Origin of the sequence: Arthrobacter sp. SPG23, from assembly GCF_000876655.1 — a bacterium.
In the GTDB taxonomy this organism is placed as follows: Bacteria; Actinomycetota; Actinomycetes; order Actinomycetales; family Micrococcaceae; genus Arthrobacter.
Genome location: NZ_JYCN01000019.1, coordinates 1 through 57,671, shown reverse-complemented (window position 1 = coordinate 57,671; position 57,671 = coordinate 1). Strand labels below are relative to the sequence as shown.

The 57,671-nt window shown below is 66.0% G+C and carries 51 protein-coding genes and 1 riboswitch (1 of these 52 running past the window's edge); of the genes, 37 read left to right on the top strand and 14 right to left on the bottom strand.

Annotated elements, in window-relative coordinates; genetic code table 11:
• On the top strand, positions 1 to 814 hold the 3' portion of the coding sequence (locus TV39_RS13035) for an NAD(P)H-dependent glycerol-3-phosphate dehydrogenase (RefSeq protein WP_043482401.1). 239 nt of this gene lie to the left of the window's left edge; the window shows 814 of its 1,053 coding nt (coding positions 240–1,053); the start codon falls outside the window, past its left edge; its stop codon occupies positions 812 to 814.
• Between the two features lie 2 nt (positions 815 to 816).
• Positions 817 to 1,965 (top strand): D-alanine--D-alanine ligase family protein, encoded by a 1,149-nt coding sequence (locus TV39_RS13030; RefSeq protein WP_043482399.1) that lies wholly within the window; start codon positions 817 to 819, stop codon positions 1,963 to 1,965.
• A 191-nt stretch (positions 1,966 to 2,156) separates the two neighbouring features.
• On the opposite strand, the gene TV39_RS13025 is transcribed toward TV39_RS13030, so the two are convergent.
• Positions 2,157 to 2,660 (bottom strand): DUF3515 domain-containing protein, encoded by a 504-nt coding sequence (locus tag TV39_RS13025; protein WP_043482396.1) that lies wholly within the window; start codon positions 2,658 to 2,660, stop codon positions 2,157 to 2,159.
• 56 nt (positions 2,661 to 2,716) lie between these two features.
• On the opposite strand from TV39_RS13025, the gene thiL reads away from it, so the two are divergent.
• From thiL to rsmD, 4 genes are read left to right on the top strand one after another with little or no spacing between them, the layout of a single operon-like run.
• Entirely contained in the window at positions 2,717 to 3,742 is a 1,026-nt protein-coding gene (gene thiL / locus TV39_RS13020) for a thiamine-phosphate kinase (protein WP_043482393.1), read from the top strand.
• 22 nt (positions 3,743 to 3,764) lie between these two features.
• The gene (locus TV39_RS13015) at positions 3,765 to 4,766 is read left to right on the top strand and encodes a DAK2 domain-containing protein (protein WP_043482391.1); all 1,002 of its coding nucleotides are present in this window, start codon (positions 3,765 to 3,767) and stop codon (positions 4,764 to 4,766) included.
• Positions 4,756 to 6,969 carry an ATP-dependent DNA helicase RecG gene (locus tag TV39_RS13010; protein WP_043482389.1) on the top strand — a complete coding sequence of 738 codons (2,214 nt, stop codon included), beginning with the start codon at positions 4,756 to 4,758 and terminating at the stop codon, positions 6,967 to 6,969. Before TV39_RS13015 ends, TV39_RS13010 begins: the two co-directional genes overlap by 11 nt.
• Before the next feature lie 39 nt (positions 6,970 to 7,008).
• Positions 7,009 to 7,587 (top strand): 16S rRNA (guanine(966)-N(2))-methyltransferase RsmD, encoded by a 579-nt coding sequence (gene rsmD / locus TV39_RS13005; RefSeq protein ID WP_043482386.1) that lies wholly within the window; start codon positions 7,009 to 7,011, stop codon positions 7,585 to 7,587.
• On the opposite strand, the gene TV39_RS13000 is transcribed toward rsmD, so the two are convergent.
• Genes TV39_RS13000 through TV39_RS12990 form a run of 3 tightly spaced genes read right to left on the bottom strand, consistent with a single transcriptional unit; the run spans position 7,588 to position 10,456 of the window.
• Positions 7,588 to 8,379, bottom strand: coding sequence for a spermidine synthase (locus TV39_RS13000; RefSeq protein WP_043482384.1), 792 nt, complete (start codon positions 8,377 to 8,379; stop codon positions 7,588 to 7,590). It lies immediately after the preceding gene.
• Positions 8,376 to 9,584, bottom strand: a complete 1,209-nt coding sequence (locus TV39_RS12995; protein WP_144406411.1) for an aminotransferase class I/II-fold pyridoxal phosphate-dependent enzyme — start codon at positions 9,582 to 9,584, stop codon at positions 8,376 to 8,378. Before TV39_RS12995 ends, TV39_RS13000 begins: the two co-directional genes overlap by 4 nt.
• Entirely contained in the window at positions 9,581 to 10,456 is an 876-nt protein-coding gene (locus TV39_RS12990; protein ID WP_043482381.1) for an SDR family NAD(P)-dependent oxidoreductase, read from the bottom strand. Before TV39_RS12990 ends, TV39_RS12995 begins: the two co-directional genes overlap by 4 nt.
• Before the next feature lie 43 nt (positions 10,457 to 10,499).
• On the opposite strand from TV39_RS12990, the gene coaD reads away from it, so the two are divergent.
• From coaD to TV39_RS12945, 8 genes are all read left to right on the top strand, one after another.
• Positions 10,500 to 11,000 carry a pantetheine-phosphate adenylyltransferase gene (coaD, locus tag TV39_RS12985; protein WP_043482380.1) on the top strand — a complete coding sequence of 167 codons (501 nt, stop codon included), beginning with the start codon at positions 10,500 to 10,502 and terminating at the stop codon, positions 10,998 to 11,000.
• Positions 11,001 to 11,217: 217 nt separating this feature from the next.
• Entirely contained in the window at positions 11,218 to 11,700 is a 483-nt protein-coding gene (locus tag TV39_RS21750) for a YceD family protein (RefSeq protein ID WP_235347383.1), read from the top strand.
• 36 nt (positions 11,701 to 11,736) lie between these two features.
• The gene (gene rpmF / locus TV39_RS12970; RefSeq protein ID WP_009356569.1) at positions 11,737 to 11,940 is read left to right on the top strand and encodes a 50S ribosomal protein L32; all 204 of its coding nucleotides are present in this window, start codon (positions 11,737 to 11,739) and stop codon (positions 11,938 to 11,940) included.
• A gap of 18 nt (positions 11,941 to 11,958) precedes the next feature.
• On the top strand, positions 11,959 to 12,681 hold the full coding sequence (gene rnc, locus TV39_RS12965) for a ribonuclease III (protein WP_043482373.1): 723 nt from the start codon (positions 11,959 to 11,961) through the stop codon (positions 12,679 to 12,681).
• 7 nt (positions 12,682 to 12,688) lie between these two features.
• The gene (gene mutM, locus TV39_RS12960) at positions 12,689 to 13,666 is read left to right on the top strand and encodes a bifunctional DNA-formamidopyrimidine glycosylase/DNA-(apurinic or apyrimidinic site) lyase (RefSeq protein WP_043482371.1); all 978 of its coding nucleotides are present in this window, start codon (positions 12,689 to 12,691) and stop codon (positions 13,664 to 13,666) included.
• A 462-nt stretch (positions 13,667 to 14,128) separates the two neighbouring features.
• The gene (locus TV39_RS21435) at positions 14,129 to 14,515 is read left to right on the top strand and encodes a hypothetical protein (protein WP_144406410.1); all 387 of its coding nucleotides are present in this window, start codon (positions 14,129 to 14,131) and stop codon (positions 14,513 to 14,515) included.
• A 5-nt stretch (positions 14,516 to 14,520) separates the two neighbouring features.
• Positions 14,521 to 15,810, top strand: a complete 1,290-nt coding sequence (locus TV39_RS12950; protein ID WP_200891018.1) for an MFS transporter — start codon at positions 14,521 to 14,523, stop codon at positions 15,808 to 15,810.
• Positions 15,811 to 15,815: 5 nt separating this feature from the next.
• Positions 15,816 to 16,835 (top strand): hypothetical protein, encoded by a 1,020-nt coding sequence (locus tag TV39_RS12945; RefSeq protein ID WP_326942810.1) that lies wholly within the window; start codon positions 15,816 to 15,818, stop codon positions 16,833 to 16,835.
• Between the two features lie 117 nt (positions 16,836 to 16,952).
• On the opposite strand, the gene TV39_RS12940 is transcribed toward TV39_RS12945, so the two are convergent.
• The gene (locus TV39_RS12940) at positions 16,953 to 21,722 is read right to left on the bottom strand and encodes a DUF4082 domain-containing protein (RefSeq protein WP_043482366.1); all 4,770 of its coding nucleotides are present in this window, start codon (positions 21,720 to 21,722) and stop codon (positions 16,953 to 16,955) included.
• Between the two features lie 365 nt (positions 21,723 to 22,087).
• Here TV39_RS12940 and smc point away from each other — a divergent pair, with 365 nt between their 5' ends.
• Both smc and ftsY read left to right on the top strand, forming a co-directional pair.
• Complete coding sequence (smc, locus tag TV39_RS12935) at positions 22,088 to 25,750, top strand: chromosome segregation protein SMC (RefSeq protein WP_200891017.1); 3,663 nt, start codon at positions 22,088 to 22,090, stop codon at positions 25,748 to 25,750.
• A gap of 63 nt (positions 25,751 to 25,813) precedes the next feature.
• A complete protein-coding gene (ftsY, locus tag TV39_RS12930) occupies positions 25,814 to 27,028 on the top strand; it encodes a signal recognition particle-docking protein FtsY (RefSeq protein ID WP_043482364.1) in 1,215 nt (404 codons plus the stop codon).
• 9 nt (positions 27,029 to 27,037) lie between these two features.
• On the opposite strand, the gene TV39_RS12925 is transcribed toward ftsY, so the two are convergent.
• The gene (locus TV39_RS12925; RefSeq protein ID WP_442853497.1) at positions 27,038 to 28,198 is read right to left on the bottom strand and encodes an MFS transporter; all 1,161 of its coding nucleotides are present in this window, start codon (positions 28,196 to 28,198) and stop codon (positions 27,038 to 27,040) included.
• Between the two features lie 355 nt (positions 28,199 to 28,553).
• Here TV39_RS12925 and TV39_RS12920 point away from each other — a divergent pair, with 355 nt between their 5' ends.
• Together TV39_RS12920 and TV39_RS12915 are read left to right on the top strand one after the other, a co-directional pair.
• Entirely contained in the window at positions 28,554 to 29,906 is a 1,353-nt protein-coding gene (locus TV39_RS12920; protein ID WP_043482362.1) for an ammonium transporter, read from the top strand.
• Complete coding sequence (locus tag TV39_RS12915; protein WP_011692333.1) at positions 29,903 to 30,241, top strand: P-II family nitrogen regulator; 339 nt, start codon at positions 29,903 to 29,905, stop codon at positions 30,239 to 30,241. Before TV39_RS12920 ends, TV39_RS12915 begins: the two co-directional genes overlap by 4 nt.
• A 72-nt stretch (positions 30,242 to 30,313) precedes the next feature.
• On the opposite strand, the gene TV39_RS12910 is transcribed toward TV39_RS12915, so the two are convergent.
• Entirely contained in the window at positions 30,314 to 31,702 is a 1,389-nt protein-coding gene (locus TV39_RS12910) for a glucose-6-phosphate dehydrogenase (RefSeq protein WP_043482360.1), read from the bottom strand.
• Between the two features lie 151 nt (positions 31,703 to 31,853).
• Here TV39_RS12910 and ffh point away from each other — a divergent pair, with 151 nt between their 5' ends.
• The gene (gene ffh / locus TV39_RS12905) at positions 31,854 to 33,443 is read left to right on the top strand and encodes a signal recognition particle protein (RefSeq protein ID WP_043482358.1); all 1,590 of its coding nucleotides are present in this window, start codon (positions 31,854 to 31,856) and stop codon (positions 33,441 to 33,443) included.
• Positions 33,444 to 33,537: 94 nt separating this feature from the next.
• Positions 33,538 to 34,272, top strand: coding sequence for an alpha/beta fold hydrolase (locus TV39_RS12900; protein ID WP_043482356.1), 735 nt, complete (start codon positions 33,538 to 33,540; stop codon positions 34,270 to 34,272).
• On the opposite strand, the gene thiC is transcribed toward TV39_RS12900, so the two are convergent.
• Entirely contained in the window at positions 34,241 to 36,127 is a 1,887-nt protein-coding gene (thiC, locus tag TV39_RS12895) for a phosphomethylpyrimidine synthase ThiC (protein WP_043482353.1), read from the bottom strand. The two genes, TV39_RS12900 and thiC, sit on opposite strands and share 32 nt — an antisense overlap.
• Positions 36,122 to 36,229: riboswitch (TPP riboswitch) on the bottom strand. Its footprint overlaps the gene before it by 6 nt.
• Before the next feature lie 84 nt (positions 36,230 to 36,313).
• On the opposite strand from thiC, the gene TV39_RS12890 reads away from it, so the two are divergent.
• From TV39_RS12890 to TV39_RS12810, 17 genes are all read left to right on the top strand, one after another.
• Positions 36,314 to 37,396: an amidohydrolase family protein gene (locus TV39_RS12890; protein ID WP_043482351.1), complete on the top strand. Its 1,083-nt coding sequence runs from the start codon at positions 36,314 to 36,316 to the stop codon at positions 37,394 to 37,396.
• Positions 37,397 to 37,479: 83 nt separating this feature from the next.
• Positions 37,480 to 38,355 carry a VOC family protein gene (locus TV39_RS12885; RefSeq protein ID WP_043482349.1) on the top strand — a complete coding sequence of 292 codons (876 nt, stop codon included), beginning with the start codon at positions 37,480 to 37,482 and terminating at the stop codon, positions 38,353 to 38,355.
• 111 nt (positions 38,356 to 38,466) lie between these two features.
• Positions 38,467 to 38,904, top strand: a complete 438-nt coding sequence (locus TV39_RS12880; protein WP_200891016.1) for a hypothetical protein — start codon at positions 38,467 to 38,469, stop codon at positions 38,902 to 38,904.
• A 185-nt stretch (positions 38,905 to 39,089) separates the two neighbouring features.
• Positions 39,090 to 39,512: a 30S ribosomal protein S16 gene (rpsP, locus tag TV39_RS12875; RefSeq protein ID WP_043482430.1), complete on the top strand. Its 423-nt coding sequence runs from the start codon at positions 39,090 to 39,092 to the stop codon at positions 39,510 to 39,512.
• 1 nt (position 39,513) lies between these two features.
• A complete protein-coding gene (locus tag TV39_RS12870; RefSeq protein WP_011692324.1) occupies positions 39,514 to 39,756 on the top strand; it encodes an RNA-binding protein in 243 nt (80 codons plus the stop codon).
• Positions 39,757 to 39,907: 151 nt separating this feature from the next.
• A complete protein-coding gene (rimM, locus tag TV39_RS12865) occupies positions 39,908 to 40,501 on the top strand; it encodes a ribosome maturation factor RimM (RefSeq protein WP_043482345.1) in 594 nt (197 codons plus the stop codon).
• Positions 40,502 to 41,326, top strand: a complete 825-nt coding sequence (gene trmD, locus TV39_RS12860) for a tRNA (guanosine(37)-N1)-methyltransferase TrmD (RefSeq protein ID WP_043482342.1) — start codon at positions 40,502 to 40,504, stop codon at positions 41,324 to 41,326. It abuts the gene before it with no gap.
• A gap of 258 nt (positions 41,327 to 41,584) precedes the next feature.
• Positions 41,585 to 41,944, top strand: a complete 360-nt coding sequence (gene rplS, locus TV39_RS12855; protein ID WP_011692321.1) for a 50S ribosomal protein L19 — start codon at positions 41,585 to 41,587, stop codon at positions 41,942 to 41,944.
• Between the two features lie 83 nt (positions 41,945 to 42,027).
• The gene (gene lepB, locus TV39_RS12850) at positions 42,028 to 42,705 is read left to right on the top strand and encodes a signal peptidase I (protein ID WP_043482340.1); all 678 of its coding nucleotides are present in this window, start codon (positions 42,028 to 42,030) and stop codon (positions 42,703 to 42,705) included.
• Positions 42,706 to 43,617 carry a signal peptidase I gene (gene lepB, locus TV39_RS12845; protein ID WP_043482338.1) on the top strand — a complete coding sequence of 304 codons (912 nt, stop codon included), beginning with the start codon at positions 42,706 to 42,708 and terminating at the stop codon, positions 43,615 to 43,617. It begins immediately after the preceding gene.
• Positions 43,617 to 44,282 carry a ribonuclease HII gene (locus TV39_RS12840; protein ID WP_043482335.1) on the top strand — a complete coding sequence of 222 codons (666 nt, stop codon included), beginning with the start codon at positions 43,617 to 43,619 and terminating at the stop codon, positions 44,280 to 44,282. Before lepB (TV39_RS12845) ends, TV39_RS12840 begins: the two co-directional genes overlap by 1 nt.
• A 55-nt stretch (positions 44,283 to 44,337) precedes the next feature.
• A complete protein-coding gene (locus tag TV39_RS12835) occupies positions 44,338 to 44,664 on the top strand; it encodes a DUF2469 domain-containing protein (RefSeq protein WP_003806068.1) in 327 nt (108 codons plus the stop codon).
• Between the two features lie 603 nt (positions 44,665 to 45,267).
• Positions 45,268 to 45,624 (top strand): YraN family protein, encoded by a 357-nt coding sequence (locus TV39_RS12830; RefSeq protein WP_043482333.1) that lies wholly within the window; start codon positions 45,268 to 45,270, stop codon positions 45,622 to 45,624.
• Positions 45,625 to 47,169 (top strand): YifB family Mg chelatase-like AAA ATPase, encoded by a 1,545-nt coding sequence (locus tag TV39_RS12825; protein WP_043482331.1) that lies wholly within the window; start codon positions 45,625 to 45,627, stop codon positions 47,167 to 47,169.
• Positions 47,170 to 47,179: 10 nt separating this feature from the next.
• Positions 47,180 to 48,364: a DNA-processing protein DprA gene (gene dprA / locus TV39_RS12820; RefSeq protein ID WP_043482329.1), complete on the top strand. Its 1,185-nt coding sequence runs from the start codon at positions 47,180 to 47,182 to the stop codon at positions 48,362 to 48,364.
• Between the two features lie 132 nt (positions 48,365 to 48,496).
• Complete coding sequence (locus TV39_RS12815) at positions 48,497 to 49,423, top strand: tyrosine recombinase XerC (protein ID WP_043482328.1); 927 nt, start codon at positions 48,497 to 48,499, stop codon at positions 49,421 to 49,423.
• 312 nt (positions 49,424 to 49,735) lie between these two features.
• Positions 49,736 to 50,239 carry a DUF3145 domain-containing protein gene (locus TV39_RS12810; RefSeq protein ID WP_011692312.1) on the top strand — a complete coding sequence of 168 codons (504 nt, stop codon included), beginning with the start codon at positions 49,736 to 49,738 and terminating at the stop codon, positions 50,237 to 50,239.
• A 108-nt stretch (positions 50,240 to 50,347) separates the two neighbouring features.
• Here the strand turns inward: TV39_RS12810 and fabF are convergent, their stop codons facing one another.
• The 6 genes from fabF to aceE all read right to left on the bottom strand — a co-directional run.
• Positions 50,348 to 51,586, bottom strand: coding sequence for a beta-ketoacyl-ACP synthase II (gene fabF, locus TV39_RS12805; protein ID WP_043482326.1), 1,239 nt, complete (start codon positions 51,584 to 51,586; stop codon positions 50,348 to 50,350).
• Positions 51,587 to 51,745: 159 nt separating this feature from the next.
• The gene (locus TV39_RS12800; protein ID WP_011692310.1) at positions 51,746 to 51,991 is read right to left on the bottom strand and encodes an acyl carrier protein; all 246 of its coding nucleotides are present in this window, start codon (positions 51,989 to 51,991) and stop codon (positions 51,746 to 51,748) included.
• A 121-nt stretch (positions 51,992 to 52,112) separates the two neighbouring features.
• Positions 52,113 to 53,174: a beta-ketoacyl-ACP synthase III gene (locus tag TV39_RS12795; protein ID WP_043482324.1), complete on the bottom strand. Its 1,062-nt coding sequence runs from the start codon at positions 53,172 to 53,174 to the stop codon at positions 52,113 to 52,115.
• Positions 53,171 to 54,100 (bottom strand): ACP S-malonyltransferase, encoded by a 930-nt coding sequence (locus tag TV39_RS12790; RefSeq protein WP_043482322.1) that lies wholly within the window; start codon positions 54,098 to 54,100, stop codon positions 53,171 to 53,173. The genes TV39_RS12795 and TV39_RS12790 overlap by 4 nt, the downstream gene beginning before the upstream one ends.
• A gap of 87 nt (positions 54,101 to 54,187) precedes the next feature.
• Positions 54,188 to 55,432, bottom strand: coding sequence for a PucR family transcriptional regulator (locus TV39_RS12785; protein WP_043482321.1), 1,245 nt, complete (start codon positions 55,430 to 55,432; stop codon positions 54,188 to 54,190).
• 175 nt (positions 55,433 to 55,607) lie between these two features.
• Positions 55,608 to 57,671, bottom strand: a 2,064-nt coding sequence (gene aceE, locus TV39_RS12780) for a pyruvate dehydrogenase (acetyl-transferring), homodimeric type (RefSeq protein ID WP_043482318.1), incomplete at its 5' end; no start/stop codon positions are given.

The window sequence follows — 57,671 nt, the reverse complement described above, 5'->3', positions numbered from 1 at the left end:
CGTGGCGGACGTGCTCGCCGGTGCGGACCTGGTGGTTCTCGCGGTGCCGGCCCAGTCGCTGCGGCTGCAGTTGCGCGAGTGGCGGCGGCTGATTTCGCCGGATGCCTTTGTGGTGTCCCTGATGAAGGGGCTGGAACTCAGCTCCGATGCCCGCATGAGCGAGGTCATCAGTGAGGAACTGGGCATCAAGCCGGACCGGATTGCGGTGGTGTCCGGGCCGAACCTGGCCATGGAAATCGCCCGCGAGGAACCGACCGCCTCCGTGGTGGCCTGCGCGGACGCGGAAGTGGCGTCCTGGATCGCCCGCAGCTGCACCGCACCGTATTTCCGCCCCTACACCACCACCGACGTCGTCGGCGTTGAAATCGGCGGCATCGTGAAGAACATCATTGCACTCGCCGTGGGTATCTGCGAAGGCAAGAGGATGGGTGACAACACCAAGGCATCCGTCATCACCCGCGGGCTCGCGGAGACCTCAAGGCTTGCCCTCGCCCTCGGGGGAGAAGCGCAGACCATGGCCGGCCTCGCCGGCCTGGGCGACCTCGTGGCCACCTGCTCCTCGCCGTTGTCCCGGAACCACACGGCCGGGCGCCTGCTGGGCAACGGGCTCACGCTGGAACAGGTGACCGCGGAAATGACCCAGACGGCCGAAGGGATCAAGTCCGGCCAGGCCGTGCATGAACTCGCCGGAAAGCTCGGCGTCGAGATGCCCATCACCGCGGCCGTGGTTGCCGTGCTGGCCGGAAAACTGTCCGTTGACGAACTGGGACCGCTACTGCTGGCCCGGGACCTGAAATCCGAAGGCGATTACTGACTGTGTCGGAAGAAGTATTGAACAAGCACACCGGCCCCGGCCACGCCAAACCGCGCATCGCCGTTTTGTTTGGTGGCCGCTCCAGCGAGCACGCTGTCAGTTGCGTGACGGCCGCCGGTGTCCTCGGGGCCATCGACTACGACAAGTACGACGTGATCCCCATCGGCATCGCAAAGACCGGACAGTGGGTCCTCGCTCCCGGGGACACCCGTCAATGGTCCCTTTCCGCTTCCTCGCTTCCCGAGGTGGCGCCGTCTGCCCGCACGGTCACACTTGCCGAAATCGGCGGAGAGCACCAGCTGATTGTGGCGTCCCCGAACGAAGTCCCCCAGGAACTCGGTGCCGTGGACGTTGTCTTCCCGCTGCTTCACGGCCCGTTCGGCGAGGACGGCACCATCCAGGGACTGCTGGAGCTCTCAGATACCCGCTACGTCGGCGCCGGTGTCCTGGCGTCCGCCGTCGGGATGGACAAGCATTACATGAAGGTGGTTTTTGAGGCCGCCGGCCTGCAGGTGGGCCCGTACATCGCCGTGACGGACCGGCAGTGGCTCACTGACCCGGAATCCGTCCGCAAGCGCGTCGACCTGCTGGGTTACCCCGTCTTCGTCAAGCCTGCCCGGGCGGGATCGTCCATGGGCATCTCCAAGGTGGACTCCCTGGAGGGCCTGGACGCGGCCATCGCGGCTGCCCGCGAGCATGACCTCAAGCTGGTGATCGAGGCCGGGATCACGGGCCGCGAAATCGAGTGCGCCGTCCTGGAAGGCCGGGGCACGGAACCGCCGCGGACCTCCATGCCGGGAGAGATCGCCGTCGCGCCGGGGGAGCACGAGTTCTATGACTTCAATGCGAAGTACGTGGAAGACAACGCCGCCTCGCTGAGCTGCCCCGCTGACATTCCCGAGGAGGCAATCGCCCGGGTCCGTGAGCTTGCTGCGGCCGCGTTCGACGCTGTGGGGGCCGAGGGGCTGAGCCGGGTGGACTTCTTCTACACTCCCGACGGCGAGCTGATCATCAACGAGATCAACACCATGCCCGGCTTCACGCCGAAAAGCATGTACCCGCAGATGTGGGCTGCCTCCGGGCTGGGTTACGCCGAACTCATCGACGAACTGATCTACCTGGCGCTGAACCGGAAGACCGGGCTGCGCTAGTCCCCACCGGCACCCTAACCTCGCTCCGCTTCGGCCAGGGAACCCGGCCGGCGTGGGCCCCCCACCGGCACCCTAACCTCGCTCCGCGTCGGCCAGGGAACCCGGCCGGCGTGGGCCCCCCACCGGCCACCGTACGCCTCGCTTCGCGTCGGCCAGGGAACCCTGTCGGCGTGGGCCCGGCGCCCGGCCCGCTATTTCCCGGTAGGCAGATTCTGCAGTTCTTCCTGGCCCACGCAGTTCCTGGTGGCCTTGATCTTCCCGGCCGCGGCGGACAGTTCGGCCAGCACGGTCGCGGAACTGATCTGGTCCGGGTCCATGAGGATTTCGGTGGCCGGTTCGCGGCCGAAGGTGGTCAGCGTCCAGACGGGGTCGCCTTCCTTGATGACCCAGTCGATTCCGTTGACGGTGACGCAACGGTCGGTCGTGGGGCCGGGAACGTTGACCCCGCAGCGGAGGATCACCTTGGAGGGATCGCCCCAGGCCGCGGTTGCCTGGCTGTTGGTCTTCCGCAGCGCAGCATCACCCATGGTGTCCGGAAGGGCCACCATCATGGGCGCGCAGGCAGGGTTGGCCGCGTCCTTGGCCGGTGCGACGTCCACTACCGGCGCGCACGCCGTGAGGGCCAGCACCACCGCGGCAGCCGTTGCCGGCAGTCGAAGGGAACGGGCGGAAGCCGGGGTGCGGAGCTGGTGCATCGGTTAAGCCTATCCCGGTCCGGACGGATGTCGGTCCCTGACTGTAGCGTAGTGGTGTGCCTGAATCTCACCTCACCGTTGACGGACTTTCCGAAGCCGAGCTCCTTGCCAGGATCTTTCCGCGCCTGAACAACGGGCCTGCCGAGGGCACGGCCCTCCTGCTTGGCCCCGGGGATGACGCCGCCATTGTGGCAGCCCCGGACGGCCGGACCGTGGTCAGCATCGACACACAAGTCCAGGACCAGGACTTCCGGCTCGTGTGGCGCAACGGGTACCGGACCACAGGCTTCGACGTCGGCTGGAAGGCCGCAGCGCAGAACCTCAGCGACATCAACGCCATGGGCGCGCGGTCCGTGTCCATGGTGGTAAGCCTGACGCTGCCTCCCGAAACGCGGGTCTCCTGGGTCGAAGATTTCGCGGACGGCTTGTCGCACGCCATTCGCGAGCTTGGTGCGGCAGGGTGTTCGGTGGCTGGCGGGGATCTCGGCCGGGGCCGGGAACTGGCCGTGACCGTGGCCATCCTGGGCACCTTGGACGGGCGGGAGCCGGTGTTGCGCTCGGGGGCCCGTCCCGGGGATACCGTCGCCCTGGCTGGAACGCTGGGGCACGCGGCGGCGGGCCTTGCCCTGCTGGAGTCGGGGTTGGCCGTAGAACGGTTGACGCCGGAGCAGCGGACCATGATGGACAGGCAATGCCGGCCGCTGCCGCCGCTGGAGGCAGGTCCCTCCGCACTTGCCGCGGGCGCCTCGGCCATGATGGACATTTCCGACGGACTGGTCCGGGACGGCAACCGCCTTGCCGCCGCCAGCGGCGTTGTGCTGGATTTCGATCCTGCTGTGCTCAAGCAACTCGCCGAACCTTTGGCCGCCGCGGCAGATGCGGTGGACGGGGACCCTATGGCCTGGGTGCTGGGCGGCGGGGAAGATCATGGACTTATTGCCACATTCCCCGCAGGCGTTCAGCTGCCGCCGGGTTTCGCTGCGATAGGCTCAGTAGAAGCCCTTGCACCAACGGAAAGCACTGGCGTCAAGATAGCGGGCCGGCCCGCGGACACTGTGGGATGGGATCACTTTGCAGACTAAGATTGCCGCCAACGCGCAAGCGATGAAGCGGTGGTTGGGCAAGGCTGAAACAGTGCTCGGGAACCACAGCGACCGCCTCAATGCCATCAATATCTTCCCTGTGGCGGACGGCGATACCGGCACCAACCTCTACCTGACGGTCCGTGCTGCAGCGCAGGCACTCAACAGCCCCGCGACGTCGCCTGACCCCGGTTTTCCGCTGCAGTCCGGGGGAGCCCCGGGCCAGCAGGACGTCGGGGCGGTGCTTGCGCGCGCCGGCCAGGCTGCCATGGAGCAGGCGCGAGGCAACTCCGGCACCTTGTTTTCGGTATTCCTGTGTGCCGCCGCGGAGCCACTGGCCGGCCACACCCGCCTGAGCTCCCCGCTGCTCGCAGCTGCTCTCAACCGCGCCCAGATCCGGGCCTGGTCGGCGTTGAGCGATCCTGTTCCGGGGACCATGCTCTCGGTCATGGAGGCTGCCGCGCGCGCTGCCGCCGGAGTGGACGCCGACCAGAACGGCGACGACAGCAACCATGTGCTGGGGCTCGCCCTGGATGCGGCGGTGGAGGCGGCGCTCGAAGCGGTGGTCCGCACCGAAGACCAGCTGGCAGCGCTGCACGAGGCCCATGTCGTGGACGCCGGCGGGGTGGGGATGCTCCTCATCCTTGATTGCCTGCGCTCCGCTGTGCTGGGTGAAGAACTTCAGGGCGCCATGCTGGACGGACTGCACGGGTACGACGTCCAGGACCCCCACATCCATACCGACATGCCCGACGACGAGGGCGTGGAGGTCATGTGCACCATCAGCCTTTCTCCGTTGGACGCGGCCACGCTGCGGCAGCGGCTGGATGAAATGGGCGATTCGGTGATCATGAGCCAGGTGGGCGGTGCAGTCGACGCCGACGGAAAGTACCGCTGGCGCGTGCACGTCCATGTTCCGGCCCCGGAGCCGGCCGTGGCGCAGATCGGCTCCCTCGGTCAACCCACGGACATATCGGTCAGCCAACTCGCCCTGCCGCGGGACCCCGACGGACATGAACGCTGAGCTTGAACTGGGGCTGGAACGCCGCATCGGCAAACGGTCCGCAGCTGTCATCGAGAAGCACCTGGGCATCACTACCGTGGGCGGCCTGCTCAACTACTTTCCGCGCCGGTACCTCAGCCGGGGTGAACTGACCCCCATCAGCGAGGTCCCGCTGGATGAGGAGGTCACCCTGATAGCGCGTGTCGTGTCCAGCAGCACGCGCGCCATGCGGGCGCGCCGCGGCACCCTGACCGACGTCGTGATCACGGACGACGCCGGCACGCTCAAAGTGAGCTTCTTCAACGGATTCCGTGCCAAAGCCGAGCTGCTCCCGGGCCGGCGGGCCCTGTTCTCGGGCAAGGTCACCCGGTACGCCGGCAGCCTGAGCCTCACGAACCCTGACTTCCAGCTGCTCGATGAGGACCCGGACACCCCGGGCATGGATCCGGAAAAGCTCGCCGCCATGCCCATCCCGATCTATCCGGCAACAGCCAAGCTCACCAGCTGGTCCATCCAAAAAGTGATCTCAACCCTTCTGGACACGGTCGACCTGGAACTCCTGGACGACCCCCTGCCGGCGGAAGTCTCGTCACGGGAAAAGTTCCTGCCGGCCGCCCGGGCCTACCGGTTGATCCACATGCCGGAGGTGCCAAGAGACTGGCAGCGCGCCAGGGACCGGTTCCGGTACCAGGAGGCCCTGGTGCTGCAATCCGCCCTCGCCCGGCGACGGGCCCAGCTGGCAGCCGAGGAGGCCACGGCACGCCGGCCGGTCGCCGGCGGGATTCTTACGGCGTTCGACCGCCAGTTGCCGTTTACGCTCACCGCCGGCCAGTCCGCCGTCGGGAAGACCCTCGCGGAGGAGCTCTCGCAGGACAGCCCGATGAACCGGCTCCTCCAAGGCGAGGTGGGGTCGGGCAAGACCATTGTTGCGCTGCGCGCCATGCTTCAAGTGGTTGACGCCGGCGGCCAGGCCGCCCTGCTGGCGCCCACGGAAGTGCTGGCGGCGCAGCACTTCGAATCCATCCGCAGGACCCTGGGTCCGCTGTCCCGGGACGGCCTGCTGGGCGGATCAGGTCCCGACGCCGTGCAGGTCACGCTGCTTACCGGATCGATGCCCACGGCTGCCCGGAGGCAGGCCATGCTGGACGCGGCGTCAGGGACCGCCGGAATCGTGATCGGCACGCACGCGCTGCTCAGCGACAACGTTTCGTTCTACGACCTCGGCCTGATCGTGGTGGATGAGCAGCACCGCTTCGGGGTGGAGCAGCGCGACGCCCTGCGGGCCAAGGCCAGCAAACCGCCCCACCTGCTCGTCATGACTGCCACGCCCATTCCGCGGACCGTGGCCATGACAGTGTTCGGCGACCTCGAAACATCGGTGCTGGACGAACTGCCCGCAGGCCGCGCCCCCATTTCCACTCACGTGGTGGGACTCGCCGAAAATCCCGGCTGGGCCGGGCGCATCTGGTCCCGGTCACGGGAAGAAATCGACGCCGGCCACCAGGTCTACGTCGTGTGTCCCAAGATCGGCGAGGACGACGACGGCGATTTCAGCCCCGGCGAAGCGGAGCCTTCCGCAGCCGACCTGGAAGGGGACGGGCCCGCCCGCCAGCTCGCGTCCGTCACGGCCGTCGTCGAACACCTCCAGGACGAACCCGCGCTGGCCGGCGTTTCGCTGGCGCCGCTGCACGGCAGGCAGGATCCCGTCCTGAAGTCGGCAACGATGGCATCCTTCACGGCGAATGAAACAAAGTTGCTGGTGTCCACCACCGTGATCGAGGTGGGCGTCGACGTCCACAACGCCACGCTGATGGTGATCCTGGATGCTGACAGGTTCGGCATCTCCCAGTTGCACCAGCTTCGCGGACGCGTGGGGCGGGGCGGGTTGCCTGGCACCTGCCTTCTCGTGACCACCCTCGAGCCAGGGCATCCCAGCCGCCGCCGCCTGGACGCCGTGGCAGCCACGACCGACGGATTCGAGCTATCGCAGGAGGACCTGAAGCTGCGCCGCGAAGGCGACATCCTCGGCGCCTCCCAGTCCGGCGGACGCTCCACGCTCAAGCTGCTGCGCGTGCTGGAACATGAGTCCATCATTGCGAAGGCACGCCAGGACGCGCAACGGATCGTGGCCGCGGATCCAGGCCTGACGGAACATGCCACCCTGGCGGAGGCAATCGAAGAGTATTTGAACCCGGAGAAGGAGGCGTTCCTTGAGCGTGGCTAGGAGTTGGCGCAGGGCTGCAGGCAGCGGGAGGGTGCGCACATGAGCCGGATCATCGCCGGCGCCAGCGGCGGGATGCCCCTGGTCAGCGTGCCCGGTTCCATGACGCGCCCCACCACGGACCGGGTCAAGGAAGCGCTCTTCTCACGGCTTGAGGCCTTCAACGTGGTGGCGGGCGCCCGGGTCCTGGACCTCTATGCGGGCTCCGGTGCGCTCGGCGTCGAGAGTGCCAGCCGGGGTGCGGAGACCGTCGACCTCGTGGAGTTCGACGGGAGGGCCAGCGAGGTGTGCCAGCGCAATGCCGACCTCGTCAACGGGGCCGTCGGACGCAAGGCGGTGTCGGTCCACCGGTCCAGGGTTGAGTCGTTCCTGGAGCGGACCGTGCCGGGCACCCTGTGGGACCTCGTGTTCCTGGACCCGCCGTATCCGCTGGACGAGCCCGCCATGGGCGCGGTGCTGGAAGAGCTCTCGCCGTACCTGGCCGAGGGCGCCGTGGTGGTCGTGGAGCGCTCGTCCCGCAGCCCGGAGCCGTCCTGGCCGGCATCTCTGGAACGGTTTGCCGAGAAGAAATACGGCGAGACCAAGCTGTGGTTTGCTGAACCTGTGGGCGGCGGCAGCTGACTAGCCGGAGAGCGAGTCGAGATCCACGCCCGCCAGCACCGTCGCGGGGTGCGGGCCGCGTGCCGTCAGCTCCGCGGTCCATTCCGCAGGCCACGGGCCCGTTGTGCCGGCAAGGATGATGTTGCCGGGATGCCGCCCGGCGAACATCCCGGACTCGGCGAACGCGGCGACACCGCCCATGACCTGCCGCAGGGCTGCCACCTGGCTCCTCACCAGCGTCAGCCCCGGTTCATCGCCCACGTTGACGACCAGCACACCGCGTGCCGTCAGCCTGGCCGCGGCTTCCGCATAGAACCCGGCGCAGGCAATGTGCTCCGGTGCCTCCGGCCCGGAGAAGATGTCCAGTATCACGACGTCGAAACGCAGGTCCGCCGGCAGTTCCGCCAGCGCGTCCCTGGCGTCGCCGATCATGGTGTGCAATACCGTTCCTTCAGGCATCGGCAGCTGCTGGAGGACGAAGTCCAGCAGCTCGCGTTCCAGCTCCACGGCGTATTGCGGGGACCCCGGGCGCGTCGCCTGGACGTAGCGGGCCAGCGTCAGGGCCCCGGCGCCAAGGTGCAGGGCGCTGACGGGCTCGCCGGCAGGCGCCGCCAGATCCACCACGTGCCCGATCCGGCGGAGGTACTCGTAGAAGATTTCGCCCGGCTCGGCGAGGTTCACGTGGGATTGCTCAGCGCCGCCGATGCTCAACACATAGGACCCCTCGGTGAAGGCATCCGGTTCGATGGTGGCGTGCTGTCCGGTGGTGCGGAGGAAACGTGATCCTGCCGGGGTCCGGGCTGGCTTTGTCACAGCCTTTCCCGGAGGGTGGCCAGCCGGGATGCGGCCTCTTCGAGGACCTCCGTCTTTTTGCAGAAGGCGAAGCGGAGCAGGCTGCGGGTCCGTTCGGCGCCCGCGGGATGGCAGAAGACGGGCACCGGGATGGCGGCGACCCCCACCAGGTCCGGAAGCCTCCGGGCGAGGTCCACGGAGTCGGAGATGCCCAGGGGCGCCGTGTCCACATTTACGAAGTAGGTTCCCTGCGGAGTGAACACGTCCAGGCCGGCGGCCTTCAGCCCGTCGCTGAGGATGTCCCGCTTGCGCCGGAGGGTCTCGGAGATTCCGGTGTAGAAGTCGTCGGGCAGGGCGAGCCCCACGGCGATGGCGCCCTGGAACGGCGTGCCGGAGCTGTAGCTCAGGAACTGCTTCACTGTCCGGATGGCAGACACGAGGTGTTCAGGTCCGCTGAGCCAGCCGATCTTCCAGCCGGTGAAGGAGAACGTCTTGCCCGCGGAGGAGATGGTCACAGTCCTGACTGCCGCGCCGGGCAGCGTTGCCACCGGGATGTGCGGCTCTCCGAACGTCAAGTGCTCATACACCTCATCGGTGATGATCACGGCGTCGTGTTTTGCGGCAAGTTCGACGACGCGCTGAAGCACCTCACGCGGAAAGACCGCGCCGGTGGGGTTGTGCGGATTATTGATGAGCACCACTTTGGTGCGGCTGCTGAAGGCTGCTTCCAGGGCGGCCATGTCCGGCATGAAGTCCGGGGCGATAAGCGGAGCCGTTACGTGTGTGGCTCCGGCCAGCCCGATCATGGCGCCGTAGGAGTCGTAGAACGGTTCGAAGGTGAGCACTTCGTCACCATGCTCCACGAGCGCCAGCAACGACGCCGCGATGGCCTCGGTGGCGCCGGTGGTGACGATGACCTCCGTCTCCGGATCCGGCGTAAGCCCGTAGAACCGTTGCTGGTGCGCCGATATGGCCTCCCTCAGGGGAAGGATTCCCTTGCCGGGTGCGTATTGATTGGCGCCGGAGGCGATCGCCGCCTGGGCGGCCGCCTTGATTTCCGCGGGGCCGTCCTCGTCCGGGAAGCCCTGGCCAAGGTTGATGGCGCCGGTCCGGACCGCGAGGGTTGTCATTTCCTCGAAGATGGTGACCCCGAGGGTGCCGTTGGCTGCCAGCAGGTTGGCGCCGGACGCTGCCCGCTGCCACGGTGCCGGAACTGTTGTACTCACTGCTTGCCTGCCTGTCCGTTGGATGGGGCGTCCTCTGCCCGCCCGGTGAATTTTTCCATGCCGGCGTAGATCCCGAAGAGCCGCCCGCCGATGAGGTCCCATGCGCGGACAGGGAGGATCCCCCGCAGGACCTTGCCGAGATTGGCCGTAGCCGGCGCAATCAGGAGCGGGCGGCCCGCGGCCATGGCCCGCCATGCCCGGTGGACGGCGTCATCGGGAGCCATGAGCGGTGTGAGCAGGGGACCGCGGGCGCCAGCGAACATTCCGGTGGAGATGTAGCTCGGGCAGAAGGTTGTGACCCGCAGATGCCGGTAGCCTTCCTGCTCCAGTTCGATCCGCAGTGAGTCGCTCCATCCAACCACGGCCCACTTGGATGCCGCGTAGACGCTCATCCGGGGGTTTGACACCGTGCCGGCAGCGGAGGCGATGTTCAGGATCCGGCGGGGGCGCCCGCCGTCGGCCATCATGTCCGGGAGGAAGGCGAGCGTGACGTACATCGGTGCCAGCGCGTTGACGTCCATCGTCAGTGCGATGTCCGGGCCGGGCCGGTGGTCCCAAAAGAGTGCGCCGCGCACGATCCCCGCGTTGTTAATGAGCAGAGTCAGTGTGCCTTCCGCCCTGCACTCCTGCGCGGCCTCGGCGATGGCCGACCGGTCCGCAAGATCCACCTGGCGGGCCACGGCGCGGGCGCCCAGCTCAGTGACTTCGCGGGCGACGTTTTCCAGTCCGCCGCGGTCCAGATCCCACAGGATGACGACGGCGGCGCCTTCCCCGGCGGCACGGAGTGCGTGCAGCCGGCCCATGCCCATGGCTGCGCCGGTAACAAGGACCACGCCCCCTGCAACGGTGAAGGGAATGTTCGACTCGGGCATCCAGTCATGTTATCCCGCCGGGGCGATGCGGTAGGTTCGGAACATGAGACGCGCCGTATGCCCAGGCTCCTTCGACCCGATCCACAATGGCCACCTGGAAGTCATCGCCCGGGCCGCAGGGCTCTTTGACGAAGTCATTGTGGCGGTGTCCACCAACTACGCCAAGAAGTACCGCTTCTCACTGGAAGAACGGATCGACATGGCCCGCGAGACCCTCGCGTCCCTGCGCGGCATAGTGGTGGAACCGGTGGGTGAGGGTCTGCTGGCGGAATACTGCAGGCAGCGGGGCGTGTCCGCCATTGTGAAGGGTCTGCGCTCGTCCTCGGACTTTGACTACGAGCTCCCGATGGCCACCATGAACCGTCAGCTCAGCGGCGTGGAAACGGTCTTCCTTCCCACTGAAGGCCACTACCTCCACTTGTCGTCCACGCTGATCAAGGAAGTCTTTTCGCTGGGCGGAAATGTGTCCGACTACGTGCCGCGATCGGTGTTGAAACGCCTGCTGGCGGGCGAGCCGTCCTCGGATCAGCCCGGCAGAGGGTAGGCTTGATCGGTACGCAACGGCCCCTGCCGGTTTTGCGGCCCAATCCCTGTCCGTCCCGCGGTGCTCAACTGTGTGGCATTCAGCCGGTTTGAGTCCGCCCGGCAGATCAGGCTAAGATAGTACGTCGGTCATATGTTCAACAGGAGTTCTCATTAAACGAGATGCTAGTTCGCCCTTGGCGTTCGACGTCAAGGACCTCGGGCGCAGCCCGGGGAGCATGCGGACGCTGAAGGAACATGTACCCGCACCAGGCGAGCTTGGTGTGGCACTCATTGGCGTGCAGGAAGGCTCGGATGTCGAGCTGGATCTGCGGCTGGAGGCCGTACACGAAGGAATTCTGGTATCAGGAACCGTTCACGTCGAAGTAACCGGCGAGTGCGGCCGATGCCTGGATCCCCTTGCGTATGACCTCGAGGTCGATGTGCAAGAACTTTTCTTCTACGAGGACGCCCAGTTCTCCGCCGAAGAAGACGAAGAAGAGCAATATCGAATCGAGCACGATGTAATCGATCTTGAGCCGGTGTTGCGGGACGCAGTTGTAACCATGCTGCCGTTCCAGCCGGTGTGCCGGGAAGACTGCCAGGGCCTTTGCTCCGAATGCGGAGTACGCCTGGAAGACGAGCCGGGGCATCACCACGAGGTCGTAGATCCTCGCTGGGCTGCCCTAGCTGACTTGGCTAAGCCTGACCGGCAAAATTGATTTGTAAGTGTTTTTCTAGAGAGAAATGAGTTAGCCGTGGCTGTCCCGAAGCGGAAAATGTCTCGCTCGAATACCCGCGCCCGCCGCTCCCAGTGGAAGGCAACCGCCCCCCACCTGGTGAAGACCGTTGAGAACGGCCAGGTTACGTACAGCCTGCCGCACCAGGCAAAGGTCGTTACCGACTCGGCTGGCACTGCGCTGTTCCTTGAGTACAAGGGCCGCAAGGTCGCGGACGTCTAATCGGCCCACTGGCTGACCATGACGTCTTCAACTGAAGAGCTTTTGAAGCGTCTCGGTGTCTCTATTGATGCCGGGACGCTTCGTCTTGCTCTGACACATCGTTCGTATGCCTACGAAAACGGCGGCATACCCACCAACGAGCGCCTTGAGTTCCTGGGCGATTCCATCCTGGGTTTTTCCGTAACGGATGCACTCTACCGCGACAACCCTGAACTGCCTGAGGGCGACCTTGCGAAGCGGCGTTCAGCGGTGGTAAGCACCCGGGCACTCGCCGGAATCGGCCGCAGCCTTGGCATTGGCGAGTACATCTACCTCGGACAGGGCGAAAAGCTCACCGACGGCAAGAACAAGGCGTCCATCCTCGCCGACACCATGGAAGCCCTCATTGGCGCCACCTACGTGTCCAACGACATCGAGACGGCGCGCCAACTGGTCATGCGTCTGATCGGTCCGCTGCTCCAGGACGCAGCCGCCCTTGGTGCGGGCACCGACTGGAAAACCAGCATCCAGGAGTTGGCGGCCAGCCGTCAGCTGGGCAGCATCTACTACGCCGTGGAGGGCTCCGGCCCGGACCACGCGCGTACGTTTGTTGCCGTGCTCCGGATCGGCGGGACCGATTACGGGCAGGGCGCCGGACGCTCCAAGAAGGAAGCCGAGCAGGAAGCTGCCGCTGACGCCTGGCGGAAACTGTCCGTAGGCGCCGCGCCGAACCAGCCGGCGGACTCCGAAGCCGGACTTTAGGTAGTCCGTGCCCGAACTGCCGGAAGTCGAAGTTGTCCGCCGCGGCCTGGTGAGCTGGGTCCGCGGCAGGACAATCACATCCGTCGACGTCATGGACCCGCGTTCCATCCGCCGGCACCTGCTCGGCGCCGAGGACTTTGCCGGCAACCTCGAGGGCGCCCGGGTCCTGGACGTGGTGCGCCGAGGAAAGTTCCTCTGGCTCCCCCTGGCGGAAACGGCGGACGAGCCAGGTCCTGGGGACGGTCCGGCGGCGCGCCCGTCCCGGCCGCGAGTGGCCCTCATGGCCCATCTGGGAATGAGCGGCCAGCTGCTGATGCAGGACTCCGATGTGCCGGACGAGAAGCACCTGAAAGTCCGCCTGCGCCTGAGCCCCGCCGACGGCATGCCGGAACAGCTCAGGTTCGTGGACCAACGCATCTTCGGCGGTCTGTTCGTCACGACGCTGGTGCCGACGGCCGACGGCGGACCCGGGGGCCTGGGGGAGACCCCGGCGCCGTTCATTGCCGAGGAAGCCTCCCACATCGCCCGGGATCCCCTGGACCCGCATTTTTCCTTCGATTCCTTTTACCGACGGCTGCGCACCCGGAAGACCGGGCTTAAGCGGGCGCTCCTGGACCAGGGGCTCGTTTCCGGGATCGGCAACATCTACGCGGACGAGGCACTCTGGCGGGCGCGCCTCCATTACGCCCGGCCCACCGACACGCTCCGCCGCGCCGATGCGCTGCGGGTCCTCGACGCCGCACGGGAGGTCATGCTGGACGCCCTCGCCGCCGGCGGGACGAGCTTCGACTCCCTCTACGTCAACGTCAACGGCGCCTCCGGGTACTTTGACCGGTCACTCAATGCGTACGGCAGGGAAAACCAGCAGTGCAAACGCTGCGCCGATGCAGGCATCGTAAGCCTCATGAAGCGCGAACAATTCATGAACAGGTCGTCCTATACCTGCCCCGTCTGCCAGCCGCGCCCCCGCAACGGCCGGTGGTAAGCAAGGGAAAAGCAGGTATCGCCACTCTATCGATGCTGTCTTTTCCGGTGTCAGACTGTGCCCAAGGCAGCCTAGGCTGCCGGAATCGCAGGCGCGTTGGTCTACAACGCCTGAACGGGAGGCGGGGGCCCAATGATAGCGAAGAGGCTTGTCATCGTGGGGGTGAGTATCGCGGCAGCGCTCGGGGGCGCTGCCGTTGTGTTCGATCAGCTGGCCGGAGCCGCGGATATTCGCGCGGCCGCGCCGCCAGACAACGTCCCCGGCTCGTCTTCCGGACCGGGCGGCACCCTGCCACCAGGGGTCGCGCCTGCTGGGGAGGGGACGTCCGCCGGACTGGGAACAGAGGCAGGGGGAGCGAACGGGACGTCGCCCGGATCCCAGGGACCAACGGGAAGCGGCGCGCCTGCGTCCGGACAGTGGGAGGTGCTTCCCCCTGTAGCAGCAGCCCCGACAGGGCTTCCGTTGCCATCCCCGCCAGTGGCACTGGTCAGCGCGCCGCTGCCGCCCACGGCTTCCGCCCAGGGAAAAATCGTCGCCGGGTTCCCCGAAACCGCGCTGCCGTTCCCTGACGGAAGCGTAGTGGTCTCCACAGGAGTATCTGCCGCGGATACCGTCCTCCAAGTGACGGCGGATGCCATCTCGGCGTCCAGCCAGGACTCAGTCGTGGGGCACTTTCAGCAGAAGCTCGCCGGACTTAACTTCTGGTCCGAGCCGGCCCCCGCCGCGGACGGGCAGCGATCGGTACGTTTCGTCAGGGGCGCCGATTCAGTGACGCTGACCACGTCAACCACCGGTACAGGCAGTACCCGGTTTATGTTGCTCGGCAACCTTCACACGACGGCGGGGTAACGGGCATGTACATCTCCGTCTCGGACCGGAACGGCGGCAAGAAGGACGCCCATCCGGCAGTGAGCGACCCCGCAGCGCGCCGGCGTGCTTTCCGCCTGTCGCCGGTCATCCTCTGGTTGGGAATTGTCAGCATGTTCACCGATGTCTCCTCCGAATCGGTATCGGCAGTCCTTCCCCTGTACATCACCGGATTCCTCGGCCTTTCCGCTATTGCCTTCGGGATACTTGACGGAATCAACCAGGGCGCCAGCGCCATCGTCAGGATCGCCGCGGGATGGGCAGCGGACCGGAGCGGACATCCGAAACGCATTGCACTCGCAGGCTACGGGCTGTCCATGGTGGCCAGGGTCGGTTTCCTTTTCGCCGGTGGCTTCTGGGCGCTGACGGCCATCGTCACCGGTGATCGGATCGGTAAGGGCATCCGCACAGCACCGCGGGACGCGCTCATTACGGTGTCCGCCCAGCCCGAGTACCTGGCGCGCCACTTTGGCGTACACCGGATGCTGGACAACATCGGTGCTGCAGGCGGCCCGTTGCTGGCGTTCTTCATTCTCATGCTGATCCCCAACGGCTACAGCACGCTCTTTGTGGTCTCCCTTGCCTTCGCGGTGATCGGCGTCGCCGCGCTCGCATTGCTGGTGCCCAACCTTAAGACTGGAACCCCGGCAGGACCGGCGCCTGGACGGCGCCCCGGTCAGGTCTTCGTCTTTCGCTGGAGCCTGCTGAAGGAGCCCGGACTTGGCAGGCTGCTCCTCGCTGCGGGGCTTCTCGGATTGCTGACCGTGGGCGATGGATTTATCTACCTGGTCCTGCAGGACCGGGACTCCTTTGCGGTGCAGTGGTTCCCGCTGCTGTATGTGGGCACGAACGTCATATTCCTCATTCTCGCAATCCCGCTGGGCAGGCTGGCGGACCGTTGGGGAAAAGCGAAAGTCTTCGTGGCGGGGCATGTAGCCCTCCTGCTGTGCTATCTCCTCGCCGCCGCACCGCTTGGCGGATTCGGTGCCACGCTGGCGTGCCTCGTCCTGCTCGGGGCCTTCTATGCCGCCACCGATGGTGTGCTCGCCGCCCTCGCAAGCCAGCTCACGCCGCCGGAGAAGCTGGCCACGGGCATCGGCGCAGCCCAGACCGTTGTTGCCCTGAGCCGCATGGCTGCTTCGGCCGGTTTCGGCGTCCTGTGGTTCACGCTCGGTCCTTCCACGGCGATGGTGGTAGTAGGCGGGTGCCTCGCCGTCGCCGTACCGGCCGCCTTGCTGATCCTGCGGGCGGGAATGCGTCAAAGGCATGAAGCTTGAGCCCCGTGAGTGGCAGGAAGCACTGGATCATTCTGTTGGTGATCACCGTGGTGGTCCTTGCAGGGGCCGGTTCCTATGCCGCTATCGCTTTCCAGCGCTTCCAGGACAGCCGCTCGGCAGCGTCCGCCGTCAGCGTGGCCTCCGGGCGCGCCCTGCCCGCGGCCCCTTTTGTCCTGTTCCGGAATACGGCACCGGGGCAGGGGTACGGCATGGCCGGGACTGTCCCGCTGGAGGAACCGGCCGGGCAGCGGTTGCTGGCCTCCGAGGCCTGCGACCGGGTCTATGGCACCTCCCGGAATGTCGTCTGCCTGAAAACTAACCGGGGCCTCGTTACCAACTTTGAGGCGGTGCTGCTGAACCGGGAGTGGCAACCGAACAGCCGTTGGGCCCTGCCGGGGATGCCCAGCCGAACACGGATGAGTGCTGACGGCTCGCTGGTGTCCACAACGGTGTTTGTTACCGGCCACTCCTACGGCGCTTCGGGTTTTTCGACGGAAACGTCCATCAGCCGGACTGACGGAGGCGCCGGCACCGGCAACCTGGAGGCGTTCGCCCTCATCGTCAACGGAGCGCACGTCACGGCGGCCGACCGGAACATCTGGGGCGTGACATTCGTCCTCGGGGATGCGGACGTGTTCTATGCCACGGCGGCGTCGTCAGGGCGCATTTGGCTGGTCAAGGGGAGCATCTCGGCCAAGACGCTTACGGCAATCCACGACGGTGTCGAATGTCCTTCCGTGTCGCCCGACGGTACCCGCGTGGCCTACAAGATGAACATCGGCACTCCCGTGGCGGCCCATTGGAAGATCGCCATCCTGGACCTGGCCAGCGGAAACGAAACAGTTTTGGCGGAGGCACGCAGCATTGACGACCAGATCGAATGGCTCGACGACGGGATACTGCTCTACGGAGTGCCCCGCGACGGCGCCGAGGGCGATAGCGACATCTGGCAAATCAGGGCTGACCCCTCCGCCCGGGCGTCCCTGTTCATAGAACACGCCTGGTCGCCATCCGTGGTGCGCTAACTGCTTTCCGAACCGCCGGCCGCTGTGCCCGCCAGGGCACCGAGGGGCCCTCGCACCACTGCCAGGGCCCCTTGGAAAGAACCGAGGGGCCCTGGTAGTGGAAACGCATGCCCGGGTCTATCGTGGGGCGAACACCACATCCACGAAGTAGTTCGTCTTATTGCTTGACTGGTTGGGAACCGCCGTTCCCGAACCAAAACGGTAGAGCCCGTTGTTGTTCGCCCTGGCGGTCAGGGCACCGCTGGTCCACGCCTTCGTGAAGAAGTTGGGCGTGTAGGAATACCGGCCCGCCGGCGCGTTGTAGGACACGATGTAGTTCGTGCCCACGGTCAGCGCTATCGGTGTCGGCAGTGTGGCAGTCTGCCAGCCGCTTGCCGTTTCATTCGTGAACGTCACCTTGGCCAGCCGCACTCCCGATGCCGTCCATAGGGAACCTGTGTGCGTTCCCGTGTTGCTGGTGCCCTTGTAGAAGCGAATTGCGGTGACGGAGCCGGCTATCGACGAATTGAATGCCACCCCGAGCTCCACCGCCCGCACATCCGTCGACGCTGCGATCTGCGGAAGCAGGGACGCGAAGAGGGACTGGGTGGGCGGCGGGGGCGTGAGGGTTGTGAATTGCCAGGAGGTGGGTGCGAGCGCCGCCCCGGCCAGCGAGCTGATATTCGCGGCGCTCGCAGTGATGACGGTATTTCCCGGGAGTTGCTGTGAAGGGGTGAACGTCACCGTGCGGCCATCTGCGGACAACGCCGAGGTGCCTGCGATGTTGGTACCGCCGGCAGCAATGACCAGTGAAGCGCCCGGCTGCACGGCAGAGGAGAGGGTCAGGCTGGGCTGGACATTGAGCGCCACCGCGGTGGCATTAGGGGCCGGCGACTGTGCCGTGACAGTCAGGGGCTCCGGGGGAGGGGCAACGGCCGAGGTCTGGAAGACCAGGTCCACAAGGTAGCTCGAACTCGAAGAAGAGCCCGGGAAGTCGCCGCTGTAGGAGAACCCGCCGGAGTCCTGAGTGGTCCGCAGGGGTCCGCTCGTAAAGCCCGTTGAGAATCCTCCCGGAGTGGCGGAATAGGTGCCAGTAGGCGATTTGTAGGAAGCCACGTATTCGGTGTCGGCCGCTATGGTGACGGGCTGGCTGAACGTTGCGGTCTGCCAGCCGGCAGTGGACTCGGCCGTGAATGTGACGGTGGCGAGTTGCTGGCCCGAGATGCTGAACAGGCTACCGGTGTGGGTTCCGGTGTTGCCCGCGGCTTTATAGAAGCGGATACCGGTGACCTGCCCGCTGGTGGAGCTCGCAAACCGTACGCCCAAGGCCAACGGGACTCCGTCCTTGATTTCCATGACGGACGGAGTCACCGTGTCCTGGTAGAGGGTGCACGGACACACTCCGTCGGTCCTGGGAAGCGGCACGGTGGTGAATGTCCAGGTACCGCCGGCGCTGAGCACCTGGTCAGTCGTGGAAGTGGCCGTCAGCGCGGCTGTATAGCTGGTGGCCGCCGCCAGCGGCGCAGACGGCGTGAAGGTCACTTTGCCGGACGCTGAGTCGTAGCTCGTGGTCCCCGAAATGTTCGTGCCGCCAGGTCCGGCGACGGTTAGCTGGACACTCGATGCGATGGCTGGCTTGGAGAACGTCGCTCCGACGGTCGTGTCCAGTGCAACGCTGGATGAACCCGGAAGCGGTGTCTGGGCACCTGCCACAAACGCCGGCTCCGGATATTGCACCACGACATCCACGAGGTAGCTCGTCGTGGAGCGGACGTTGGGGAAGTCGCCCGTGTAGGAATAGGCACCCGCATCGGAGACCGTCCGGAGGTTTCCGACGCTGAGGCCGCCGGAACCAAATCCGTTCGCCGTCGCGGAGTATGCTCCGGTCGAGGTCTTGTAGGCCATGATGTACTCGGTGTTCGCCGACATCCCCACAGGCTGGTTGAAGTTGGCAGTCTGCCAGCCGGCGGTGCTCTCATTTGCGAATGTCACCGTTGCCAGCTGCTGCCCGGCGGCCGTGAACAACGTGCCGGTATGGGTGCCGGTATTACCCGATGACTTGTAGAAGCGGACGCCCGTCACGGTGCCGTCTGCGGTGCTCGAGAAGCGGATGCCCAGGGTCAGCGGCACGCCGTCCCTGATCTCCTGGATTCCGGGGAGGACGGAGTCATCGTAGAAGCTGCACGGGCAGCTTCCCGGAGTCGGCGGTGAGACCACCGTCGTGAACGACCACGTTCCGCCGTCCGTCAGGGATCCGCCGGTGGCGGCAGTGGCGGCCAGCGTCACGGTGTACGTTGTTGCCAGCGCCAGGACGGCGCCCGGTGTGAACGTCACCTTGCGTGTGGTGGAGTCGTAGGCGGTGGTGCCGGCAACTGTGGTGCCGTCGGCCGCTTTCAGGGTCAGCTGCACGCTCGACGCCGTGACCGGCTTGGAGAAGACAGCTCCGACAGTGGTCGACTGGGGAACACTGGATGATCCGCCCAGGGGCCATTGTCCGGAGGCTGTCAGAGGGGTGTTGTCCACGGTGTCGAAAACCGCATCAACGAAATAGTTGCCGTTGCCGAAACTGTTCTGCGGGAAGGCATCGGGACCGCCGTAGACACCGGCTGGCTCGCTCCCGAATCCGCCCGCCACCGTGAGGGGCGGTTCAGTGAACCCGAAGTTGGCCCACTGGTAGTCCTTAATGGCGTAGTGGCCTTTGGGGGCGGTGTAGGAAACCGTGTATTTCTGCCCAGCCGAAACCGCTACCGGCTGGCTGAACAGGACCTTCTGCCACCCTGAGGCTGATTCTGACGTGAAGGTAGCGGTTGCGAGCCGCTGTCCGGCCGAATTCCAGAGGGATCCCGTGTGTGTTCCGGTATTTCCGGTGCTTTTGTAGAAGCGGACACCGGTGATGAAGCCGTCCACGCTCGGCGTAATCTTCATACCGAGCTCGTAGGCGCCTCCGTCCTGGGAATCCGGCACCGCGGGGACCTGCTGGCCGAAGACGGTGTAGGGGCCGCTTAGCTGCAGGTTTCGCGTAGAGGCGGTGCCGATGTTGGCGCTGTCGTCGACGGCACGCACCTTGATGCTGGCCGTGTTGAGCCCTTTCTGGATATACGTGTAGGTCCAGTTTTGTTTGCCCTGGGCAGGATGCCAGGTGGTCCCGCCGTCGGTGGAGACTTCGACGCCGGCTACGATGCCGCCGGTATCGCTGGCTGTGCCGGACACCGTGACGCTGCCGCCGTGCGCGATGACGGCCCCTTCAGCCGGGGAGGAGATGGATACTGTTGGTGCTGCCGCATCACTGCTGGCACTTGCCGCGGTCAGCGCCGTATCCCGCGTCCCCGGCTGGGCGCCCATGTCCGCCAGCAGGTTGATCTGGGCTTGCTGCATCCGCGGATCCGCAGCGGCACCGTTCCCGTCATGCTCCTGGTCGAGGCCCCAGGTCCACTGGACTGTGCCGGCCGAAAAGACCAGCGCACCGCTCGCTGCCTTGTACATCGTGGTGTTATGGGTTGTTGTTCCCGGCTTCACCGTGTTGCCGAAGTCCTGGAGGTACTGATCGACGGCGCCGGTAGTGGTGGACAGCCTGATCGTGCCGGCTGGCCGGAAGCCGTTGTCGAGGTCCTCATTGGATTCGTAACCGACAGTATGTTGTGCCAGCTGGGCTGAACTTCCGGCGGCCAGCGACGCGAGCGGAGTGTTGCGCCACAGGCGTGCCTTGCCCTCTGCGGCACTCACGGTGACCGGAAGATCCGTGAAGTTGGACATATAGAGCGTGCCTGTCAGTCCGTTCTCGGGCAGGCCCCCTCCATTGGCCTGTGAGGCGTATCTGGGATCACGCCACGTTCCGGTCCATTCGGTGCTGGGATCAATCTTGCCGTTGGACCATGTCTCCTTGTAGGAGGTGATGGTCCGGAACGCTGCCCCGTCGACCTGGGACGGTTCGTAGCGCGTGCGCCAGTACATTTCGTTACCGGACAGGAACTGAAGGTTAACACCGGCGTCGCGCGCGGCTTCCACGTTGGCCCGCTGGGGACCTGACCAGTATTCGTCGTGGCCCACGGAAAGGAATACCTTGTGGTTGAGGAGCTGCGCGCCGTTCCGGTGGGTGTCGACGCCGCTGATGTAGCTGACGTCGTAGCCGTTTTTCTCCAGGAACCGAACCAGAGGGTACTCGTTACCGAAGTAGAAGTCCCGACCCGAGGACTCACCGCGGGTGGCAAACGGCCGGTTGTAGCTGATCTTGTAGGCCCTGCCGTTGACGGCCCCCTGGTAGAAGTCGGCCCCGCCGTAGGTGTTGTAGGCCTGCCACGTTGTGTCGGAGGTCTGGAAGACCACGTCGGAATGGCTGCCGTCGGAGCGGACAATAAAAGTGATGTGGCTTTGGCCGCCGGTGTCCGGCCGGGTCAGCAGTGCGACGTAGACGCCGGAGACGGCCGTGGCCGGGACCTGCCACGTGGCCGAAACAGCCCACGTTCCGCAATCGTAAAGTTCCGTTGTCACGTCGGACCGGCATTGGGGCTGTGATTGCCGGAAGGCCAGGGGCGTGACGTCTGCGATCTTGCGGGCCCCGAGGCCTTGGTACCAGCCGGTCCGGTAGATGGCGATGCTGTAATTGGAGGCGTTGGTGTCAATCTTGAAGTTGATCGGCTGGCCGGCGTTAACACTGATGTCGGTGGCAAACCCCTGAATGTCCGAATCACCGGCCCCGGTGATGTCCCACTCGGAGGGCGGGCTTCCGGGCTTGGAATTTTCGCAGGCAATGGCGTTCACAACGGGCGCACAAGGGTCCGCCGCGTATGCGAACGGTAAGAGCCCGGCAGGTGCTGCAGCCGGCAGGAGCGCGGCCACCATGGCTAATGCCAGCAGGAAGATGACCTGCTTGAAGGCTTTGAGCGTGCGATCGGCTGAGGGTACAGACATGTGAACTCCTGGAGTGAGTGCGCAGTTGCGAATCAGGCGGTGCTTTGTGCACTGCCCTGCATGCCGCCCCCCGGCGCAGCCAAACCAAGATATTCAGTTGTCGTCCAGCAAAAGGTCGCGTCGATAACGCCCCTCACTGCATCATGGCCCGTCCAGCTCCGCTGGATCCTGCCAAGTCGATCCGGTGTGAGACCACCGGGTCGAGCAGCGTCAAGCAACCTTTAGCCGCGAGTCTAAGGGCTTGCCACGAGGCGTGGCAAGGGTCTGCATACCGCAACAGGCCAAAATCCGGGCTTTGTCGGAGGCACGCAGTAGATTTAAGGCGGGAACAGCCCGCTTCAGCCACTCAGGAGATCCGAACCACCTTGCACCTCAAGAGCCTGACCGTCCGCGGATTCAAGTCGTTCGCGTCAGCCACGACGTTCGAATTCGAGCCGGGCGTCACTGCAGTGGTCGGTCCGAACGGTTCCGGTAAATCGAATGTTGTGGATGCCCTGGCCTGGGTCATGGGCGAACAGGGTGCCAAGACATTGCGCGGCGGCAAGATGGAGGACGTCATCTTTGCGGGCACCTCCGGCAGGCCGCCGCTGGGCCGGGCCCATGTCTCGCTGACCATCGACAACACGGACGGCGCGCTGCCGATCGAGTACAGCGAAGTGACGATCTCACGGACGCTCTTCCGCACCGGCGGGTCCGAGTACGCCATTAACGGCGCTGGCTGCCGTCTCCTGGACATCCAGGAACTGCTCTCCGATTCCGGCCTGGGCCGCGAAATGCACGTGATCGTGGGGCAGGGCCAGTTGGACAAGGTCCTGCACGCTACCCCGGAGGACCGGCGCGGCTTCATCGAGGAGGCTGCAGGCATCCTCAAGCACCGCAGGCGCAAGGAAAAAACGGTCCGGAAGCTGGAAGCGATGCAAGCAAACCTGCAGCGGCTGAGCGACCTCACCAGTGAAATCCGTCGCCAGTTGACCCCGCTGGGCAAGCAGGCGGAAGTGGCGCGCCGGGCCCAAAGCGTCCAGTTTGAGGTCCGGGACGCCCGGGCCAGGCTCCTGGCGGACGACCTCGTGCAGTTGCAGTCCGCCCTGGCCAAGGACGTAGCCGATGAATCTGCTCTGAAGGCCCGCCGGGCAGTTGTTGAGAGGGGCCTCGAAAACGGTCGTGAGCGGCAGGCGGCGCTGGAACAACGTGCGGCGGAAGCCACCCCCCGGCTCAATGCTGCGCGTGACACCTGGTACCAGCTATCGGCGGGCCGGGAAAGATTCCGCTCCCTAGGGTCGCTCGCGGAGGAACGCCGCAGGCTTCTGGGTGCTGCGGACGAGATGCCCGACTCCGGACGGGATCCGGAACAGCTTGAAAGGAATGCCGCCCGGGTCCGCGAAGAACAGGCCGCCCTGGAAGACGGGATCCTGCAAAAGCGCACTGCACTGGAAGCCGCCACGGCAGCCAAGCAGGTCGCCGAAACTGCTGCAAGTGCCGAAGACAAGCGGCTGGCTGCGGTGCTCCGTGCTGCTGCTGACCGCCGGGAGGGGCTGGCTAAATTGGCCGGCCAGGTGGGTGCGGCGCGCTCACGCGTGGAGGCTGCACAGGCCGAGCTTGGCCGGCTCCGGGAAACCCAGACGTCCGGCGAGGAACGCCGGCGCCGCGCCCAGGGCGAGTTCACAGCCCTTGAATCGCAGGTTGCCGGTGTCGAGGAGGGCGAGGAATCGCTGGACGCTGATTACGAGGACGCGAGTGCATCACTGGACGCAATCCTCGAGGACATAGAGGCGCTGAAGTCTGCCGAGCGTGAAGGGGAACGGGAGCGCGATTCGCTGCTGGCCCGGCGGGACGCACTGCAGCTTGGGCTTAACCGCAAGGACGGGTCGGGCCGCGTGGCCGACTCGGGACTGCCCGGGATCATAGGGCCGGTGGCGTCGGTGCTCTCCGTAGAGCCGGGTTATGAAGCGGCAATCGCGGCCGCATTGGGAAACTCCTCCGATGCAGTCGTGGTTCGGGACGCCGGAACCGCAGTAGAAGCCCTGCAGCTGCTCAAGGCGGACGACGCCGGCCTTGCCTCGATGCTGGTGGCGGCGCCGGCAGCGAACGACGCCGCGGACCCGCTCTCCGCAGGTGTAGGTGCGCCCCGGCAACTTCCCGACGAAGCCCGCTGGGCTGCGGACCTTGTCAAGGTCTCTGCATCGGGGCCGGACGGATTCCCGTCGACACCGGAGGACGGAACCCCCGATGCGGGCCACCTGATCGACACCCTTTTGCGCAGGCTGCTGGCCGGGACAGCCGTTACCGAGGACATGGACTCAGCGTCGGCGCTCATCCGTGCGCAGCCCGGTCTGACGGCCGTGACACGGGCGGGCGACACCTTCACGGCTTTCACGGTACGGGGCGGCTCGGCGAGTGCACCCTCACTGTTGGAGGTGCAGGCCGCCGTCGACGACGCCGAAACCCGGCTTGCCAGCGTCAGCGCGGAGCTTGAGCGGAACCGTTTTGCGCTTGCCGCCGCCCGGGCACGAAAGACCCAGGCCCAGGAACGCGCGGACGCAGCCTTGGAGCGGCTTCACGAATCAGATGCCCGGCTGGCGGCTGTGGCCGAACGGCTGGGCCATTTGAACTCGGTGCTGCGCAGCGCAGTGGGCGAGAGCGAACGGCTTGGTGCGTCGCTGGCCAGGGCTGAGGCCAATATCGTGGCAGAGGAGGAGGCCCTGCAGGCTGCAACCGAGCGCCTGGACGCAGCCCGGCAGGTCCCCGAAGATGAGGAACCTTCGGCCGAGCTCCGTGACGAGCTCGCACTGGCGGCATCGGCTGCGAGGTCGGCCGAGATGGAGGCCAGGCTTTCGCTGCGGAGTGCCGAGGAGCAACTGACTGCCACCCGCAATCGCGCCCTTTCCCTGGAACGGGCAGCGGTGGCGGAACGCCGGGCGCGGGAGGAAGCTGCGCATCGTGCCCGCCGCCGCAGGCGCCAGGCCCGCAGGGCGGCGGCCGTTTCAGCTGCGGTGGAGCAGGTCATCGGCTTTATGGACATTTCCGTGGATGTCGCCCTGCACACGCGTGACCTTGCGGAGGAAGAACGGGAACTCAGGGACCGTGAGCTTCTGGAGGTACGGTCGCAGAACGACGCCCTCGGCCGCGAGCTGGCGGAATTGACGGATTCGGTGCACCGCGATGAGCTGGCCCGCACCCAGCAGCGGCTTCGGATCGAAGCCCTCGAATTGCGGTCCGTCGAGGAACTCGGCTTATCGCCCGAGCAGCTCGTGGCCGACTACGGTCCCGACCAGCCGGTCCCGGTGCCGGCAGGGGCGTCCGATGACAAGTGGGCGGCCCTCCGGGCACCGGTGGACGAGGACGGCAGTCCCATCCTGGAAGGCAAACCATTCGTCCGCGCCGAGCAGGAGAAACGGCTCCGGAAAGCGGAACGGGACCTGTCCTCCCTGGGACGGGTGAATCCGCTGGCACTGGAGGAGTTCGCCGCGCTGGAAGAGCGGCACCAGTTCCTCAGCAGCCAACTCGAGGACCTCAAATCCAGCCGCAAGGACCTGCTGGACATCATCAAGGAAGTGGATGACCGGGTCCAAAAGGTGTTCGCCGAAGCGTTCGCAGACACATCGGCACAGTTCGTTCGTGTTTTCGCCCGGCTCTTTCCCGGTGGTGAAGGCCGGCTGGTCCTGACCGACCCTGCCGACATGCTCACCACCGGTATTGAGGTGGAGGCGCGGCCTGCCGGCAAGAAGATCAAACGGCTCTCCCTGCTGTCCGGGGGCGAGCGTTCGCTCACGGCAGTGGCCCTGCTCGTGGCGATCTTCAAAGCGAGGCCTTCGCCGTTCTATGTGATGGACGAAGTGGAGGCGGCCCTGGATGACACCAACCTGGGCCGGCTGATCACGATTTTCGAAGAACTCCGCGAGTCCAGCCAGCTGATTGTCATCACGCACCAGAAACGGACCATGGAGGTTGCCGACGCGCTGTACGGCGTCACCATGCGGGGTGACGGGGTTTCAACAGTCATCAGCCAGCGACTCGGCGCGGAAGTCTAGCGGCCCGCGCGGCAGCATTTCATGGGTGACACATGTGTGAAACGTGTGTGAGAAGCTAGGGGAGTGAATGACATCCTCCCCATTATTCTTGCCATCCTCGCTGCCCTGGTGGTCATTGGCGGACTGATCCCGGTCCTCCTGAAGACCCGCCGGAACATCACCAAGTACCCGGGCACCCGGGACGCCAACGATCCTGTCGAACCCGTGCGCGGTGCGGGCGGAACGCTGGTGGAGGAAAGCCCGTCGGTATCGCCGGAGCGCAGGGCACCCGGCGGCGTCGACCTCGAAGGGCTGGAGACCGCTGAGGTCCCCGATGACGCGGCGGGGCTTGAGACCATTGCGGTGGAGACGCCGCTGCCTGTTGCGGGACGGCTGACAAGGCTCCGGGAACGCCTTGTCAGGTCCAACAACATCTTCGGCAAGGGCCTGCTCGCGCTCCTGTCCAGCGACAAGATTGATGAGGACGTCTGGGACGAGGTCGAGGAAACCCTGCTGCTGGCGGATCTTGGCACCGAGTCGACCATGCAGCTGGTCGACGCCCTTCGGGAGCGCGTCAAGGTGCTGGGAACACGGACCCCGGAGCAGGTCAAAGCCCTGCTCCGCGAAGAACTGATCAAACTTGTGGACCCGACCATGGACCGCAGCCTCCGCACCGAACGCCACGCCGACAAGCCGTCCGTCATGATGGTTGTGGGCGTCAACGGCGTGGGTAAGACAACCACCGTGGGCAAGCTGGCGCGGGTCCTCGTGGCCGAGGACAAGGACGTCCTGCTGGGCGCCGCGGACACGTTCCGTGCCGCCGCCGCAGAGCAGCTCGCCACGTGGGGCCAGCGCGTGGGCGTCCCCACGGTGAAGTCCGACGTCGACGGCGCCGACCCCGCGTCGGTCGCCTATGAAGCGGTCAAGGCAGGCATCGACCAGGAAGTCGACGTGGTGATGATCGATACCGCCGGCCGGCTCCAGAACAAGGTGGGCCTGATGGACGAGCTAGGCAAGGTCAAGCGTGTCATCGAGAAGCTTGCCGAGGTGGACGAGGTCCTGCTGGTGCTGGACGCCACCACCGGACAGAACGGCCTGAACCAGGCCCGGGTGTTCTCCGAAGTAGTCAACATCACCGGCATCGTGCTTACCAAGCTGGACGGCACGGCCAAGGGCGGCATCGTGGTGGCCATCCAGAAGACGCTCGGGGTTCCGGTCAAGCTGATCGGGCTGGGCGAGGGCGCGGATGACCTCGCCCCGTTCGATGCCGAGAGCTTCGTGGACGCGCTGCTGAACTAGGCTGCTGAACTAGGTCCCTGAGCCAGGGGCGGTCCGCTGGAACGTCTCCCGCGCCAGCACCCAGCCGGCTGCGGCCACGATCAGGACGCCCCCGGTCACGCCGAAGGCCCAGCCGTACCCGAGCCGGTCCGCGAGGAGCCCGGCAAGGACCGGGCCGATGATGGCGCCGGCATCGGACGTCATCTGGAAGACCGCCAACACGCGGCCGCCCGAGCGTCCGTTGCCGATGACATCGGCGATGGCGGCCTGCTGGGCCGGACCCAGCAAGCCGGAACCAATTCCGGCGACGGCGGAGGCCGCCAGGAACCAGGGCATGTCGTGGGTCAGCCCGATGCCCGCCGTTGCCACACCGGTGAGGACCAGCCCGGAAATCATCAGGGGCTTGCGGCCCAGGCTGTCGGCCAGTTTCCCCGAGACCGTGAGCGCTGCGGCGTTGCCGCCGGCAAAAACGGCCAGGGCCCAGCCGGCCGCGGCCGGTCCGGCGCCGATTGCGGCCACGGCGAACAGCGGGACGGTGGCCATGCGCACGCCGAACGTCGCCCAGCCGTTGGCGAAGCTGGAGAAGAGCCCTGCGCGGTAGGCGCTGTCGCGCAGGGCATCGCCCAGTCGCATGGCAGGCGCCTGGCCGCTGTCCTTTCGGGACGCGCCGGGTACGTGGCTGAGTTGCGTCTGGACCACCAGCGCGGCCAGGACCAGCGCGGCAGCATAAGCCAGGAACGGGATGCGGAGGCCGAAGCCGGCAAGCAGTCCGCCAACGATGGGGCCGCAGACGTTGCCGATGAGGAAGGCCGACGCGTACGCACCGGACACACGCCCGCGGCTCTCCGGGGGAGCGAGCCGGACCACCAGCGCCATGGATGCGACCGTGAACATCACCGAGCCGGCGCCGCCCAGGCCCCGGAAGATGAGCAGCTGCCAGTAGTCCTGCGCGAAGGCGCACGCCGCCGTTGAGGCTGCGACGATCAACAGGCCAGACACATACACCGGACGTTCGCCCAGCCTCACGATCAGCGCGCCGCCTGCGGGTGCGAACAGCAGCCGCATGAAGGCAAAAATACTGACGATCACAGCGGCGGCCGTTGCCCCGACGTCGAACGTTGTGGCGAACTGCGGCAATACAGGCGCCACCAGCCCGAAACCCAGCGCGATCAGGAACGCTGCGGCCAACATCACCTTAATGTCGCGCGGGAGCCGTGTTGGAGACGGCTGTGCTGCAGCATCGGGGTGGTCGGAATGGCCGCCATTCCGGCGGGGCAGTGCCTTGCCGGGGCGGAAACGATCGGTCATGGTGCCGTTGTCCTTGCAGGGTGCTGTGGAAGTGCGGTTTGGGACTGGTGAAACATAACCGTAACAAGCAAGATATGCACCATTTACTTCCGGGAGGTTGTTGTAACAACCCGGACATCTAAATCCTCCGCCGGCGAAACACTGCCCGGCAAAAATCGTCTAAGAACGCAAAAGGCGTTGGGCAAGCGGATGAATCCGCAGGATCAACTAAGCATCTAGGCAAGGGAGGACGTGCACCATGGAACTTACCGCAGGTCACGTATGGCTCATGGTTGCGGCGGCACTTGTGCTGTTCATGACACCAGGGCTGGCATTTTTCTACGGCGGCATGACACGTGCGAAGGCCGCGCTGAACATGATGATGATGAGCTTCATCTCCATCGGCATGGTCGGCGTGGTGTGGGTGCTCTGGGGAGCATCCATGAGCTCCGGCGAAGGCTTTATGCAGATCGTCGGCAACCCGTTCGCAACGTTCGGACTCGAAGGCATCACCGCCCCGGACGGACTCATCAAGGTCGGCTACGCAGCAACGTTCGCCATCATCACGGTGGCCCTGATCAGCGGCGCCATCGCGGACCGCGCCAAGTTCGGCGCATGGACTGTCTTTGTCCCTGTCTGGGTCACGCTGGTCTACTGCCCGATCGCCTACATGGTCTGGGGCGGCGGCCTCTTCGGGCCTGAAGGCGCAGTCGGCAAGGCCCTCGGCCCGGCAATCGACTTCGCCGGTGGCACCGTGGTCCACATCAACGCCGGTGTTGCAGCCCTGATCCTTGTCCTGATCATCGGCAACCGCAGGGGCTTCGGCAAGGACCCGAACCACCGCCCCCACAACATCCCGTTCGTGATGCTCGGCGCAGCCATCCTGTGGTTCGGCTGGTTCGGCTTCAACGGCGGCGCAGCAACCACGGCGGAACAGGGCGGCCTCATCTGGGTCAACACCCTCGCCGCACCGGCAGCTGCGATGCTCGGCTGGCTCATCACCGAACGCATCCGCGACGGCCACCCCACGTCCCTGGGTGCAGCCTCGGGTGTAGTTGCCGGCCTGGTCGCCATCACCCCGGCCTGCGCCAACGTCAGCCCCATCGGTGCGCTGGGCCTCGGCGTCGTCGCCGGTGTGGCTTCCGCCCTCGCAGTCGGCCTCAAGTTCCGCTGGGGCTTCGATGACTCCCTGGATGTCGTCGGCGTCCACCTGGTTTCGGGCATCATCGGTACTGTCGCACTGGGCTTCATCGCCCTCCCGGTTGAAGGCGTCGGCGGCGGCCTGTTCTACGGCGGCGGCCTGACCCAGCTCTGGGCCCAGCTCGCAGCCGCCGGCATCGCCATCGCGTACTCGGCCATCCTGACCACGGTGATCGCACTGGCCATCCACAAGACCATGGGCTTCCGGGTCTCGCAGGAGCAGGAAGTGGTGGGCGTGGACCTCAGCCTCCACGCAGAAACCGCCTACGAATTCGGCGTCGGCGGACACGGCGGGAGCTTCCAGCCGCTGCATGAACTGATCACCGGCAAGCAGGGCGACGAGTCCGCTCCGGTAACCGAAGACGGCAAGAAGACTGACGCAGCAACAGGTAAGGAAAGTGTGGGGGCATGAAACTGATCACAGCAATCGTCCGGCCGGAAAAGCTCGACTCCATCCGGGAGGGGCTCGAATCCTACGGTGTGCAGGGCCTCACGGTCAGCGCGGCCAGCGGATACGGCAGGCAGCGCGGCTACACCGAGGTGTACCGCGGGGCTGAGTACAACGTGGACCTGCTTCCCAAGATCCGCGTTGAGGTCCTGGCCACGGACGAACAGGCGGACGACATCCTGGATGTCATCATCGCCAGCTCCAACACAGGCCGTGCCGGGGACGGCAAGGTCTGGACTGTCGACGTATTCGAAGCTGTAAGGGTACGTACGGGAGAACGCGGCTCGGCCGCCATATAGCCCACGCGCAACGCATGAAGCGGGCCCGGCACCTGAAAAGGTACCGGGCCCGCTTTGTGCATTCCGGAAACCCTACGCGGGCCAGCCCTCGGGCCCTGATGATCCCGCGGCGTATTCTTCCAGCGGAACGCTGCCGCGGGCCCACGCTTTGATCACGGGTTCGATGATCCGCCAGCAATCCTCCGCGGTGTCCGCCCGCACGGACAGCAGCGGATCACCGGTGAGGACACCCTCAAGTACTTCGCCATAGGGGAGCAGGTCGGATGCGCTGAGTTCGGCGTTCAGGGTGGCCCGGTCCAGGCTCAGGACGTTGCCCGGGCCGTTCACGTCGACGTCGAACTGGAGTGTGTCGGGCCCGAACCCGATGCGGAGCTGATTGGGGGAGTCGACGCCGGTGAACCCCTTGGGCAGGTGGGGTACCGGTTTGAAGGTGACCACGGCTTCCTTGCGTTTTACCCCGAGCGCCTTGCCTGAACGGAGGATGAAGGGGACTCCGGCCCAGCGCCAGTTGTCGATGTCCACCCGGACTTCGGCCAGGGTTTCGGTGTTCCTGGACGCGTCCACCCCTGCTTCTTTGGCGTAGTCCGGTACGTCCCTCCCGTCGATGGACCCTGCCGTGTACCGGGCCCGCCGCGTGCTTGACCGGTAGGGCGCCTTGATGCTGCTGGCGCGAAGGAGTGTGGCAACAGCGTCCCGGAGGTCACGCTCGTCAACGGAAGCAGGCGGCTCAATGGCCATCAGCGCCATGATCTGCAGCAGGTGGCTCTGGATCATGTCCTGGAGGGCGCCGGCGGCGTCGTAGTAGCGGGCGCGGCCTTCGAGCGCGAGGTCCTCGTCAAAGATGACCTCCACTTTTTCGATGTAATCGCGGTTCCAGATGGGTTCCAGGAAGGTGTTCGCGAAGCGAAGGCCGAGGATGTTCAGTACCGTGGCCTTGCCCAGGAAATGGTCCACGCGGTGGATATGGTCCTCGGGGACGAGCGCCGCAAGGGTCTCGTTGAGATGGCGGGCGGAATCCTCACTGGAGCCGAAGGGCTTTTCCATGACCAGCCGGGTGCCTGCGGGTACTTCCCCGGGCGCCAGCACCTCACACGCCTTCTGGCTGACGTGCGGCGGCAGGGCGAAGTACACAGCCGCCGGAGCCTCGAGGCGGGACAGCAGGGAAGCCAGCTCCCCGCCCGCAGTCACGTCAAGCTGGTGGTAGGCGGTGGATCCCGCGATCCGCTTGAGTTCGCGCTTGCCGGCGGCGTCGGCCTGGGAGTTAGCGTCGGCAAAGGAAGTTTCGATGCGTTCGAGCCATTGTTCCCGGGTCCACGGATCCGAGCCTGCTCCCACGAGCGTCAGCCCGTCGGCACGGCCCCTGGCAACCAGGCGGGCGAGTCCCGGCAGCAGCAGCCGGCCGGTAAGGTCCCCGGATGCGCCGAGGATGAGCAGGGTTTTTACAGTTGTTTGGGCGGCCATCCTGCCAGCATGCCATCTTGAAGGGCTGTCTTGGTACCCTAGATAGTCGAGTCCCGTTGTCGAGGCAGTTGGTCCAGGCCAACAACAGTCACGACTCTGGCGAGCCGCACCGGCCGCCAGCTGTAGATCCACTGAAAGAAGTGCACGGCGCGTGTTCAATTCACTCTCTGACCGGTTGACAGCAACCTTCAAGAATCTCCGCGGCAAGGGCCGCCTCACCGAGGCGGACGTTGACGCCACGGTCCGCGAGATCCGTCGGGCCCTCCTGGACGCTGACGTTGCCGTGCCCGTGGTCCGCGAGTTCACGGGCCGGGTGCGCGAGCGTGCCCTCGGCGCCGAGGTGTCCGGCGCACTGAACCCGAGCCAGCAGATCGTCAAGATCGTCAACGAGGAACTCGTCGAAATCCTGGGCGGCGAAACCCGGCGTATCCGCCTGGCCAAGACCGGCCCCACCATCATCATGCTCGCGGGCCTCCAGGGCGCCGGCAAGACCACCCTCGCCGGCAAGCTCTCCAAGTGGCTGAAGTCCCAGGGCCACAGCCCGATGCTGGTAGCCTGCGACCTCCAGCGGCCCAACGCCGTCACCCAGCTCCAGGTCGTCGGCCAGCGGGCCGGGGTGCCTGTCTTCGCCCCGCACCCCGGTGCCACCTCCACTGAACTGGACCACCCTGCCGGCGACCCCGTGGCAGTCGCCCGCGCCGGCGTCGAGGAAGCGCGCCAGAAACTTCACGACGTCGTCATCGTGGACACCGCCGGACGGCTCGGCGTGGATGCCGACATGATGGAGCAGGCGCGCCAGATCCGCCGGGCGATCGTCCCGAACGAAGTGCTCTTCGTTATCGACTCCATGATCGGTCAGGACGCCGTGAACACGGCGCTCGCCTTCGATGAGGGTGTCAACTTCACCGGCATCGTTCTCTCCAAGCTCGACGGCGACGCGCGCGGCGGTGCCGCCCTGTCCGTCGCGTCGGTCACCGGCAAGCCCGTCATGTTCGCCTCAACCGGTGAAGGCGTCGACGATTTTGAGCTGTTCCACCCGGACCGCATGGCGTCCCGCATCCTCGACATGGGTGACGTCCTCACCCTGATCGAACAGGCTGAAAAGTCCTGGGACAAGGACGAAGCAGCCCGAATGGCGAAGAAGTTCGCCGACCAGGAAGACTTCACCCTGGATGACTTCCTGGCCCAGATGCAGCAGATCCGCAACATGGGCTCCATGAAGAAGATGCTCATGATGATGCCGGGCGCGCAGAACATCCGCCAGCAGCTGGAGCAGTTCGACGAACGTGAAATCGACCGGGTGGAAGCGATCGTCCGCTCCATGACGCCGCATGAGCGTGTAGCCCCCAAGATCATTAACGGCTCGCGCCGCGCACGCATCGCCAAGGGTTCGGGCATGCACGTATCGGACGTCAACGGCCTGCTGGAGCGGTTCGCCCAGGCGCAAAAGATGATGAAGAAGATGGCTGCGGGCGGCGGAATGCCCGGCATGCCTGGAATGCCCGGTATGGGCGGCGGCGGAGCGGCCCGCAAGGGCGCCAAGAACGCGCCCAAGAAGAAGGCCAAGTCCGGCAATCCGGCCAAGGCCGCGCAGGAGTTGCGTGATGCCGAGGCCCGCCGCGCGAGCGCCGGCAAGGCGCTTCCCACCGGGGCCGCCTTCGGTCAGCAGGGCGCGGACTTCGATCCGTCGCAGCTGAACCTGCCCAAGGGCTTCGACAAGTTCCTCGGCGGGAGCAAGTAGTTCCAGGCGTAGCGGTTTTCCGCACGGTTACTTTGGCTGCAGGCAGGTTCAATGTCGCAGCCGAATTGTCCGGCCATTGCCATAGGGTTGGTGCATGTTTAAGCAGCGCGTAGTGTTCGTCCACGGTTCGGGGGCCTTCGGGTCTGCCGCCTGGCCCAAGCAACACGGCATGGCCTTGGCCTATGACGCACTGTTTTTGCGCCGCCACGGCTTTGACGTCTCAGCGGAACCGGTCGAATCGGACTTCCACGTCGACGCCGCCATTGTGCTGGGCGCCTTGGCGGACGAGGGCCGGGGCGCTGCCGGCGGTCATGTGGTGGCCCACGCCCAGGGCGCCATTGCGGCCATGATGGCGGCCGTGGAACGCCCGGACCTGGTGCACTCGCTCACCCTCGTGGAACCTGCCTGCCTCTCCCTGACGGCCGAACTGCCCGCGACTGCCGCGCACCGCGCACTGATGCAGCCGTTGTTTGATGTCCGGCACCAGCTCGGCGACGACGACTTCCAGCGGGAATTCGTCCGGCGGGCATTTTCCGTGCACAGTGATGGGCCGTCCACACCGGAAGCACTCAACGCCGCCCGCCGGCTTCGGCTGCAGGCGCCTCCGTGGGAAGCGCCGCTGCAGATCGTGCCGGGCGTCCCCACGCTCGTGCTCACCGGCGGCTGGGAGCCGCTCTACGAGGAGATCGCCGGCTACCTGCGCGAAACCGGTGCCCTGCACCGCGTTGCCGCGGGCGGACACCGGCCCCAGGACTCGGTGGAGGGTGACCGGCTTATCCGGTCATTCATCGCAGAAGTCAGCAGGCGTCAGCACTCACAGGCGTCGTAGCGGAACCGTCACCCGTCGCTGCATTGTTCCGGCCCGGACGCCCGGGGGCTGGAACCTGCAGTTCGGGAAGGTAGACCTTGCCGCCGGCTGCCAGGAATTCGTTGCTCTTTTCGCGCATGCCTGCCGCCATCTCGGCAAGCGCCGCCTGGGCCTCGGCTGAGCCGTATTCGTCCCGGATGTCCTGGCTGATGCGCATGGAGCAGAACTTGGGCCCGCACATCGAGCAGAAATGCGCAGTTTTGGCCGGTTCCGCGGGGAGCGTCTCGTCATGGAAGGCTTCGGCGGTGACCGGGTCCAGCGACAGGGCGAATTGGTCCCGCCAGCGGAATTCAAACCTGGCCTTGGACAGGGCGTCGTCACGTTCATGCGCGCCAGGGTGGCCCTTGGCGAGGTCGGCGGCGTGCGCGGCGATCTTGTAGGTGATCACACCGGTCTTAACATCGTCCTTGTTTGGCAGCCCCAGGTGTTCCTTGGGCGTGACGTAGCAGAGCATGGCCGTGCCGTAGCGGGCGATTTCCGTGGCGCCGATGGCGGAGGTGATGTGGTCGTAGCCCGGGGCTATGTCCGTGACCAGCGGCCCCAGCGTGTAAAAGGGTGCTCCCTTGCAGAGTTCCTGCTGGCGTTCCACGTTTTCGCGGACCAGGTGGAACGGCACATGGCCCGGTCCTTCCACCATCACCTGCACGTCGAACTCCCAGGCGCGCTGCGTCAGTTCGGCCAAGGTATCCAGCTCGGCGAACTGGGCGGCGTCGTTCGCGTCCGCTGTTGCACCGGGCCGCAAACCGTCGCCCAACGAGAACGCGACGTCGTACTTGGCGAAAATTTCGCACAGCTCGTCGAAGTGCGTGTATAGGAAGTTCTCCTGGTGGTGGGCAAGGCACCAGCCGGCCATAATGGAGCCGCCGCGGGAGACGATGCCGGTCACCCGGTTGGCGGTCAGCGGCACGTAGCGCAGGAGCACGCCGGCGTGGATGGTCATGTAGTCCACCCCCTGCTCGCACTGCTCGATCACGGTGTCACGGAAGATCTCCCACGTGAGCTTGTTGGCCTCACCGTTGACCTTCTCCAGGGCCTGGTAGATGGGAACGGTGCCAATCGGCACGGGGGAGTTGCGGATGATCCACTCACGGGTGGTGTGGATGTCATCCCCGGTGGACAGGTCCATCACGGTGTCGGCGCCCCACTGTGTTGCCCACTGCAGCTTGTCGACTTCCTCCGCGATGGAGCTCGTCACGGCCGAGTTGCCGATGTTCGCATTGATCTTCACCAGGAACGCCTTGCCGATGATCATCGGTTCCGACTCCGGGTGGTTGATGTTGTTGGGGATGATGGCGCGGCCGGCAGCCACTTCGCTCCGCACCAGCTCCACGTCGCAGTTTTCGCGGAGGGCCACGAACTGCATCTCCGGCGTCACCACGCCCTGCCGGGCGTAATGCATTTGCGTGACGGTCCTGCCCTCGACGGCGCGGCGGGGCACCGGCTGCGCGCCCTTCCACTCCGCGGAGGCGGCACCGCGGCGCACGGCAGACCTGCCGTCGTCGAGCAGGTTCCGTCCCCGGCCGCTGTACGGCTCGGTATCGGCCCTGGATTCAATCCACGGCGTCCTGAACGGTTCCAGCCCCACCACGGGGTCACTTCCGGGCCCGGCGGTCCGGTACACGCGGAACGGCGGGTTGGCTGCCCCGCCCGGCGAGTCCTCCAAGGCAATCTCGGTCACCGGCACCCGGATCCCCGTGCCGTCGTCAGTCACGAACGCCAGCGAGTGGGACTTCAGGGACTGCGCTTCGGCAGGGCCCGGGTTGCCGGCTGCGGACTCGTTTTGGGCAGGGGGCAGCTGTGCTTCTTGTGTATTCACGGAATACTCACTTCCTTCGCCGGCATTACCCGGACAGGTTCAACGGTCGCAGGCCGCGTCAGCCCGATCTCAGCCCTTGCAGGGGCACCCGTGTGGTCGTAGACGAAGCTACCACAGGGCCGGTTCGGGTCCATGTCACATGGCGGTCACATCAGCGCCGCCGGACGGCCGGTCTAGGCTTGGACCATGAACGGCATCATCGAATTCAGCGGGACCGTGCTCACCGCCCCGGACCAGGAACGCCACGGCCTCTGGGCAGTGGACGGCAAGCTGACATTCTCTCGGCCGGCCGCTCCGCCCGACGCGGTGCTGGACGGCTGGGTCCTGCCGGGCCTGGTGGATGCGCACTGCCACATCGGGCTTGGACCCGCGGGCGATGTTCCCGAGTCCCTCGCCGAAGAGCAGGCCGTCACGGACCGGAACGCCGGCACACTGCTCGTCCGCGATGCCGGCGCCGTCCACGACACACGCTGGCTCCAGCAGCGTCCGGAGCTGCCCCGGATCATCCGGGCCGGCCGCCACATAGCCAGGACGCAGCGCTACCTTCGGGGACTCGCCGTCGAAGTTGAGCCGGACGGCCTCGTCGAGGCCGTGCGGAAGCAGGCGCTGGCGGGCGACGGCTGGGTCAAGCTCGTAGGGGACTGGATCGACCGCGGAGCCGGCGATCTCGCGCCGTCGTTCCCTGCCGCAGTGGTGCGGGACGCTGTCCGCGCAGCCCATGATGAAGGCGCCAGGGTGACGGCGCACTGTTTCGCCGAGGACACGCTGGATGACATGCTCGACGCCGGCATCGACTGCATCGAACACGGAACCGGCCTGCTGCCGCGGCATATACCCCGCTTCGTGGAGCAGCGCGTACCCATCGTTCCCACGTTGATCAACATTGCGACGTTCCCGGACATCGCTGCCCGTGCGAATGCGAAGTTTCCGGTGTACGCAGCGCACATGCAGGCGCTCTGGGAGCGGCGGAACGAGAGAATTCTCGAAGCCTTCGAAGCCGGCGTGGCGATCTACGCCGGGACCGATGCCGGCAGCGTCATCAGCCACGGCAGGATCGTGGACGAGATCCATGCGCTCCACGCCGCCGGCCTGCCGGCTGCGTCAGCCCTGGACGCCGCGTCCTGGGCTGCGCGTGCGTGGCTGGGAGCGCCCGGCATCGCCGAAGGCGCCAGCGCCGACGTCGTACTGTGCGAACTGGACCCCATGGTCAACCCGGCAACACTGCGGGACCTCAAGCACATCGTTCTTCGGGGGCGGCAGCTCCGCTAGGAATAAATTGAAGCTTCAAGTAATTTACTCTATGTAAGCGTCGCCGGTCACCGGCGGCCACGTATCGGGAGTTTGGAGTTGCCATGACCACGGAATCCAGCAGCAAGGACCTGCTGCCCGCCGATCTCGCCATGGGCACGGTGATGCTCAAAGTGGGCGACATGAAGCTCATGACGGACTACTACCAGCGGGCGCTCGGGCTGGAGGCCGTGGCTGAGCAGGACGGCGGCGTGTACCTTGGCCGCCGGGGCACACCCTTGGTCCACTTGGCGCCGGCCCCCGGCCTCAACCTCCCGGCCCGCGGCGAGGCCGGGCTGTTCCACACGGCACTCCTCTTCGAGGACCGGCCGTCGCTCGCGGCCACGGTGGCCTCTGCCGCCCGGTATGAGCCGCGGCTGTTCACCGGAAGCGCAGACCACCTCGTCAGTGAGGCCTTCTACTTCAACGATCCCGAGGGGAACGGCATCGAGCTGTACTGGGACCGTCCCCGCAGCGACTGGTCCTGGGAGGGGACCACTGTGGTCATGGACAGCCTTGCCCTGCCGCCGCAGCGCTTCCTCCAGGACTACCTGAGCGAGGAGGCGGTGAGCGGGCAGCGCGAGGCCGCGGCCGGCGTCGGGCACGTCCACCTGCAAGTGGGTGATGTCCAGTCGGCGCACGACTTCTACGTGGGCACCCTCGGTTTCGAGAAGACTGCCGGATGGCACGGGCAGGCCCTGTTCGTATCGGCCGGCGGCTACCACCACCACATGGCCATGAACGTCTGGAACAGCAGGGGCGCCGGACCCCGCAAGGACACGCTGGGGCTGGGTGAAGTCCTGATCGAGGTGCCGGGAACGGACGCCGTCGGTGCCCTCGCCGACCGCTTGCGGGTTGCCGGAGTGGCCTCGCACCACACCGGAGCCGAATTGCAGTTCGAGGATCCGTGGCGCAACCGGATCCGCGTCGCCGTCCGCTGAAGCGGCGCTGACCTGCGCGTCCTTCTGGGTTAGGCTGAACCCGGAAGTCCGGGGCGGCTGCGAAGCTGGCCGCCGGACCATCACGCCGCCGATCGAATGAGGATCATTTCCATGGGTTATACCGAAATCTTTGTTTCCACCCACGATGGGGCACTTAAGCGCGCGGCGGCTCTCGACGGCGGGGGCCCTGCCGCTCCGGACGCGCTTCGGATTCCGGATATCAGCGATTTCGAGATCGAGCAGCTGGGAGATCTGGCCGGAGCGGCAGTGCACGCATCGGGCGCCGATTACGAGCTCGCCATGGTGGACGTAGCCAGCGATTCCCTCCTCGGAGTGCCGGCCGCCATGGTCCGGGCGCTCGCGGACCTCCTCAGCTACGAAACCGAAGGGGAGGGCGATGTCCTGGAGGACGTGGCCGCCCGGTGGGCGGCCGAAGAGGACATGCCTTTTGGTGCCGAAGAGGCCGTCGGCTATGTCCGGCGCCTCGCGAACATGGCCGGAAGCGTGGACCCGAACACCCGGACAGGCCTGTACGTCTGGTCGTCCTGAAGGGGGCCGGCGTGTGTCAAGTCGAAATCCCGGCGTCGATCTGGCACAATGAACAGGTACTTGATCTGCGTGGCCCCTCTCTCCGCGTCCGGATCTTGTCCTTTTAGAACCCCCTAGTACGGCCCGCCCCACGGGTGCAGAACGCCGGGCTCGACCCCGTTTCAGAAACAGGAGTGACCACAAAAGTGGCCGTAAAGATTCGCCTTAAGCGCTTTGGTAAGATGCGCGCACCGTACTACCGCATCGTTGTCATGGACGCACGCTCCAAGCGTGACGGCCGTGCGATCGAAGAGATCGGCAAGTACCACCCCACCGAAGAGCCCTCGTACATCGAGGTGGACACGGACCGTGCCCAGTACTGGCTCGGCGTCGGCGCACAGCCGTCCGAGCAGGTCGCCGCGATCCTCAAGATCACCGGTGACTGGCAGAAGTTCAAGGGTCTCCCGGGCCAGGAGGGCACCTTGAAGACCAAGGAGTCCAAGCCTGCCTTCGTTACCCCGGAAAAGGGTTCCGTGATCATCCCGGAAGCCATCACCAAGAAGGCCAAGAAGGACGAGGCAGCCGAAGCTTCCACCGAAGCTGAAGCAGAGACCACCGAGGCTGAGTAAATTGCTGGCAGAAGCGCTCGAACACCTTGTCCGCGGGATCGTTGACAGTCCCGAGGACGTCAAGGTCAGCGCCAAGAACAACCGCCGCGGGGACACCCTCGAGGTGCGAGTTCACCAGGACGACCTCGGACGGGTGATCGGTCGTCAGGGCCGCACGGCACGCGCACTGCGCACCGTCGTGGCGGCGCTGGCCGGCGGCGAACAGGTCAGGGTCGACGTCGTCGACACCGACCGCCGCCGGTAAACGCCCCGCACTATTTGTCTCAAGTCCGGCCCCTTCACCAGATTATGGTGGAGGGGCCGCACTGTTTTCAGCAGGAAACCGCCGCGGCGGGCCCGCAGCGGCACCCGCCGCAGGCAGCACCACAACAGATCAAACCCGAACAGAGGAACAGATGCAGCTTCAGGTGGCACGAATCGGCAAACCCCACGGCATCCGCGGCGAAGTGACCGTCCAGGTCCTGACCGACGCGCCGGAGGACCGTTTCATTCCGGGCACGCAATTCCTGGTTGAGCCCGCCTCGGTGGGGATGCTCACCGTGGACAGTGCCCGCTGGAACAAGGACATCCTGCTGCTGGGCTTTGAAGGCATCGACACCCGCAACCAGGCCGAAGCCCTGCGCGGCGCCAAACTCTTCATCGAGACCGAAGAGCTTGACGAGGACGACGACGAGGGCTGGTATGAACATGAGCTCGTCGGCCTCGACGTCCGCGTTGGCGACGCCGTCGTCGGCAAGGTTTCCGGACTCCGCACGCTGCCGGTCCAGGACCTCATCGTGGTGGAGGCGCCGGACGGCAGTGAGATCCTGATCCCCTTCGTCGAGGAGATCGTGCCTGAGGTCAACGTTGGCGGGAAGTACATCCTGGTCACCCCGCCGCCAGGCCTGTTCGAGATCAACGTTGACGAGTCAGACGATACGCCGGGTGCCGGCGACACGGAGCAGGGCGATGCCGAGCCGGGCAAGACCGAGGCCGGAGACAACACCTAAATGAGGATCGACGTCGTCAGCATCTTCCCGGAGTATCTCGCCCCCCTGGAGCTTTCCTTGATCGGGAAGGCCCGCCAGGACGGCATCCTGGAATTGAACGTGCATGATCTCCGGGATTTCACCACGGATAAACACCGGTCGGTGGACGACACTCCGTATGGCGGCGGGGCCGGCATGGTCATGAAAGCGGAACCGTGGGCGCAGGCGCTCGGGTCCGTCGCGGCAGCCCGGGAAGGTGACGCGGCCCGCAAGCCGGTGCTGATCGTGCCGTCGCCGGCGGGGGAGCGGTTCACCCAGGCGCTGGCACACGAGCTTGCCGGCGAGGACCAGCTGGTATTCGCCTGCGGCCGGTACGAGGGCATTGACGAGCGGGTCATCGAGTGGGCGGAAGAGCACTTCACGGTCCGGCCCATGAGCCTGGGGGACTACGTCCTCAATGGCGGCGAAGTGGCCGTGCTGGCCATGACGGAAGCGATCGTGCGGCTCCTGCCGGGTGTCGTGGGCAACCCGGAGTCGCTCGTTGAGGAATCACACTCGGACGGCCTGCTGGAATACCCCGTCTACACCAAGCCTTCCAGCTGGCGGGACCGCGACGTTCCGCCGGTATTGCTCAGCGGCAACCACGGCAAGATCGCCCAGTGGCGCCGCCACCAGCAATACCGCAGGACCGCTGACCGCCGACCCGACCTCCTCGCAGCGTTCGACGCCGGCAATCTTCCCCGTGCCGACCGCACCGCGCTCGGGGACCTGGGGTACGACGTCGTCGACGGCCGCCTGAGGCTCCGCCCGGAGATGGACGGGAACGGCGCACCGGCGGACGGCTGACCGCCCGCGGAACTGCCGCCGCCGTCACACGGCTCCGGATTCGCCGGAATCCGCCGGATGTGGCAAAATTAGTCCTTGTGCCTGCTGGGTGCGCACCTGCCACAGGGGGAGCGCCACCAACAGCCCGGCACCCCGGTCCCGTCAATCAGTGACGGAGCCGGATCAGAAAATTTTCGGCAGTGATTTCCGGGCCTGTTCCCGGGCTTGGCCGCCGTGACCCAAAGTGGATGACCTGTGGCGTTCACCAGGAGTGGATCAATGCATATCCTCGATACCGTAGATGCAGCCTCGCTGCGCACCGATGTTCCCCAGTTCCGCGCGGGTGACACCCTCAAGGTTCACGTGAACATCATCGAAGGCAAGAACTCCCGTGTCCAGGTATTCCAGGGCTTCGTCCTGGGCCGCCAGGGCGACGGCATCCGCGAAACCTTCACTGTCCGCAAGGTATCCTTCGGTGTCGGCGTAGAGCGTACCTTCCCGGTACACTCCCCGATCATCGACAAGATCGAGGTCGTCACCAAGGGTGACGTCCGCCGCGCCAAGCTTTACTACATGCGTGCACTGCGCGGTAAGGCCGCGAAGATCAAGGAAAAGCGCGACTTCAGCACCGCCAAGTAAGTCCCCGGACTTCCACGGCGGGTCCAAAATTCGGATCCGGCCCGCGCCGGAGCCTTCCGCAAGAGCGCCACAGGATACGGATTATGGACCAGTCAAAACGCCAGCCCAGGAAACCGGGCTGGCGTTTTGCATTGCCGGCACTGGCGCTTGCCGTCCTGATCAGCGGACTTGTCCGCGCCCTCTGGCTGGACGTCTACTACATACCTTCCGCCTCCATGGAGCCGCTCTTCGGCGCGGGGGACAGGATCCTGGTTTCCCGCACCGACTTCCAGGCCGAGCCTGTCCGGCGCGGCGACGTCGTGGTCTTCGACGGCCGCGGGACGTTCGCTCCGCTCAACAGCGGCAACGGCCCGCTCCAGGACGCCGCCGCGGCGGCGGGCCACTGGCTTGGCATCACGGGCAGTGATACAACCTACATAAAGCGGGTTATCGGGATGCCCGGGGATCATGTGGTCTGCTGCGATGACCAGCAGCGGCTCACAGTGAACGGTCAGGTGCTTGGGGAACCATACCTCTATGGCGGAGACGTTGCGAGCAAGCAGAAGTTCAGCGTGATAGTTCCCGCCGGACGGTTATGGTTGCTTGGAGACCACCGTTCCATGTCCGCCGACTCCCGAAGCCTGCTGGGCGCGCCGGGCGGCGGCATGGTGCCCCTGGACCGGGTGATCGGCAGGCCGGTCCAGATCATCTGGCCACTCGACAGATTTGCGGCCGTGCCCCGGCCCGCAGAAAAAAGCACGACGACGAAGGACGGACAGTAGATGCCCGAGACCGACCCCCGGACTCCTGATCCGTTCAAGCACGACGCCGGACGCGACCCGGCTGCACGCGACAAAGCAGGGACTGCCACGGACGGGGAAACCGCTCTTCCGTCCGGCGCGCCTGCTGGTCCGTCGGCAGAAGACGGCTTGCCCGCCGGAGCCGGGAGCAGGGCTGCCGGTTCGCACGGCGCGCATTCGAAGGCCGGCCCCTCAAAGCCTGCCAAAGAAGGCAAAGCCCACGGTCCGGTGTACCTCTGGGTCAAAGAGGTCCTCACGGTGGTGGCCATCGCCGTAGTGCTGTCCTTCCTGATCAAGACCTTCCTGTTCCGTGCGTTCTACATCCCGTCGGAGTCCATGGTCAACACGCTCGATGTGAACGACCGCATCTTCGTCAACCTGCTCGTTCCTGAACCTTTTGCCCTTGAGCGCGGGGACGTTGTGGTGTTCAAGGACACCAAGGGGTGGCTGGTGCCTTCACCCGAGAAGGCTGACGGCCCCTTCACCTGGGTCCAGGACGGCCTCACCTTCGTCGGCCTGCTCCCGGACAACTCCGAGCAGCACCTGGTCAAGCGCGCCATCGGCCTGCCGGGAGACCACGTAGTGTGCTGTGACGCCGGCGGCAAACTCACCATCAACGGCCAGCCTGTCGACGAAACGTACATCAACCCGGCCGAGGTGCCGGACATCCGCAACTTCGATGTGGTCGTTCCGGCCGGCAAGATCTGGGTCATGGGCGACAACCGCAATCACTCGGCTGACTCCCGTGCGCACCAGGAGGTCAACGGCGGGTTCGTCGACATGCCGGATATTGAGGGCAAGGCGGCCGTTATCGCATGGCCCCTGAACAGGATCACAGGACTGGGCAACTATCCCGATGTGTTCCGGAACGTTCCCGCACCGGCTGGAAAATAATGTCCCTCGCACCAACCCTCGACTATGAGCACCGCTTTCTGAGTTCCGGTGCACGTTTGCTGGCCGGCATTGACGAGGTCGGCAGGGGAGCCATCGCGGGGCCGGTCACGGTCGGAATTGCCGTCGTGGACCTGAGCCGTCCCGTGCTCCTTGACGACGTCCGGGACAGCAAGCTCCTTAAGGAGTCCGACCGTGAACGGCTGGAGCCCCTGGTGCGCAGCTGGAGCGTCGCATCGGCGGTGGGGCATGCGTCGGCCGGCGAGATCGACGCCATGGGCATCATCGCGGCCCTGCGCACCGCCGGGACCCGGGCCTGGCTCCAGATCCTGGCCGGCGGCGTCACCCCGGACGTGGTGCTTCTCGACGGCAGCCACAATTGGCTATCGCCCGAGGCGCAGCCCTCCCTGTTCGACGACGCACCGGCCGGTCCGGGCTGTGACGCCCCGGTCCATACGCTTGTCAAAGCGGACATGCAGTGCCTGAGTGTGGCTGCCGCCAGCATCCTGGCCAAGGTGGAGCGGGACCGGCTCATGCGGTCGCTGCACGAGGAGTACCCTTCTTTCGGCTGGAACGAAAACAAGGGCTATGGGACGGCCATCCATAAAGAAGCCCTCAAAGCCGCCGGACCGACGCCCTACCACCGGGTCAGCTGGCAGATTCTCTAAGCCCGGTTCCCTGCCCCTGGCCGCGGGGCCGCGCGGAATAGTGCAAGATGGAACCATGAGTGCCGAGGATCTTGAGAACTATGAAACCGACATGGAGCTGCAGCTCTACCGCGAATACCGTGACGTCGTCGGGCTGTTCAGCTACGTAGTCGAGACCGAACGGCGTTTCTACCTCGCCAACCACGTGGACCTTCAGGCGCGAAGCGCCGACGGCGAAGTCTATTTCGACCTCACCCTCCAGGACGCCTGGGTGTGGGACGTCTACCGCTCGGCCCGGTTCGTCAAGAGCGTCCGGGTGATCACGTTCAAGGACGTCAACGTGGAAGAGCTGCCCCGCAATGAGGAACTGGCCCTTCCCAAGGACGTTGATCTCGGCAACTGACGCGGCGGGCTGGCCCGGGCACCTGAGCTGCACACCTGAGCCGGCCACCCGACCACCGGATCAGCGGCCTGCACTACCTGTTTTTTGTCCGGGGTCTGGTATCCCTGCCGTCCTTGGCGGGAGACTACTGTAAGGGATTGATTCGTAGTTCTGTTCCGACGGCCACCGCGATGCGGAGGAGTCCCGCGTCGTGCAGACAAATACCGGCGGTGCTTGAGTCGAGCGCCGCGGACTCGTACTGGCACTGCCTACCCGGCTGAAATCAGAGAAGATCTCACCATGAAAATACTCTGCTGGTTCTTAGGGCACATCTGGAGCAGCCATGCCGGCTTCTACGATGAGCGGCCGCACCAGTCTGCCCATTGCATGCGCTGCGGAACCCGCGCCTAGCGCGTTCCGCCCGGGTCCGGCCGGCTTCGGCCCAGTGCCGCTCCAGGCACTGAAGTGCCTGACCTGATTCGTCTGCAGTGAACCGCGCGCGGTGGCCGCAAGGCCATTGCCAACCCCTCCTCCACAGCACCTGATTGCCAAGGTTTCCCACATAGCGGCTTCCGCCGGTATGCGTGCCTCCGCCCCTCCCGCAGGCTGGTGGCGGAGGTAACTATGAGAGCCAAAGACTTGCTTGGCCGGCGCGGTGAAGAACTCGCTGCCGGATATCTGGAATCAGAGGGCATGCGGATCGTCGACCGCAACTGGCGCTGTTCCGAGGGCGAAATCGACATCGTGGCACTGGACGGCGACGCGCTCGTCATCGCCGAAGTGAAAACACGCACATCCCTGGCCTACGGGCATCCTTTCGAAGCCGTGGGGATTGCCAAACTGGCCCGGCTGCACCGGCTCGCTTCGGCATGGTGCCGCGACCACGAACTCCGGATGCCCTTCCGCCGCGTAGACGTTATCGCCGTCCTTGATGACGGCGTCGGCCAACCGCGCGTCGAACACCTCAAAGGGGTGGGGTAGATGGCGCTGGGCAGGACGTATTCCGTGGCGCTTGTGGGCCTCAACGGGTACATCGTGGAAGTCGAAGCTGACATTGGCCAGACCCTGCCTGCCTTCGTCATTCTTGGCTTGCCGGACGCCTCGCTGAACGAGGCAAAGGAACGGATCCGGTCCGCCGCGCAGAACTCGGGCATCCCGTTGAGCCGGCGCAAGATCACCGCCAACCTGATACCCGCGTCGCTGCCAAAACGGGGCTCCGGTTTCGACCTGGCCATCACCATGGCCGTCCTCCGCGCCGCAAATGACATCCACTCAACAGAACGGACAGTGTTTATCGCTGAACTGGGCCTTGACGGCAGGCTCAGGCCGGTCCGCGGCATCCTGCCGGCCGTGATGGCAGCCGTGCAGGCAGGGTATCCGGATGTGGTGGTGGCGCAGGCGAACGCGGCGGAGGCTGAGCTCGTGCCCGGCGCCCGGGTCCGCGGCTACAGGACGCTGGCCCGTTTGGCATGTGACTTCGGGGCTGATCCGCTTGAGCTTGCACTGGACTTTGAGCCCGAGGACGAAGAGTCCTCCTGTGACGCCGCCACCGGAGACCTCGCGGCACCTGATATGTGCGATGTCTCGGGCCAGGGGGACGCCAGGAGGGCATTGGAAGTTGCGGCCGCGGGTGCCCACCATCTACTCCTGTCCGGTCCGCCCGGGGCCGGGAAGACCATGCTCGCCGAGCGCCTCCCTGGCCTGCTGCCGGATCTGGCTGACACCGAGGCCATGGAGGTGACTGCCATCCACTCCTTATGTGCACTGCCGTCCGCCTCAGTGCAACTCCTGCGTCGGCCGCCGTTTGAAAATCCGCACCATAGCGCCACGGCCGCCGCCATCATCGGCGGCGGATCAGGGTTGCCGCGGCCGGGCGCCGCCTCAAGGGCCCACCGTGGCGTGCTGTTCCTTGACGAAGCTCCGGAATACGAACGGCGGGTCCTTGATGCGCTCAGGCAACCATTGGAGAGTGGCGAACTGGTGATACATCGCTCTGCCGGCACCGCTGCCTATCCGGCACGATTCCAACTCGTGCTGGCTGCCAACCCCTGCCCCTGCGGAAAGGCGTCGGGGAAGGGGCTCGACTGCACCTGCACTCCGATGATGCGCCGCCGGTACCTGGCCCGGATGTCCGGACCCCTGCTGGACCGGGTGGACATCCAATTGCAGGTGGAACGGGTGTCGCTTGCCGATTTCGGGCGGACAGGAGCGGAAGAAGACACCCCCACGGTCGCCGCACGGGTCCGGGATGCCCGGATACGGCAGCTGGAGCGACTCCGCCCCCTGGGACTGGAAACCAACTCCCAGGTGCCCGGCCGTGTCCTTCGCGGGGCACTGCGCCTCGCGCCGCCCACCACGCGGATCCTGGACCACTCCCTGGAACGCGGCGTGCTTACTGCCCGCGGATACGACCGCGTGCTGCGCCTAGCGTGGACGTTGGCGGACCTGGCGCGCCGTGACACCCCGGACCTCGACGATATCGGGCAGGCGCTGGGACTCCGGCAAGCGGCCTCGGCTGCGGCCTGAAAGGAAAACGATGATTGACCATGAACGCATAGCCCGGGCTGCCCTGTCCCGTCTTATGGAGCCGCAGGACGCCGTCGGCCTGGCTCTCGTGAGGGTTGCCGGGGCAGTGGACGCCCTCCGGATCGCCACCGGACAACTGGTCCCGGGTCCCCGGCTGGAACAGGATGTCACGGCCTTGCTGGCGGAGAACGGCACGGCGAGCTGGCCTGGAATGAGCGCGTCGCTGAAGCGCTGGGCCCCGCGGATCCCGGACCTCGCTCCGGAGCGGGATCTCGCCACCATGCACCGGCTGGGCGGCCGCATGATCATGCCGTCCGATCCACTATGGCCCGCGCAGTTGGCTGACCTTGACCTTCATGAACCCATCTGCCTCTGGTGGCGCGGAATGGAACAACCCCTGCCGGCTGCGGCGAAGTCCATTGCCCTGGTGGGTTCCCGCGACAGCACAAGCTATGGCGCTGCCGTAACCGGCGACCTCGCCTATGCGTTGGCCCAGCGGGGATTCACCGTCGTCTCGGGCGGGGCTTACGGGATCGACGCGCACGCCCACCGGGCTGCCCTGGCCGGCGCCGGTGGCACCATGCCCACCATCGCCGTCATGGCCGGGGGAGTGGACCGCTTCTATCCGTCCGGCAACGAAGACCTGCTCAGGACCGTCTCGAACCAGGGCGCCGTCCTGGCTGAGGTGCCGCCCGGTTCAGCCCCTACCCGCTACCGGTTCCTGCAGCGGAACCGCCTCATCGCAGCGTTGTCCTCGGTCACGGTGGTGGTCGAGGCCCGGTGGCGCTCCGGTGCCTTGAACACGGCCCATCATGCTGAAACCCTCGGCAGGGCCGTCGGTGCCGTTCCCGGGTCCGTGCACAGCGCCAATTCCGCCGGGTGCCACCGGCTGATTCGCGAAGGGGGAGCCGTGTGCGTTACAGACGCCGGGGAAATCGCGGAGCTTGCCTCACCCAGCGGCGAATCGTTGGCCGAACCGGCTTCGGAACAGCGCGCTGACTATGATGGCCTCACGTTGGAGGACCTCATCCTGCTCGATGCGCTGCCGCTGCGATCCACCAGTTCAGTCGAAAAGCTGACGTCCGTGGCGGGACTGAGCGCTGATGCGGTCCGGGCGGGTCTTGGCAGGCTGGGGTTGCTGGGGCTCGCCGAATCCGAACGTGGCGGCTGGAAACGGTCCCGGAAGGCGGGCTGAACGCCGGCTGCCTGCGTTGTGGCCTGCAGGTTCCCTCCCGCCCCCTGCGCCACCGGGTGCGGGGTTCAACGAACCGGACCCCCTTGCTGCGTGGTTCCTTGATTGGCGCCCGAACAATGGGAAAGTTGGAGCGTGGATACTCCTGACCTCCCGCCGGCCCTGGCCGATGCCGCCCACGGCTTCCGCCGTTACCTCGAAGGTGAACGTGCCAGGTCGCCCCACACCGTGCGCGCTTACCTGTCCGACGTCCAGAGCCTGCTTACCAGGGCGGCGGCTGACGGCGCCACCGACCTCGACGGGATCGAACTGTCCACGTTGCGGAGCTGGCTCGGCGCGCAGAGCGAGGCGGGCATGTCCCGGTCCACGCTGGCCCGGCGGGCAGCGACCGCCAGGTCCTTCACCGCCTGGGCTGTGCGGGAGGAGCTCCTTGGAGCGGATCCGGCGCTGCGTTTGAAGGCGCCCAAGCGTGAAAGGACCTTGCCGGGCGTCCTGCACCAGCAACAGGTCGTGCGCGTCGTGGACCGGCTGAAGGCGGCGACTCAAGGCGGCGGCCCCCTCGCCCTCCGGGACCGCGCCATGGTGGAGTTGCTTTACGCCACCGGTGTCCGGGTCGGGGAGCTGGCAGGCATGGACGTGGACGACCTCGATCCTGACCGGCGAACACTCAGGGTAGTCGGCAAGGGCAACAAGGAGCGCACGGTTCCATACGGGCTGCCGGCAGCGGTCGCCGTCGACGACTGGCTGCGCCGCGGACGCCCTGCGTTGGCAGTGGACGGGAGCGGTCCGGCACTCTTCCTCGGGGCCAGGGGCCGGAGGGTGGACCAGCGGCAGGTCCGCACGGTGGTGAAAGACGTGCTGGACGCGCTGGGAGACACCGCTGCCACCGGACCCCACGCCCTCCGGCACTCCGCCGCCACCCATTTGCTGGACGGCGGAGCCGACCTCAGGGCCGTGCAGGAAATCCTGGGCCACAGCAGCCTGGCGACCACACAGATTTACACCCACGTCTCGGTGGACCGGTTGCGGCAAAGCTACCAGCAGGCACATCCGCGCGCCTGATCGTTTCCAGCAGCCTCCGCCCGCCCCTTCGTGGCGCTCGGCATGGCCAGCCGGCCTGACGGCAGGATTTCTTGGTGGCCCACGGCGCGCCGAATTGCACTGGCGTAATTAGGCGGGGTACGGCACAATAAGAGTCACGCCCGGCAACTTTCAAGTCAGGCTTGAAGCTCGCCCTCAAGCAGTTTCAAGCGTCGCCGGGCACTAATTTCATAGCCTTGCAGGGACCACCGGCAGCACGCGGACCCGGCGCGGCAGACACACATCCAGGCAGAGGTCGTTGGGGAAGACGTACCTACAGCTATGGAGGATGGAATGTCTGTTGCAATGACCCGCGGTGTCTTGTTCGTTCACTCGGCCCCGACCGCCCTGTGCCCCCACGTTGAGTGGGCCATCGGGTCAGTCGTGGACAAGCGGACGGACCTTGAGTGGACTGCTCAGCCTGCTGCGCCCGGAATGTTCCGTTCGGAACTTTCCTGGACCGGCAGCCCGGGCACCGGTGCACTTCTGGCGTCCGCCCTGCGTGGCTGGGCGCACCTGCGGTATGAGGTCACCGAAGAGCCGAGCCAGGGCGTGGACGGCGGCCGGTGGTCGCACACGCCGGAACTGGGCATTTTCCATGCCGTCACCGATGTGCATGGGAACATCATGGTCTCTGAGGACCGCATCCGCTATGCCTACGAGTCCGGCGCCGGCGACCCGTCCGCCGTCTACCATGAGTTGTCCCTTGCCCTCGGCGAGGCCTGGGACGAAGAGCTGGAGCCGTTCCGGCACGCTGCCGAGGGAGCGCCCGTACGCTGGCTGCACCAGGTGGGCTGACAGGCCTCCGTAAGCGGGCCCTAAGAACCGGGCCGCTTAGCAATATCCTCCATAACGCATGAGGCCCCTGCCTGACGGCAGGGGCCTCATGCTGTGCAATCGCGGACGCTAGATGCTGCGGACTGCAATGACGGCGTTGTGGCCGCCGAAGCCGAACGAGTTGCTCAGCGCCACGATATTGCCCGACGGCAGGTCGCGGGCCGTCTTCGTGACGACGTCCAGAGGAATCTCCGGATCCTGGTTTTCCAGGTTGATGGTCACCGGAGCCTTGCGGTCGTACACGGCGAGAACCGTCAGCACGGCCTCCACGGCGCCCGAAGCACCCAGCAGGTGGCCCATCTGGGACTTCGTCGCCGAGACCGCTACGTTGTCCACGTGCGTTCCCAGGGCGGCGCGAAGGGCTGTGTATTCGGGCTTGTCACCAACCGGTGTGGACGTCGCGTGCGCGTTGACGTGCACCACTTCTTCCGCCTGGATACGGCCGTCGAACATGGCCGCCTTCAGGGCACGGGTAGCGCCCAGGCCCTGGGGGTCCGGTGCGGTGATGTGGTAGGCGTCTGCCGTCACGGATGTTCCGGCGAGTTCGCCGTAGATCCGGGCTCCACGGGCCAGCGCGTGTTCTTCTGCCTCGATGACCAGGGCGCCGGCGCCTTCGCCCATGACGAAGCCGTCGCGGCCCGTATCGTAGGGGCGGGAGGCGTGCTCGGGATCGTCATTGCGGCGGGAGAGCGCCTGCATTGAGGCAAACGCTGCGATGGGCATCGGGTGGATCGCCGCTTCGGCGCCACCGCAGACTACGACGTCGGCCTTGCCGGAACGGATCAGGTCCAGTCCGAGGTGCAGGGCCTCAGTTCCGGAGGCACAGGCGGAAACCGGGGTGTGGGCACCGGCGCGGGCGCCAAGGTCCAGGCTTACTGCTGCGGCCACGCCGTTGGGCATCAGCATGGGGACGGTCATGGGCAGGACGCGACGCGGGCCCTTTTCGCGCAGGGTGTCCCAGGCGTCCAGCAGGGTCCAAACGCCGCCGATGCCCGTTGCGAAGGCCACAGCCAGGCGGTCGTGGTCGACTTCCGTGATGCCGGAGTCAGCCCAGGCTTCGCGTGCGGCGACGACGCCGAACTGCGTGGACGGGTCCATCCGCTTTGCTTCCACGCGGCTCAGGACATCCAGGGCGGGGGTGGAGGCGCGGGCTGCGAAGTGAACGGGCAGTTCATATTTCGCTACCCAGTCGTCCTCGAGCGTGCGCGCGCCGGAGACGCCCTTCAGCGCGTTATTCCACATTGTGGGGACATCGCCGCCAATGGGCGTGGTGGCACCCAGACCGGTAATGACTACTTTGCGTGCCATGGGATCACTCTCTATCGGTGCGCATGCCGTGTCCGGGGAGATGCCTGGCCGGGGATGCGTGGGGAAAACTTGAGGTCATTCAGCGGCGCCCGGTCCGGAAGGCTTGGTCAGCATCCCGGACCGGTCACCAGTGCAGGCCGTTGCCGGCAGGAGCCAGGACTAGGCCTGTGCGTTCGCGATGAAGCTGACGGCGTCACCGACGGTCTTAAGGTTCTTGACCTCTTCGTCCGGGATGCGTACGCCGAACTTTTCTTCAGCGTTGACCACGATGGTCATCATGGAGATGGAGTCGATGTCCAGGTCCTCGGTGAAGGACTTGTCCAGCTCGACTGCTTCGGTGGCGAGGCCGGTCTCTTCGTTGACGATTTCAGCCAGGCCGGCCAGGATCTCTTCGTTGCTAGCCATTGATGGCTCCTTTTCTTGTTGTTGCCGGCAGGTGCTGCCGGAAATGATTCAAGCCGCGGTTACGGCTTGGTTCGCGAATCCGTACTGTTCAGGACGTATTCAGTTGTGGGTAAGGGTTCGGCTACGGGAGCACGATCACCTGGGCACCGAACACCAGGCCTGCGCCGAATCCGATCTGCAGGGCGAGTCCGCCGCTGAGTTCGGGATTTTCCTGCAGCAGGCGGTGGGTGGCCAGCGGAATTGAGGCTGCCGAGGTGTTTCCGGCTTCAGCAATGTCCCGGGCCACCTTGACGGTCTCGGGAAGCTTGAGCTTCTTGACCATCTCGTCGATGATGCGCATGTTGGCCTGGTGGGGGATGAACGCGGCAAGGTCATCCGCGGTGATGCCGGCGGCGTCAAGAGCCTGCTGGGCCACCTTGGCCATCTCCCAGACAGCCCAGCGGAATACGGTCTGGCCGTCCTGGCGCAGGGTGGGCCAGATTGCGGCGTCGGTTACCTCGGCCTCCTCAGCGCTCAGCGCGCCGGACTTGTTCGCGGCAAGAGCCAGTTCGCGAACATCGAGGAGCGAGTGTGTCATGCCGATGGCATCCCACTTGCTGCCATCCGAACCCCAGACCGACGGGCCGATGCCGGGCGTGTCAGAGGGGCCGATCACCACGGCGCCGGCGCCGTCGCCCAGCAGGAAGGAAATGGTGCGTTCGGTGTTGTCGATGACGTCGGACAGCTTTTCGGCGCCCACCACCAGCACATACTCAGCCGCTCCGGAACGGACCAGGGCGTCCGCCTGGGCGATGCCGTAGCAATAGCCGGCACACGCAGCGGAGATGTCGAATGCGGGGGCGGGCGTGGCCCCGATACGGTCTGCCAGGCTCGCAGCAGCGGACGGCGTCGCGTATGGGTGGGTGACAGTGGAGACGATGACGGCGCCCAGCTGGTTGGCCTCGATGCCGGCTTTCGCCAGTGCTTCACGGGCCGCGCCTTCGGCCATGTCAATGACACTGACGTCCGCGGGTGCGCGGTGACGTGTCACGATGCCGGTGCGCTGACGGATCCATTCATCGGAGGAATCGATCCACTGGCATACATCTTCGTTCGTGACAATGACGCTGGGGCGGTACGCGCCGAGTCCGAGGATGCGGGTGTGTTCCCGCAGCGGTGCCTGCTTGAGTGCGGGAGCGCTCATGCCTGTCCCTCCAGTTCTGCGAATAGTGCAAGGGCTGCGGAGAGGTCGTCGGGGGTCTTGACGGCGACCGTCTTCACCCCGGGCATTCCCCGCTTGGCGAGTCCGGCCAGGGTTCCGGCCGGCGCAAGTTCAATGACTCCGGTGACGCCGCGTTGCACCAGCGTGTCCATGCAGAGGTCCCAGCGGACGGGGCGGGAAACCTGGGCGATGAGGCTGCTGACTGCTGCGTCGCCGTCGGTCACTTCCTTGCCGTCAAAGTTGGACAGGAGCGGCACCTGCGGGTTCCGGGGCTTGAGCGACGGCCTCAGCGCCTCCAGGGCGGAAACGGCCGGGGACATGTGCGAGGTGTGGAAGGCTCCGGCCACCTTCAGCGGGATCACGCGGGCCTTCGCCGGGGGGTTCTCCGCCAGGGCCTTGAGCTGCTCGAACGTTCCTGCGGCGACGGTCTGGCCGGCACCGTTGACGTTGGCAGGCGTTGCGCCGGAGGCCTCAATGGCTGCCAGGACCTCTGCCGGGTCCCCGCCAACCACGGCGCTCATGCCTGTGGGCGTGACGGCGGCTGCGGCAGCCATGCTGTTGGCGCGCTCCCGCACGAAGGTCATGGCCTCGTTCTCGGTGAGGACGCCCGCAAGCGCCGCTGCCGTGATCTCGCCGACAGAATGTCCGGCGAGGATGACGGGAAGGGTGCTGAGTTCGACGTCGAACAGCGACTTCGCGGCGACCAGGCCGGCCGCCACGATCAGCGGCTGTGCCACCGCCGTGTCCTTGATGGTTTCCTCATCCGACGTGGTGCCGTGTGCGGTGAGGTCGATGCCTGCTATTTCACTGAGGGAGGCCAAATGGCCTGCGACGGGAGGCAGTTCCAGCCAAGGGGCCAGAAAACCGGGGGTCTGGGAGCCCTGTCCAGGGCAGACGATTGCAAGCACGTATCCAGCTTTCCAAATTACTGCGTGATTCTCGGTGTATTCATGCACCAAGCTCACTGGGTCAGTTTGTAGGAAGTCTACAACGGTTCAGCTGCCGTTCCGGGACGGCTGGCGTTCCGCAGGCGCCTTGGGCGGCACGGAAAGCCGACCCACCACGAGTGCCGCCTGGAGCACGAACGCCTCCCGGGGAAGGAGCGGATCCCAGCCGGTGACGTCACAAACGCGCTTGAGCCGGTAGCGGACGGTGTTGGCGTGCACAAAGAGTTCACGGGCCGTGGCTTCCAGGGAGTGGCCCAGTTCCAGGTATGTGCCCAGGGTCTCCACCAGCCCGTTGGACGCGGCGATCAGTGGCCGGTAGATGTTCTTGATGAGCGACCGGCGCGCGGCATCATCCCCGGAAATGACCCGCTCCGGCAGCAGGTCGTCAGCGGCCACCGGGCGCGGGGCCGAGGGCCAGGCGCGTGCAGCCGTCAGCCCCGCGAAGGCCGACTGGGCCGAACTGCTGGCTTCCAGTAGCGAACCCGCTTCCGGTCCGTAGACAACCGGGCCGGGGGCAAAGAGTTCGCTGAGTTTCAGGTAGGCGCTCTCCCGGTCCTGGACGCCTCCGAGGATGAGGATGAGACGATCGCCCTGGATCCCCACCAAGGCGTCTTCGGCGAACCGTCCGGCCGTCCGGCGCAGCTCGCTGACGTAACTGGCGCTGGGTTCCGACGGCGAATTGCCCACCATCACGGTAAAACGCTCCTGCGCTTTCCAGCCGAGGGCGGCGATGCGGGAGCGCAAGGCATCGGTGTTCTCGCCGCGCAGGATCGCGTCCACAATCAGGGCCTCCAGCCGGGTGTCCCAGGAACCCCGGGACTCGGCGGCCCGGGCGTAGACATCGGCGGCGGCAAAGGCGACTTCCCGCGAATAGCGGAGCACGGCTTCACGGAGTGCGGGCTGGTCCGCCTCCGGCGCGATCACGGGCACCTGGTCCTCCACCACCTCCACCACGATCCTGATCAGCTGGAGGGCCTTCTGCAGGCTGATGGAGCGGGTCAGTTCAGTGGGGGCGGTCCCGAAGACGTCGGTGAGGATCCACGACGGCGAGCTGGGCCGCTCGTACCAGGTCACAAAAGCGGCGATGCCGTTCTGGGCCACCATCCCGAGGGCGGACCGCTCATCGGAACTGAGCCGGCTGTACCAGGGCAGCGATTTTTCCAGCTCGCGCATGGTGGTGGTGGACAGCTGCCCCACGCTCGCCCGGAGTTTCTTCAGCGTCTGGGCTTTTTCCGGCGTCAGGGCGCGCGAGGCCGGCTTGCGCTTTGCGGTGGTGGGGATTGGCTCTGCCATGCATCGAGCATACGGTGCGCGCAGGCCAAGCTCCATTTGTGCAAAGGCTACAACTCGATTTGCGCTGCGTCACAGCGCCGGCCAGGTCCGCGCAACGCAGGGCAGGAACGACGACGGCGGCCCCCACCTTGGGTGGGGACCGCCGTCGTCAATTTCCCTGGCTAGGGGTGGAACGTCAGGATTCGCCCCCGGCGTTTCCGGTGGACCCTGCGTTCACGTTGTGAAGGCGGTACTTCTCAATCGCCTGGGCCGGAGCCTGGGCGTCCACTTCGCTGCGGCGTGCGAGCATCTCCAGCGAACGGACCACGATGGAGTGGATGTCGTTCTTGAAGAAGCGGCGTGCCGCTGCGCGGGTGTCGGAGAAGCCGAAGCCGTCCGCGCCGAGCGAGGCGAACTCGTTCGGCAGGAACTGGCGGATCTGGTCCGGGACAGCCTTCATGTAGTCAGTGACAGCCACGATGGGTCCGGTGGCCCCTTCGAGCTGGGCCGTGACGAACGGTACGCGCGCCGGCTGGCCGGGGTTGAGGAATGCCTCTTCCTCGGCTGCCATGGCGTCGCGGCGGAGTTCGTTCCAGGACGTGACGGACCAGACGTCCGCGGAGACACCCCAGTCCTCGGCCAGGATCCGCTGGGCTTCCAGAGCCCACGGCACCGAAACGCCCGACGCCAGGATCTGCGTGCGGGGGCCGTCAATCTTGGCCGGTGCCAGCAGGTAGATGCCCTTGACCACGCCTTCAACGTCCAGCTCTTCCGGCTCGGCCGGCTGGGTGATGGGTTCGTTGTAGACGGTGATGTAGTACATCAGGTTCCGGTCAGTGGAGGCTGGCCCGTACATCCGCTCGATGCCGTCGCGGATGATGTGGCCCATTTCGTAGCCGTAGGCGGGGTCGTAGGTGACGACGGCCGGGTTGGTGGCGGCGAGGATGGGGGAGTGGCCGTCAGCGTGCTGCAGGCCTTCGCCGGTCAGGGTGGTGCGTCCGGCGGTGGCGCCGATGATGAAGCCGCGGGTCATTTGGTCCGCGGCGGCCCAGAAGGCGTCGCCGGTGCGTTGGAAGCCGAACATGGAGTAGAAGACGTAGACCGGGATCAGCGGGACGCCGTGGGTTGCGTAGGCGGTGCCGGCGGCGGTGAACGCTGCGACGGCGCCGGCTTCGTTGATGCCGGGGTGGATCAGTTGGCCCTGGGCGGATTCCTTGTAGGCCAGGACCAGGTCCCGGTCCACGGAGAGGTAGTTCTGTCCCTTGGGGTTGTAGATCTTGGCCGTCGGGAAGAATGCGTCCATACCGAACGTGCGTGCCTCATCGGGGATGATCGGCGCGATGTGCTTGCCGAACTCCTTGTCCCGCATGAGGTCCTTGAGCAGGCGGACGAATGCCATGGTGGTGGCTGCCTGCTGCTTGCCCGAACCTCGCTTGGCCACCTCGTAGGACTTCGCGTCCGGAAGCGTGATGGCGGCATGCTTGCTGCGGCGCTCCGGAACGGAACCGCCCAGAGCGGCACGGCGCTCCATCATGTACGCGATTTCCGGTGCATCGTTGCCGGGGTGGAAGTACGGCGGCTGGTAGGGGTCGCCCTCGAGCTGCTCATCCGTGATGGGGATGCGCAGGTGGTCCCTGAACGACTTGAGGTCGTCGAGGGTGAGTTTTTTCATCTGGTGGGTGGCGTTGCGGCCTTCGAAGTGCGGGCCGAGGCCGTAGCCCTTGACCGTTTTGGCCAGGATGACGGTGGGTTTGCCCTTGAATTCGGTGGCTGCCTTGTACGCGGCGTAGACCTTGCGGTAGTCGTGGCCGCCGCGTTTGAGGTTCCAGATCTGGTCATCGCTCAGGTCCGCGACCATGTCCTTGGTCTGCGGGGTCTTCCCGAAGAAGTGTTCACGGACGAACCCGCCGGATTCGGCCTTGTAGGTCTGGTAGTCCCCGTCCGGGGTTTCGTTCATGATCTTCACCAGCGACCCGTCGGCGTCCTTGGCCAGGAGGGCATCCCATTCCCGGCCCCAGACGACCTTGATGACGTTCCAGCCCGCGCCGCGGAAGAACGCTTCGAGTTCCTGCATGATCTTGCCGTTGCCGCGCACCGGCCCGTCCAGGCGCTGGAGGTTGCAGTTGATCACGAAGTTCAGGTTGTCCAGGTTCTCGTTCGCGGCGAGCTGGAGCAGGCCGCGGGACTCGGGCTCGTCCATTTCCCCGTCGCCCAGGAACGCCCAGACCTGCTGGTCGGAGGTGTCTTTCAGGCCGCGGTT

Bases quoted from the DNA above. Each gene is read 5' to 3' on its own strand.
- TV39_RS13025 (WP_043482396.1), bottom strand. From the start codon at position 2,660: ATGCACCAGCTCCGCACCCCGGCTTCCGCCCGTTCCCTTCGACTGCCG.
- TV39_RS13015 (WP_043482391.1), top strand. From the start codon at position 3,765: ATGAAGCGGTGGTTGGGCAAGGCTGAAACAGTGCTCGGGAACCACAGC.
- TV39_RS13010 (WP_043482389.1), top strand. From the start codon at position 4,756: ATGAACGCTGAGCTTGAACTGGGGCTGGAACGCCGCATCGGCAAACGG.
- rsmD (WP_043482386.1), top strand. From the start codon at position 7,009: ATGAGCCGGATCATCGCCGGCGCCAGCGGCGGGATGCCCCTGGTCAGC.
- TV39_RS12990 (WP_043482381.1), bottom strand. From the start codon at position 10,456: ATGCCCGAGTCGAACATTCCCTTCACCGTTGCAGGGGGCGTGGTCCTT.
- coaD (WP_043482380.1), top strand. From the start codon at position 10,500: ATGAGACGCGCCGTATGCCCAGGCTCCTTCGACCCGATCCACAATGGC.
- TV39_RS21750 (WP_235347383.1), top strand. From the start codon at position 11,218: ATGCGGACGCTGAAGGAACATGTACCCGCACCAGGCGAGCTTGGTGTG.
- rnc (WP_043482373.1), top strand. From the start codon at position 11,959: ATGACGTCTTCAACTGAAGAGCTTTTGAAGCGTCTCGGTGTCTCTATT.
- TV39_RS12950 (WP_200891018.1), top strand. From the start codon at position 14,521: ATGTACATCTCCGTCTCGGACCGGAACGGCGGCAAGAAGGACGCCCAT.
- TV39_RS12940 (WP_043482366.1), bottom strand. From the start codon at position 21,722: ATGTCTGTACCCTCAGCCGATCGCACGCTCAAAGCCTTCAAGCAGGTC.
- TV39_RS12925 (WP_442853497.1), bottom strand. From the start codon at position 28,198: ATGTTGGCCGCAGCGTTCCTGATCGCGCTGGGTTTCGGGCTGGTGGCG.
- TV39_RS12920 (WP_043482362.1), top strand. From the start codon at position 28,554: ATGGAACTTACCGCAGGTCACGTATGGCTCATGGTTGCGGCGGCACTT.
- TV39_RS12915 (WP_011692333.1), top strand. From the start codon at position 29,903: ATGAAACTGATCACAGCAATCGTCCGGCCGGAAAAGCTCGACTCCATC.
- TV39_RS12910 (WP_043482360.1), bottom strand. From the start codon at position 31,702: ATGGCCGCCCAAACAACTGTAAAAACCCTGCTCATCCTCGGCGCATCC.
- TV39_RS12900 (WP_043482356.1), top strand. From the start codon at position 33,538: ATGTTTAAGCAGCGCGTAGTGTTCGTCCACGGTTCGGGGGCCTTCGGG.
- TV39_RS12890 (WP_043482351.1), top strand. From the start codon at position 36,314: ATGAACGGCATCATCGAATTCAGCGGGACCGTGCTCACCGCCCCGGAC.
- TV39_RS12885 (WP_043482349.1), top strand. From the start codon at position 37,480: ATGACCACGGAATCCAGCAGCAAGGACCTGCTGCCCGCCGATCTCGCC.
- TV39_RS12880 (WP_200891016.1), top strand. From the start codon at position 38,467: ATGGGTTATACCGAAATCTTTGTTTCCACCCACGATGGGGCACTTAAG.
- rimM (WP_043482345.1), top strand. From the start codon at position 39,908: ATGCAGCTTCAGGTGGCACGAATCGGCAAACCCCACGGCATCCGCGGC.
- trmD (WP_043482342.1), top strand. From the start codon at position 40,502: ATGAGGATCGACGTCGTCAGCATCTTCCCGGAGTATCTCGCCCCCCTG.
- rplS (WP_011692321.1), top strand. From the start codon at position 41,585: ATGCATATCCTCGATACCGTAGATGCAGCCTCGCTGCGCACCGATGTT.
- lepB (WP_043482340.1), top strand. From the start codon at position 42,028: ATGGACCAGTCAAAACGCCAGCCCAGGAAACCGGGCTGGCGTTTTGCA.
- lepB (WP_043482338.1), top strand. From the start codon at position 42,706: ATGCCCGAGACCGACCCCCGGACTCCTGATCCGTTCAAGCACGACGCC.
- TV39_RS12840 (WP_043482335.1), top strand. From the start codon at position 43,617: ATGTCCCTCGCACCAACCCTCGACTATGAGCACCGCTTTCTGAGTTCC.
- TV39_RS12835 (WP_003806068.1), top strand. From the start codon at position 44,338: ATGAGTGCCGAGGATCTTGAGAACTATGAAACCGACATGGAGCTGCAG.
- TV39_RS12830 (WP_043482333.1), top strand. From the start codon at position 45,268: ATGAGAGCCAAAGACTTGCTTGGCCGGCGCGGTGAAGAACTCGCTGCC.
- TV39_RS12825 (WP_043482331.1), top strand. From the start codon at position 45,625: ATGGCGCTGGGCAGGACGTATTCCGTGGCGCTTGTGGGCCTCAACGGG.
- dprA (WP_043482329.1), top strand. From the start codon at position 47,180: ATGATTGACCATGAACGCATAGCCCGGGCTGCCCTGTCCCGTCTTATG.
- TV39_RS12810 (WP_011692312.1), top strand. From the start codon at position 49,736: ATGTCTGTTGCAATGACCCGCGGTGTCTTGTTCGTTCACTCGGCCCCG.
- fabF (WP_043482326.1), bottom strand. From the start codon at position 51,586: ATGGCACGCAAAGTAGTCATTACCGGTCTGGGTGCCACCACGCCCATT.
- TV39_RS12800 (WP_011692310.1), bottom strand. From the start codon at position 51,991: ATGGCTAGCAACGAAGAGATCCTGGCCGGCCTGGCTGAAATCGTCAAC.
- TV39_RS12795 (WP_043482324.1), bottom strand. From the start codon at position 53,174: ATGAGCGCTCCCGCACTCAAGCAGGCACCGCTGCGGGAACACACCCGC.
- TV39_RS12785 (WP_043482321.1), bottom strand. From the start codon at position 55,432: ATGGCAGAGCCAATCCCCACCACCGCAAAGCGCAAGCCGGCCTCGCGC.